60 protein-coding genes and 1 tRNA gene (2 of these 61 running past the window's edge) are annotated in these 54,377 nt (G+C 67.3%); 34 read left to right on the top strand and 27 right to left on the bottom strand.

All coding sequences use genetic code 11. The features are described from left to right. Together O3305_RS19365 and cobT are read right to left on the bottom strand one after the other, a co-directional pair. Positions 1–132, bottom strand: the 5' portion of a protein-coding gene (locus O3305_RS19365; RefSeq protein WP_269573985.1) for a ribbon-helix-helix domain-containing protein. Its footprint begins 120 nt before the window's first position; the window shows 132 of its 252 coding nt (coding positions 1–132); it begins with the start codon at positions 130–132; its stop codon lies beyond the left edge, outside the window. A 28-nt stretch (positions 133–160) separates the two neighbouring features. Further along, entirely contained in the window at positions 161–1,987 is a 1,827-nt protein-coding gene (gene cobT / locus O3305_RS19360; RefSeq protein WP_269573984.1) for a cobaltochelatase subunit CobT, read from the bottom strand. A gap of 54 nt (positions 1,988–2,041) precedes the next feature. Between cobT and O3305_RS19355 the strand changes: the two genes are divergently transcribed. Then, positions 2,042–2,431 carry a hypothetical protein gene (locus O3305_RS19355; protein ID WP_269573983.1) on the top strand — a complete coding sequence of 130 codons (390 nt, stop codon included), beginning with the start codon at positions 2,042–2,044 and terminating at the stop codon, positions 2,429–2,431. Here O3305_RS19355 and O3305_RS19350 read toward each other — a convergent pair. Beyond that, the gene (locus O3305_RS19350) at positions 2,428–2,628 is read right to left on the bottom strand and encodes a hypothetical protein (protein ID WP_269573982.1); all 201 of its coding nucleotides are present in this window, start codon (positions 2,626–2,628) and stop codon (positions 2,428–2,430) included. The genes O3305_RS19355 and O3305_RS19350 overlap by 4 nt on opposite strands. Beyond that, entirely contained in the window at positions 2,625–3,629 is a 1,005-nt protein-coding gene (gene cobS, locus O3305_RS19345; RefSeq protein WP_184161029.1) for a cobaltochelatase subunit CobS, read from the bottom strand. The genes O3305_RS19350 and cobS overlap by 4 nt, the downstream gene beginning before the upstream one ends. Before the next feature lie 184 nt (positions 3,630–3,813). Here cobS and O3305_RS19340 point away from each other — a divergent pair, with 184 nt between their 5' ends. Then, positions 3,814–4,476, top strand: coding sequence for a hypothetical protein (locus O3305_RS19340; RefSeq protein ID WP_269573981.1), 663 nt, complete (start codon positions 3,814–3,816; stop codon positions 4,474–4,476). Between the two features lie 207 nt (positions 4,477–4,683). Here O3305_RS19340 and O3305_RS19335 read toward each other — a convergent pair whose 3' ends face one another. Then, positions 4,684–5,298 (bottom strand): winged helix-turn-helix transcriptional regulator, encoded by a 615-nt coding sequence (locus tag O3305_RS19335; protein WP_269573980.1) that lies wholly within the window; start codon positions 5,296–5,298, stop codon positions 4,684–4,686. Between the two features lie 159 nt (positions 5,299–5,457). On the opposite strand from O3305_RS19335, the gene O3305_RS19330 reads away from it, so the two are divergent. Genes O3305_RS19330 through O3305_RS19295 form a run of 8 tightly spaced genes read left to right on the top strand, consistent with a single transcriptional unit; the run spans position 5,458 to position 9,973 of the window. Continuing rightward, complete coding sequence (locus O3305_RS19330) at positions 5,458–6,150, top strand: DUF899 family protein (protein WP_269573979.1); 693 nt, start codon at positions 5,458–5,460, stop codon at positions 6,148–6,150. A gap of 23 nt (positions 6,151–6,173) precedes the next feature. Continuing rightward, positions 6,174–6,614, top strand: coding sequence for a VOC family protein (locus O3305_RS19325; protein ID WP_269573978.1), 441 nt, complete (start codon positions 6,174–6,176; stop codon positions 6,612–6,614). Further along, complete coding sequence (locus O3305_RS19320; RefSeq protein ID WP_269573977.1) at positions 6,601–6,999, top strand: DoxX family protein; 399 nt, start codon at positions 6,601–6,603, stop codon at positions 6,997–6,999. Before O3305_RS19325 ends, O3305_RS19320 begins: the two co-directional genes overlap by 14 nt. 28 nt (positions 7,000–7,027) lie before the next feature. Then, complete coding sequence (locus tag O3305_RS19315) at positions 7,028–7,507, top strand: VOC family protein (protein ID WP_269573976.1); 480 nt, start codon at positions 7,028–7,030, stop codon at positions 7,505–7,507. Between the two features lie 11 nt (positions 7,508–7,518). Next, the gene (locus tag O3305_RS19310) at positions 7,519–8,172 is read left to right on the top strand and encodes a glutathione S-transferase family protein (protein ID WP_269573975.1); all 654 of its coding nucleotides are present in this window, start codon (positions 7,519–7,521) and stop codon (positions 8,170–8,172) included. A 24-nt stretch (positions 8,173–8,196) separates the two neighbouring features. Beyond that, the gene (locus tag O3305_RS19305; protein ID WP_269573974.1) at positions 8,197–8,553 is read left to right on the top strand and encodes a DUF1428 domain-containing protein; all 357 of its coding nucleotides are present in this window, start codon (positions 8,197–8,199) and stop codon (positions 8,551–8,553) included. Then, the gene (locus tag O3305_RS19300) at positions 8,550–9,335 is read left to right on the top strand and encodes a VOC family protein (RefSeq protein ID WP_269573973.1); all 786 of its coding nucleotides are present in this window, start codon (positions 8,550–8,552) and stop codon (positions 9,333–9,335) included. Before O3305_RS19305 ends, O3305_RS19300 begins: the two co-directional genes overlap by 4 nt. Beyond that, positions 9,332–9,973, top strand: a complete 642-nt coding sequence (locus O3305_RS19295; protein WP_269573972.1) for a glutathione S-transferase family protein — start codon at positions 9,332–9,334, stop codon at positions 9,971–9,973. Before O3305_RS19300 ends, O3305_RS19295 begins: the two co-directional genes overlap by 4 nt. Before the next feature lie 57 nt (positions 9,974–10,030). Here O3305_RS19295 and O3305_RS19290 read toward each other — a convergent pair whose 3' ends face one another. Further along, entirely contained in the window at positions 10,031–10,645 is a 615-nt protein-coding gene (locus tag O3305_RS19290; RefSeq protein ID WP_269573971.1) for a J domain-containing protein, read from the bottom strand. A gap of 36 nt (positions 10,646–10,681) precedes the next feature. Between O3305_RS19290 and O3305_RS19285 the strand changes: the two genes are divergently transcribed. The 3 genes from O3305_RS19285 (at position 10,682) to O3305_RS19275 (ending at position 13,039) form a co-directional block, all read left to right on the top strand. After that, the gene (locus O3305_RS19285) at positions 10,682–10,966 is read left to right on the top strand and encodes a BolA family protein (protein ID WP_269573970.1); all 285 of its coding nucleotides are present in this window, start codon (positions 10,682–10,684) and stop codon (positions 10,964–10,966) included. Positions 10,967–11,051: 85 nt separating this feature from the next. Continuing rightward, the gene (locus tag O3305_RS19280) at positions 11,052–11,951 is read left to right on the top strand and encodes a pirin family protein (protein WP_269573969.1); all 900 of its coding nucleotides are present in this window, start codon (positions 11,052–11,054) and stop codon (positions 11,949–11,951) included. A 200-nt stretch (positions 11,952–12,151) separates the two neighbouring features. After that, positions 12,152–13,039, top strand: coding sequence for an alpha/beta fold hydrolase (locus O3305_RS19275; protein ID WP_269573968.1), 888 nt, complete (start codon positions 12,152–12,154; stop codon positions 13,037–13,039). Positions 13,040–13,060: 21 nt separating this feature from the next. Here O3305_RS19275 and O3305_RS19270 read toward each other — a convergent pair whose 3' ends face one another. Beyond that, positions 13,061–14,095, bottom strand: a complete 1,035-nt coding sequence (locus O3305_RS19270; protein ID WP_269573967.1) for a DUF2332 domain-containing protein — start codon at positions 14,093–14,095, stop codon at positions 13,061–13,063. A gap of 124 nt (positions 14,096–14,219) precedes the next feature. Here O3305_RS19270 and hisG point away from each other — a divergent pair, with 124 nt between their 5' ends. The 14 genes from hisG (at position 14,220) to O3305_RS19200 (ending at position 27,895) form a co-directional block, all read left to right on the top strand. Beyond that, positions 14,220–14,873 (top strand): ATP phosphoribosyltransferase, encoded by a 654-nt coding sequence (gene hisG / locus O3305_RS19265; RefSeq protein ID WP_184161073.1) that lies wholly within the window; start codon positions 14,220–14,222, stop codon positions 14,871–14,873. After that, on the top strand, positions 14,870–16,162 hold the full coding sequence (gene hisD / locus O3305_RS19260; protein WP_269573966.1) for a histidinol dehydrogenase: 1,293 nt from the start codon (positions 14,870–14,872) through the stop codon (positions 16,160–16,162). Before hisG ends, hisD begins: the two co-directional genes overlap by 4 nt. Further along, positions 16,162–16,551 (top strand): hypothetical protein, encoded by a 390-nt coding sequence (locus O3305_RS19255; protein ID WP_269573965.1) that lies wholly within the window; start codon positions 16,162–16,164, stop codon positions 16,549–16,551. Before hisD ends, O3305_RS19255 begins: the two co-directional genes overlap by 1 nt. A 154-nt stretch (positions 16,552–16,705) precedes the next feature. Next, positions 16,706–17,167, top strand: a complete 462-nt coding sequence (nusB, locus tag O3305_RS19250) for a transcription antitermination factor NusB (RefSeq protein WP_269573964.1) — start codon at positions 16,706–16,708, stop codon at positions 17,165–17,167. 139 nt (positions 17,168–17,306) lie between these two features. Further along, the gene (thiL, locus tag O3305_RS19245; RefSeq protein WP_269576567.1) at positions 17,307–18,152 is read left to right on the top strand and encodes a thiamine-phosphate kinase; all 846 of its coding nucleotides are present in this window, start codon (positions 17,307–17,309) and stop codon (positions 18,150–18,152) included. A 110-nt stretch (positions 18,153–18,262) separates the two neighbouring features. Further along, positions 18,263–20,443 carry a sodium-translocating pyrophosphatase gene (locus O3305_RS19240; protein WP_269573963.1) on the top strand — a complete coding sequence of 727 codons (2,181 nt, stop codon included), beginning with the start codon at positions 18,263–18,265 and terminating at the stop codon, positions 20,441–20,443. A 315-nt stretch (positions 20,444–20,758) separates the two neighbouring features. Next, a complete protein-coding gene (locus tag O3305_RS19235; RefSeq protein WP_502958148.1) occupies positions 20,759–22,630 on the top strand; it encodes a cache domain-containing protein in 1,872 nt (623 codons plus the stop codon). Between the two features lie 145 nt (positions 22,631–22,775). After that, positions 22,776–24,173, top strand: a complete 1,398-nt coding sequence (locus O3305_RS19230; protein WP_269573962.1) for a DcaP family trimeric outer membrane transporter — start codon at positions 22,776–22,778, stop codon at positions 24,171–24,173. Positions 24,174–24,641: 468 nt separating this feature from the next. Next, on the top strand, positions 24,642–24,860 hold the full coding sequence (infA, locus tag O3305_RS19225) for a translation initiation factor IF-1 (protein ID WP_003049127.1): 219 nt from the start codon (positions 24,642–24,644) through the stop codon (positions 24,858–24,860). A gap of 64 nt (positions 24,861–24,924) precedes the next feature. Next, entirely contained in the window at positions 24,925–25,494 is a 570-nt protein-coding gene (locus O3305_RS19220) for a Maf family protein (RefSeq protein WP_269573961.1), read from the top strand. After that, complete coding sequence (locus O3305_RS19215; protein ID WP_269573960.1) at positions 25,487–26,431, top strand: ribonuclease E/G family protein; 945 nt, start codon at positions 25,487–25,489, stop codon at positions 26,429–26,431. The genes O3305_RS19220 and O3305_RS19215 overlap by 8 nt, the downstream gene beginning before the upstream one ends. Position 26,432: 1 nt before the next feature. Next, positions 26,433–26,618 carry a DNA gyrase inhibitor YacG gene (locus tag O3305_RS19210; RefSeq protein ID WP_269573959.1) on the top strand — a complete coding sequence of 62 codons (186 nt, stop codon included), beginning with the start codon at positions 26,433–26,435 and terminating at the stop codon, positions 26,616–26,618. 30 nt (positions 26,619–26,648) lie between these two features. Continuing rightward, positions 26,649–26,724, top strand: a tRNA-Phe gene (locus tag O3305_RS19205). A gap of 73 nt (positions 26,725–26,797) precedes the next feature. Next, entirely contained in the window at positions 26,798–27,895 is a 1,098-nt protein-coding gene (locus O3305_RS19200; RefSeq protein WP_269573958.1) for a LacI family DNA-binding transcriptional regulator, read from the top strand. Between the two features lie 14 nt (positions 27,896–27,909). On the opposite strand, the gene O3305_RS19195 is transcribed toward O3305_RS19200, so the two are convergent. Further along, positions 27,910–28,089, bottom strand: coding sequence for a hypothetical protein (locus O3305_RS19195; protein ID WP_446745986.1), 180 nt, complete (start codon positions 28,087–28,089; stop codon positions 27,910–27,912). 191 nt (positions 28,090–28,280) lie between these two features. On the opposite strand from O3305_RS19195, the gene O3305_RS19190 reads away from it, so the two are divergent. From O3305_RS19190 to O3305_RS19180, 3 genes are read left to right on the top strand one after another with little or no spacing between them, the layout of a single operon-like run. Then, complete coding sequence (locus O3305_RS19190; protein WP_269573957.1) at positions 28,281–28,922, top strand: peroxiredoxin; 642 nt, start codon at positions 28,281–28,283, stop codon at positions 28,920–28,922. A gap of 8 nt (positions 28,923–28,930) precedes the next feature. After that, entirely contained in the window at positions 28,931–29,887 is a 957-nt protein-coding gene (gene epsC / locus O3305_RS19185) for a serine O-acetyltransferase EpsC (protein ID WP_269573956.1), read from the top strand. Then, complete coding sequence (locus O3305_RS19180) at positions 29,884–30,597, top strand: gamma-glutamyl-gamma-aminobutyrate hydrolase family protein (protein WP_269573955.1); 714 nt, start codon at positions 29,884–29,886, stop codon at positions 30,595–30,597. The genes epsC and O3305_RS19180 overlap by 4 nt, the downstream gene beginning before the upstream one ends. Before the next feature lie 112 nt (positions 30,598–30,709). On the opposite strand, the gene O3305_RS19175 is transcribed toward O3305_RS19180, so the two are convergent. Both O3305_RS19175 and O3305_RS19170 read right to left on the bottom strand, forming a co-directional pair. Beyond that, the gene (locus O3305_RS19175) at positions 30,710–30,898 is read right to left on the bottom strand and encodes a hypothetical protein (RefSeq protein WP_269573954.1); all 189 of its coding nucleotides are present in this window, start codon (positions 30,896–30,898) and stop codon (positions 30,710–30,712) included. 44 nt (positions 30,899–30,942) lie between these two features. After that, on the bottom strand, positions 30,943–31,344 hold the full coding sequence (locus tag O3305_RS19170) for a hypothetical protein (RefSeq protein ID WP_269573953.1): 402 nt from the start codon (positions 31,342–31,344) through the stop codon (positions 30,943–30,945). Positions 31,345–31,533: 189 nt separating this feature from the next. Here O3305_RS19170 and O3305_RS19165 point away from each other — a divergent pair, with 189 nt between their 5' ends. Further along, positions 31,534–32,319: a hypothetical protein gene (locus O3305_RS19165; RefSeq protein ID WP_269573952.1), complete on the top strand. Its 786-nt coding sequence runs from the start codon at positions 31,534–31,536 to the stop codon at positions 32,317–32,319. Here O3305_RS19165 and O3305_RS19160 read toward each other — a convergent pair. The 5 genes from O3305_RS19160 to O3305_RS19140 form a co-directional block, all read right to left on the bottom strand. After that, a complete protein-coding gene (locus O3305_RS19160) occupies positions 32,316–33,374 on the bottom strand; it encodes an alginate lyase family protein (RefSeq protein ID WP_269573951.1) in 1,059 nt (352 codons plus the stop codon). The two genes, O3305_RS19165 and O3305_RS19160, sit on opposite strands and share 4 nt — an antisense overlap. 65 nt (positions 33,375–33,439) lie before the next feature. Further along, positions 33,440–36,538, bottom strand: coding sequence for a TonB-dependent receptor (locus O3305_RS19155; RefSeq protein WP_269573950.1), 3,099 nt, complete (start codon positions 36,536–36,538; stop codon positions 33,440–33,442). Between the two features lie 321 nt (positions 36,539–36,859). Continuing rightward, positions 36,860–38,275 (bottom strand): efflux transporter outer membrane subunit, encoded by a 1,416-nt coding sequence (locus O3305_RS19150; RefSeq protein WP_269573949.1) that lies wholly within the window; start codon positions 38,273–38,275, stop codon positions 36,860–36,862. Next, positions 38,272–41,526, bottom strand: a complete 3,255-nt coding sequence (locus tag O3305_RS19145) for an efflux RND transporter permease subunit (protein ID WP_269573948.1) — start codon at positions 41,524–41,526, stop codon at positions 38,272–38,274. The genes O3305_RS19150 and O3305_RS19145 overlap by 4 nt, the downstream gene beginning before the upstream one ends. Before the next feature lie 11 nt (positions 41,527–41,537). Continuing rightward, positions 41,538–42,614, bottom strand: a complete 1,077-nt coding sequence (locus tag O3305_RS19140; RefSeq protein WP_269573947.1) for an efflux RND transporter periplasmic adaptor subunit — start codon at positions 42,612–42,614, stop codon at positions 41,538–41,540. Positions 42,615–42,893: 279 nt separating this feature from the next. Between O3305_RS19140 and O3305_RS19135 the strand changes: the two genes are divergently transcribed. Continuing rightward, positions 42,894–43,493 (top strand): TetR/AcrR family transcriptional regulator, encoded by a 600-nt coding sequence (locus O3305_RS19135; RefSeq protein WP_269573946.1) that lies wholly within the window; start codon positions 42,894–42,896, stop codon positions 43,491–43,493. Position 43,494: 1 nt separating this feature from the next. Continuing rightward, positions 43,495–44,562, top strand: a complete 1,068-nt coding sequence (dinB, locus tag O3305_RS19130; protein WP_269573945.1) for a DNA polymerase IV — start codon at positions 43,495–43,497, stop codon at positions 44,560–44,562. Positions 44,563–44,566: 4 nt separating this feature from the next. Here dinB and O3305_RS19125 read toward each other — a convergent pair whose 3' ends face one another. The 4 genes from O3305_RS19125 to mgrA are packed head-to-tail and all read right to left on the bottom strand — an operon-like array spanning position 44,567 to position 48,577. Continuing rightward, positions 44,567–44,836 (bottom strand): hypothetical protein, encoded by a 270-nt coding sequence (locus O3305_RS19125; protein ID WP_269573944.1) that lies wholly within the window; start codon positions 44,834–44,836, stop codon positions 44,567–44,569. 15 nt (positions 44,837–44,851) lie between these two features. Beyond that, positions 44,852–47,026 (bottom strand): penicillin acylase family protein, encoded by a 2,175-nt coding sequence (locus O3305_RS19120; protein WP_269573943.1) that lies wholly within the window; start codon positions 47,024–47,026, stop codon positions 44,852–44,854. A 25-nt stretch (positions 47,027–47,051) separates the two neighbouring features. Then, complete coding sequence (locus O3305_RS19115) at positions 47,052–47,519, bottom strand: GreA/GreB family elongation factor (protein ID WP_269573942.1); 468 nt, start codon at positions 47,517–47,519, stop codon at positions 47,052–47,054. Beyond that, positions 47,516–48,577 (bottom strand): L-glyceraldehyde 3-phosphate reductase, encoded by a 1,062-nt coding sequence (gene mgrA / locus O3305_RS19110; protein WP_269573941.1) that lies wholly within the window; start codon positions 48,575–48,577, stop codon positions 47,516–47,518. The genes O3305_RS19115 and mgrA overlap by 4 nt, the downstream gene beginning before the upstream one ends. A 99-nt stretch (positions 48,578–48,676) precedes the next feature. Here mgrA and O3305_RS19105 point away from each other — a divergent pair, with 99 nt between their 5' ends. Then, positions 48,677–49,744, top strand: coding sequence for a glycosyltransferase family 2 protein (locus O3305_RS19105; RefSeq protein ID WP_269573940.1), 1,068 nt, complete (start codon positions 48,677–48,679; stop codon positions 49,742–49,744). A gap of 45 nt (positions 49,745–49,789) precedes the next feature. Here O3305_RS19105 and O3305_RS19100 read toward each other — a convergent pair whose 3' ends face one another. The 8 genes in view from O3305_RS19100 to O3305_RS19065 are tightly spaced (at most 8 nt apart) and all read right to left on the bottom strand, a layout consistent with a single transcriptional unit that may run on beyond the window. Beyond that, positions 49,790–50,143 carry a HesB/IscA family protein gene (locus O3305_RS19100; protein WP_184161162.1) on the bottom strand — a complete coding sequence of 118 codons (354 nt, stop codon included), beginning with the start codon at positions 50,141–50,143 and terminating at the stop codon, positions 49,790–49,792. Beyond that, entirely contained in the window at positions 50,143–50,619 is a 477-nt protein-coding gene (locus tag O3305_RS19095) for an SUF system Fe-S cluster assembly protein (RefSeq protein ID WP_184161165.1), read from the bottom strand. Before O3305_RS19095 ends, O3305_RS19100 begins: the two co-directional genes overlap by 1 nt. After that, positions 50,616–51,827, bottom strand: coding sequence for a cysteine desulfurase (locus tag O3305_RS19090; protein WP_269573939.1), 1,212 nt, complete (start codon positions 51,825–51,827; stop codon positions 50,616–50,618). The genes O3305_RS19095 and O3305_RS19090 overlap by 4 nt, the downstream gene beginning before the upstream one ends. Continuing rightward, a complete protein-coding gene (locus O3305_RS19085) occupies positions 51,824–52,909 on the bottom strand; it encodes a SufD family Fe-S cluster assembly protein (protein ID WP_269573938.1) in 1,086 nt (361 codons plus the stop codon). The genes O3305_RS19090 and O3305_RS19085 overlap by 4 nt, the downstream gene beginning before the upstream one ends. After that, the gene (gene sufC, locus O3305_RS19080) at positions 52,906–53,649 is read right to left on the bottom strand and encodes a Fe-S cluster assembly ATPase SufC (protein WP_269573937.1); all 744 of its coding nucleotides are present in this window, start codon (positions 53,647–53,649) and stop codon (positions 52,906–52,908) included. Before sufC ends, O3305_RS19085 begins: the two co-directional genes overlap by 4 nt. 8 nt (positions 53,650–53,657) lie before the next feature. Further along, entirely contained in the window at positions 53,658–54,032 is a 375-nt protein-coding gene (locus tag O3305_RS19075) for a hypothetical protein (protein WP_269573936.1), read from the bottom strand. Next, positions 54,032–54,346 (bottom strand): hypothetical protein, encoded by a 315-nt coding sequence (locus O3305_RS19070; RefSeq protein WP_269573935.1) that lies wholly within the window; start codon positions 54,344–54,346, stop codon positions 54,032–54,034. The genes O3305_RS19075 and O3305_RS19070 overlap by 1 nt, the downstream gene beginning before the upstream one ends. Next, on the bottom strand, positions 54,343–54,377 hold the 3' end of the coding sequence (locus O3305_RS19065; protein WP_269573934.1) for a hypothetical protein. 538 nt of this gene lie beyond the right edge of the window; only the last 35 of its 573 coding nucleotides appear in the window; the start codon falls outside the window, past its right edge; its stop codon occupies positions 54,343–54,345. Before O3305_RS19065 ends, O3305_RS19070 begins: the two co-directional genes overlap by 4 nt.

The following is a 54,377-nucleotide window of genomic DNA, read 5'->3' as shown; positions in this document are numbered from 1 at the left end:
ACGCCCCGCTGCGGCATGTTCCAGCGCGTCCCAGAAGATCGGCTCGAGGCTGATCGAAGTCTGGTGCCCGGCAATGGTAACGGAGCGCTTGATCGGCCCCTCGAAGCCGCCCGGGGGAGGATCGATCTTCATTCCCGCCGGCTCGCTCGCGGGCCGGGCATCATTCGGAGTCGAAGAGCGCGGCCAGCTGCTCGACCATCGTGCCGGCAAGCTGCTCGGCGTCCATGATGGTCACGGCGCGGCTGTAGTAGCGGGTCACGTCATGCCCGATGCCGATCGCCACCAGCTCCACCGGTGAGCGCGCCTCAATCCAGCCGATCACCTGGCGTAGATGGCGCTCCAGATAGGAGCCCGAATTCACCGACAGGGTCGAATCATCGACCGGGGCGCCGTCCGAGATCACCATCAGGATCTTGCGGTCCTCGCTGCGTCCGATCAGTCGGTTATGCGCCCAGAGCAGCGCCTCGCCGTCGATATTCTCCTTGAGCAGCCCCTCGCGCATCATCAGCCCGAGTGACTTCTTGGCGCGGCGCCACGGCTCGTCGGCCTGCTTGTAGACGATGTGGCGAACGTCGTTGAGGCGGCCGGGCTGGGCCGGTCGGCCATCGGCCAGCCACTTCTCGCGGCTCTGCCCGCCCTTCCACGCACGGGTGGTGAAGCCGAGGATCTCGGTCTTCACGCCGACGCGCTCCAGCGTGCGCGCCATGATGTCGGCGCTGATCGCAGCGATCGAGATCGGCCGCCCGCGCATCGAGCCCGAATTGTCGATCAGCAACGTGACCACCGTGTCCTTGAACTCGGTGTCCTTCTCGCTCTTGTAGGAGAGCGACTGCATCGGGTTGATGACCACGCGCGCCAGCCGAGCCGCGTCGAGCAATCCCTCTTCCTGATCGAAGTCCCAGCTGCGGTTCTGCTGCGCCATCAGCCTGCGCTGCAGCCGGTTGGCGAGCTTGGTCACCGCGCCCTGCAGATGCACGAGCTGCTGGTCGAGATAGGAGCGGAGCCGGTCGAGCTCCTCGGTGTCGCACAGGTCGGTCGCGGCGACGACTTCGTCGAACTGGGTGGTGTAGGCGCGATATTCGAACTGGGGCGGCAGGTCGCTCCACGGCCGGTTCGGGCGGACGGGCATCATGCCCTCCTCGCCTTCTTCGCCGGGCTCGCCGTCGCCATCTTCCATCGCGTCGGACTGCTGCTGCTCGCCTTCCTCGCCCTCGTCGGATTCGCGCTGCTCGCCACGCGCCTCCGCCTGGCCTTCGCTCTGGCTCGACTCGCTCTCGCCTTCCTCGTCGCCGTCCTGCTGCTGGTCGTCGGTGCCTTCGTCCTCGCCGCCGCCTTCATCGGCTTCGTCGGGGATCAGGTCGCCTTCGGTCAGCTCCAGGTCCTGGAGCAGCTTCGACGTGAGCGAGGCGAATGCCTGCTGGTCGTCGATCGCCAGCGCCAGGGCATCCAGGTCGGAACCGGCGCGCTCCTCGATCCAGTCGCGGATCAGCGCCATGCCCAGCGCAGCGGTGGAAGGCGACTCGCGCCCGGTCAGCCGCTCGCGGACCATCAGGCCGAGCGCCGTCGACAGCGGCACTTCCTCGCGGTTGCGCGCCCGGGTGATCGGGTCGGCGCGCAGCTTCAGTTCCAGCGCATGCTCGAGATTGGCGGCGATGCCGGCATAGCCGCGCGAGCCCAGCGCCTCGACCCGCGCCCCTTCGACCGCGTCGAACACCGCGCGCGCCACCGGCTCCTTGGGCGCGCCCTTCAGGTGCAGCGCATTGTCGTGGTGGCGCATGCGCAGCGCGAAGCTGTCGGCAAAGCCACGTGCCTCGGCGACTTCCTCGGCCGGCAGGCCGCGTGAGGGCGCCGGCACCTTGATCTGGCGACCGTCCTGGCGCGGCGCCTCGCCGGTGAAGCTCAGCTCGGCCTCGCGCTCCCCCGAAAGCGCGCGCGCTGCGCCGCCAAGGACATTGCGGAACCGGTCGAGCGGAGAGTCGGCAGCCATGGCGATTGTCTTTGTGTGCCTTGTCCCCCAGGATCAAGTCCGAAGGGGGATTGGATGAAGTTTCTTGACCGTATCGGCCTCGGGCGGATGAGCCACGGGGAATATAATGCCAACCTCACCGGACTCGGCATCTTCTTCGGCGCAGTGCTCGGCTTCGTGATGGCGAGCACCGAGAACCTGACCACCAAGGACTATGTGCTGGTGCTGTTCACCACCGCGGCCATGGTGATCACCATCCTCTATGTCTCGTCGAGCCGGCACCGGATCGCCTATTCTATCCTCGCTTTCGCCTTCATCGCGGCGCTGCCCTATATCCTGGGGCTCCTGGTGACCCCGGGCGCACAATTGCCGCCCAAGCTCCAGCCGACGCTGGCGGTGTGGCTGGCGATGACGCTGATCGCCGAGTTCAACCCGCGCGACCGCGAGACCGGGAAAACCGCCTAACGGCGCCACAACCGCCGCCAGAAGCCGCGCCGCACGGGCGGCTGCGGCGGCGAGGGCTCGACCTTGCCCACGCCCATCCGCGCGTGGATCAGGTCCTTGAGATAGGCATATTCGTCGCCGGTAATCGGCCCGCCCTCACCCCCGCGCGCCGTCCAGCGGCGGGGGTGGAGCGGATCGTCGTCCGGCGTGTCGCTCAAGCCTTGCCGACCACGCTTTCGGGCAGGTCCTTGCCGAACACGCGCTGGTAGTATTCCGCCACCTGCGCGCGTTCCGCCTCGTCGCACTTGTTGAGGAACGACAGACGGAACGCGAAGCCGACATCCTTGAAGATCTCGGTATTCTGCGCCCAGGTGATCACCGTGCGCGGGCTCATCACGGTCGAGATGTCGCCGTTGACGAAGCCCTTGCGGGTCAGGTCGGCCACGCGGACCATGTTCTCGACCAGCTCCTTGCCGCCCGGCTTGTCGAAATCGCCCGACTTGGCGAGGACGATCTGTGCCTCGACCGCGGCGGGGAGGTAGTTGAGCGTCACCACGATGTTCCAACGGTCCATCTGGCCCTGGTTGATCTGCTGGGTGCCATGATAGAGGCCGCTGGTGTCGCCCAGGCCGACCGTGTTCGCGGTGGCGAACAGGCGGAAATAGGGGTTCGGGCGGATCACGCGATTCTGGTCGAGCAGCGTGAGCTTGCCCTCGGTCTCGAGCACGCGCTGGATCACGAACATCACGTCCGGGCGGCCCGCGTCATATTCGTCGAACACCAGAGCCGTCGGCGTCTGCAGCGCCCAGGGGAGCAGGCCTTCGCGGAACTCGGTGATCTGCTGGCCGTCCTTGAGCACGATCGCGTCGCGGCCGATCAGGTCGATACGCGAGATGTGCGCATCGAGGTTAATGCGGATGCACGGCCAGTTGAGACGCGCGGCGACCTGCTCGATATGCGTCGACTTGCCGGTGCCGTGATAGCCCTGGACCATCACGCGGCGATTGTGCGCGAAGCCCGCCAGGATCGCGAGCGTGGTATCCGGATCGAAGACATAGGCCGGATCGAGATCGGGCACGCGCTCGTCCGCTTCGCTGAACGCGGGGATTTCGAGGTCGGTATCGATCCCGAACAGGTCGCGTGCGCTCACCATCTTGTCGGGCGAGTCGAGGATCGTGGTGCTCCGGCTGTCGGGCTGAGTGTTGGGGATGTCCGCCATGTCTTCGTCCTTCCGTCGCCTGAGCGACTAGAAGCTCCCGTGCCGCACTGCAACGGGGATCGCGCAAAAGCCGCGATCCAAACGACCGAGCGCCGGCCCTTCCCTCGAATCGGCTTTCATGGGATCATGACGTCATAGCAACGGTCGCGCGTACACCGATTCTTGTCATCACCTGGGGAAGTCGATGAACTGGAAGCTGTTGTTCCTGGCGCTGCTTGCGCCGCTTGCGGCCTGCGACTGGGGCCAGCAGCCAGCCCAGCCGCCCCATCGCCCCCCGCCCCCGGTGACCCGCCCGATCGATCGCGGCCCCGACTGGCTCGCCGCCGTGCCTTATTGCGAGGGCGCGCTGCGCCGCGGCCAGTGGCTGGTCTGCGATAACAAGGGCCTGAACTGGCTGCACCGCACGCTCGCCAACCAATGGGCCGAGGATCGCCAGGGCGCGACCCGCCAGCAACTCTGGGTCCAGCGCCAGCAGCTTCAGGCGCTGGCAAGCGAGCGCGACGCCTGCGAGACGGCGGAATGCGTGGCCACCGCCTATCGCCGCTATCTGCGCAAGCCCGATCGCTGGGTGCCCGAGCCCGGCGGCTGGAACCCGCCGCCCCGGCCGCGCCCCCGCCCGGTCCATCACCGCCCGCCGGCCCCCAAGTACAACTGGCGCGACAATGGCGCGACCTGCGCGTCGAAGATCGGCTGGCAGAAGGCGGCGCTGCTCGCGCGGCAATGCTCGGTGGTCAATCCGGACGGCCAGTGCGGCCCCCAGCGCTCGTGCGGCGCGCTCAAGACGATGATCCTCGACGGCTGCTGGGACATGGGCGACCGCAAGCCGGGCTTCTGCGGGCGAGTCTAACGCAGGCACCAAGCCGATTCGCGCCGCGTTCAGCGCGTGGAGTTTACGAACCATATGGTAGGAGGGGCCTGTTCCCCCATCCCATGCGTGCGCCCGTAGCGCACGCGATCGAGGGAGGAAGGGAAGCCGGCTTGCATCCACCAGGATGGAACAGGCGACATCCTACATTGCAAGGGCAGCCTCTCCCTTCCAGGAAGGGGACCGTCCCTAATCGTTCTCGAACCGCGGCAGCCCGAACAGGTCGACGAAGCGCTGGCCCGCAGCAAGGTCGCCGGTGACCGCCACCCGCCCCTCGCGGATCGACTCCGTGAGCGGCAACGGGCCGTAGAAGGTCGCGGCCAGCAGCGTAGGCACGCCTTCGAAGATCACCTCCGCCCCGGCCGGATCGCGCCGCTCGATCACCAGCCCGCCCTCGACGATCGCCGCGCGGAACGGCTCGCCGCCGACCCGGAAGCCCAGGTCGATCGAGAGGCCCCGCGCCGGCTCGCGCGCGATCATCGTCTTGAGCGACAGCATGAAGGCGCCGTTACTGAGCGGCAGCGTGACGTCATGCGCGGGCGAACCCGCCGCCCAGCGGCTCAATGCGAAGATCGGTTCCTCGAGCTGGGCGCCCCATTTGGTCAGCTCATAGACCTGGGCGTTGACCGGCGAGGGCAGCTGCCTGCGGCGGATGATCCCGCCCTTCTCGAGCCCCTCGAGCCGCTGGGTGAGGATATTGGCGCTCAGCCCCTCCAGCGCGCCGCGGATCTCGCCGAAACGACGCGGCCCCAGCAGCAATTCGCGAACGATCAGCAGCGACCAGCGTTCTCCGATCAGATCCATTGCGAGCGCCGTCCCGCACGCGTCCTGATACCAGCGGCGCGCCTTGGCGAAGTCGTTGCTAGTTACTTTTTGTGACTCCATGGTTGCTTTTAATAACCGATGGGCGCATCAGGATCAAGAAAGCGATTCGCGAAGCCCCCAAAGCGGAGGTTTATTCCGATGACACTCGTTCCCGCCGCAGAACTGGCCGCCCGCGAAACCGCGCGCTGGCCGAATGAGAGCCCGCAATATCGCCAGGCGCGCACCGCACTGCTCGCCGAGGAGATCGAACTGCGCCGCCATATCGAGGCCGTCGCCGAGCAGCGCCGCGCCCTGCCCGCCGGCCCCGAAGTGACCAGCGACTATCGGTTTGAGGGCGAGCACGGCCCGGTCCACCTGGCCGACCTTTTCGGCACGCACGACACCCTGGTGATCTACACCTGGATGTTCGGACCCCAGCGCGAACGCCCCTGCCCGATGTGCACTTCCCTGCTCTCGGCCTGGGATGGCGAGACGCCCGACATCGAGCAGCGCGTCGCCTTCGCGGTGACCGCACGCTCGCCGATCGACAAGCTCACCGCGTTCAAGGCCGAACGCGGCTGGCAGCATCTGCCGCTCTATGCCGACACCGACCAGGCGTTCAGCCGCGACTATAACGCGATCGCCCCGGACGGCAGCGACATCCCGCAGCTGCTGGTCTTCACCCGCCGCGACGGCACGATCCGGTTCTTCTGGGCCGGCGAGATGGGCGCCGAAAGCATGGATCCCGGCCAGGACCCGCGCGGCGCGCCCGACCTGATGCCGCTCTGGACGATACTCGACTGCACGCCGGAGGGCCGCGCGCCCGACTGGTATCCCTCGCTCACCTACTGACAAGAACCACCAGGAGAGAAGCAATGCCCCAGATGATCTTCGTCAACCTGCCCGTCAGCGACGTGGCCAAGTCGACCGCCTTCTACGAGGCGATCGGCTGCACCAAGGATGCGCGCTTCAGCAACGAGCAGGCATCGGCCATGCAGCTGAGCGACACGATCGTGTTCATGATCCTCAACCGCGACTTCTTCCAGACCTTCACGCCCAAGCCGATCGCCGATGCGCATGCGGTGACCGAGGCGCTGATCTGCATCTCGCGCGACAGCCGCGAGGCGGTGGACGCGATCGTCGAGGCAGCGGCAAGTGCCGGCGGCAGGGCCGATATCCGCGAGAAGCAGGACATGGGCTTCATGTACGGCCGCAGCTTCGAGGATCCGGACGGCCATATCTTCGAGCCGATGTTCATGGACATGGAAGCGGCGATGGCCGCCTTCCCCGAAGGCCCCGCGCATGAGCCGGCCTGATCCCGTGCAGCGCAACCGCATCCTCGGCTGGTGCCTGAGCGGGCTGGTCCTGCTGTTCCTGGCGATGGACGCCGGTGGCAAGCTGATCGCCCCGGCGCAGATGATCGCCTACAGCCCGCCGATCGGCATTCCCGCCGAGCCAGGGCTCTACCAGCAGCTGGGCGTGATCCTGGCGGTATGCGCCCTGCTCTATGCGGTGCCGCGCACGGCGGTGCTCGGCGCGATCCTGCTCACCGGCTATCTGGGCGGTGCGGTCGCGCTGCACTGGCGGGTGGGCAGCCCGTTGTTCAGCCACACCCTGTTCGGCGTCTATCTGGGCGTGATCGCCTGGGGCGGGCTGTGGCTTCGCGATCCCCGCGTCCGCGCGCTGATCCCGATCGCCTGAGAATATCAGAGTCCAAAGGAGAGGACCGATGGCAGACAAGATCACCACCGTATTGTGGTTCGACCATGTGGCCGAGGAGGCCGCCAATTTCTATACCTCGCTGCTGCCCGACAGCCATGTCGGCAAGGTCTATCGCGCGCCCGGCGACAATCCGAGCACCGAGGAAGGCGCGGCGCTGGTCGTCGAATTCACCCTGGCCGGGCGCAGCTATGCCGGGCTCAACGGCGGGCCCAATTTCAAGCCGAACGAGAGCGTGTCCTTCCAGATCCTCACCGAGGACCAGGAAGAGACCGATCGGCTGTGGAATGCGATCGTCGGCAATGGCGGCCAGGAGTCGATGTGCGGCTGGTGCAAGGACAAATGGGGCTTCAACTGGCAGATCACCCCGCGCCGGCTGATCGAGATAAACTTCGGCGATGACCCCGATGCCGCGCGCCGCGGCTTCGAGGCGATGATGACGATGAAGAAGATCGACATCGCGGCGGTCGAAGCCGCGGCGAAAGGCTGAGGAGAGATGCCATGGCTATCGAGATCACCGGCTTCAACTGGGTGCCCGACTTCGCCCGCGGCTATGTCCGCGACCTCAGGCCGCGCTGGGCCTGTGAGGAGATCGGCCTCCCCTATTCCACGCGGCTGATCAGCCCGATCCCGCCCAAGCCGGCCACCTATTTCGAGGAGCAGCCCTGGGGCCAGGTGCCGGTGCTACACGACGGCGGCATCCAGCTGTTCGAAAGCGGCGCGATCCTGCTCCACCTCGCCGAGAAGGACACAAGGCTGCTGTCGCGCGACCCGCAGCAGCGGGCGACGACGCTCGCCTGGCTGTTCGCTTCGCTCAACAGCGTCGAGCCCGGCCTGTTCGAGCTGGGCAACGTCACCCTGTTCTCGAAGGACGAGGAATGGGCGAAGCTGCGCCGGCCGAGCCTGATGGAGGACATCGGCAAAAGGTTCGACCGGCTCGCCGATGCGCTGGGCGACCGCGAATGGCTGGGCGACGGGTTCAGCGTCGCCGACATCGCGATGGTGACGGTGCTGCGCAATGCCGACAACAGCCCGCTGATCACCGAGCGGCCGACGCTCGCCGCCTATGTCGAGCGCGGCATGGCGCGGCCCGCCTTTCAGCGCGCGATGGCCGCGCAGCTGGCCGATTTCCAGCCCGCGCCCGTCGCGGCCTGACACCCGGATAAGAGGAGAGAGATGATGACCTATATCGACGGTTTCGTAGCCCCCGCGCGCGATCGCGAGGCCTATCGCGCGATGGCCGCCAAGGCGGCGCCGGTGTTCCTCGAGCATGGCGCGCTGCAGGTGGTGGAGAGCTGGGGCCATGACGTGCCGCGCGGCAAGACCACCGATTTCTACATGGCGGTGAAGGCCGAGGACGGCGAGACGCCAGTCTTCTCCTGGATCGTCTGGCCCGACAAGGCGACGCGCGATTCCGGCTGGGAAAAGGTGATGGCCGACGAGCGGATGAAGCCGCCGGCCGAGATGCCCTTCGACGGCAAGCGCATGTTCTGGGGCGGGTTCGAGACGATCGTGGACACGGGAGAAGCCAAGTGAACGCGCATGGGAGCTTCATCTGGTACGAGCTGCTGACCAGGGATGCCGGCCAGGCCAAGGCCTTTTACGACTCGGTCTGCGGCTGGAACATCGATGCCCAGCCGGCGCCGGGCGGCATGGACTATCGCATGATCAACGCGGAGGACGGCCAGGCGGGCGGCGTCATGCAGCTGAATGCAGACATGGTCGCCGGCGGCGCGAAGCCCGTCTGGCTCGGCTATCTCGGCGTCGATGACGTCGATGCCTCGGTCGCCGCGGCAGTCGCCGAAGGCGGGCAGGTCCATCTTCCCGCTTTCGACATTCCCGGCGTCGGCCGGCTGGCGATGGTCACCGATCCGCAGGGCGTGCCCTTCTACGTGATGCGCGGTGCGGTGGACGCGACCAGCACCGCCTATCAGCGGATGGGCTTCGGCCATGTCAGCTGGAACGAGTTGCTGGCGCCGGACGATGCGGCCGCGCTCGCCTTCTACGCGAAGCTGTTCAACATCGAGAAGGTCGGCGGCATGCCGATGGGCGAGATGGGCGAGTACAGCTTCATCGCCAATGGCGACAGCAAGGGCGAGGCCGTCGGCGCGGTGATGAAGGCACCGCCGGGCGCGCCGACCGGCTGGGGCTTCTATTTCCGCGTGCCCGACATCACCGAGGCGCAGGCGAAGGTCGAGGCCGGCGGCGGCACCGTCGTGCAGGGGCCGATGGAAGTTCCCGGCGGCGAATGGGTGATCAACATCGTCGATCCCGAGGGTGTTACCTGTGGCCTGGTCTCGCCGGGCAAGAGCGGATGACGATCACCATCACCGCCTTCGATCGCTCCCCCGATGGCGGCAAGGGGCTGGCCCGCGACACAAGGGTGCGCTGGGCGCTTGAGGAAGTCGGCCAGCCCTATGATGTGCGGCTGGTCACCTTCCCGGAGCTGAAGCAGCCGGCGCATCTGGCGCTCCACCCGTTCGGCCAGATCCCGACCTACGAGGAAGGCGATCTCGCGCTGTTCGAGACCGGGGCGATCGTCTTCCACCTGGCGGAGCGATTTGCGGGACTGCTCCCGGCGGATGCCGATGCGCGAGCACGGGCGATCAGCTGGATGTTCGCGGCGGTGAATACGATGGAGCCGCCGATCCTCGACCTGACCACCGCGAGGATCTTCGAAGGCGACAAGCCCTGGGCCGCCGAACGGTTGCCGCTGGTGCAGGCGCGCATCCGCCCGCGCCTCGACCAGCTGGCCGCGCGGCTGGGCAAAGCCGAATGGCTCGACGGCGATTTCAGCGCGGGCGACCTGATGATGGTCTCGGTACTGCTCCGCCTGCGTCCCTCGGGCATGCTCGACGACTATCCGACGCTCGCGGCCTATGTCGCCCGCGGCGAGGCCCGCCCGGCCTACCAGCGCGCCTTTGCCGACCAGCTGGCGGTGAACACGCGCGCATAGGCACTTGGCTCCACGTCTCCCGTTCCCCGGCGAAAGCCGGGGAGCAGGTCAGGCAACTTAGGCGAACGCCGGCGCGGTCTTCAGATGCTGGTACGCCTCGATCACGCGCTGGAGTCGCCCCTCATGGCTGCGGTCGCCGCCATTGCGATCGGGATGGAACTTGCGGACCAGTTCCGAATAGCGCTTGCGCAGCATCGTGCGGTCGGCGTCGATCTCGAGGTCGAGAACCTTGAGCGATTCCCGGTCCTTGCCCGACAGCGGCTTGCCGTCCTTGCGCTCGGCACGGTCCTTCATCCGGTCCTTGAACCGCGCGCTGATTGCGTCGAGCGGGTCGGCGAAATCGGCCCAGCGCGGCGGGCGGTCGGCGCCGCCGGTGCCGTTGAAGGCACGCGTCTCGCGCTCCCAGCCGGCATAGGGCCGCTGGGCGTCGTGGATCTCGTCCGGGCTCATGCCCTGGAAGAAATTGTAGCCCGAGTTGAACGCGCGGACGTGATCGAGGCACAGCCAGCGATATTCGCCGGGGCCGTCAAAGGTCGCCCGGCTCTCGCCCGCGGGCGCACGGAACTCGCCCGGCTCGTTGCAGCCCGGCTCGGAACATAGTCTTCCCTGCGCCTCCACCCGGCCGTGGAACCGCGCATTCGGCCTGTCTTTCTTCGGGTGGCTGTCAGCCACGTGACCTCCCTTGAGCAAACCGCCTATATAGGCGCGATGACAAACCCTGCCAGCGGCGGACTCGCCGACATCATCGCTGCCCGTCTCACCGCCGCGCTCGCCCCGACGCATCTCGAGGTGATCAACGACAGCCATCACCATAGTGGTCATCTCGGCGACGACGGCACCGGCGAATCGCACTGGACCGTGGTGGTGGAAAGCCCTGCCTTCCAGGGCCAGTCGCGCGTCCAGCGCCAGCGCATGGTCAACACCGCGCTCGCCGATCTGCTCCAGGCGCGCATCCACGCACTGGCGATGAAGGTGCGCGCGCCGGGCGAATGAGCGCGACCCGAAAGGGTGGGTTTCCAAACTGTGGCTGTCCGCCGAACATGGCGCAGGCTAGCTATCTGGTGACGAGAGGGCCCTTATGACCGACGAGCTTTTCACCCAGATCATCACGCCCACCACCCATGACCTTGGCGGGTTCAAGGTGCACCGCACCCTGCCCTCCAAGCCGCGGACGATGGTGGGGCCGTTCATCTTCTTCGACCAGATGGGCCCGGCCCGGCTGACCGTCGGCACCGGCATCGACGTGCGGCCGCATCCGCACATCAACCTGGCGACGGTGACCTATCTCTATGCCGGCGCGATCGATCATCGCGATTCGCTCGGCACCTTCGCGACGATCGAGCCGGGCGCGGTGAACCTGATGACCGCCGGCCACGGCATCGTCCATTCCGAGCGCTCGCCCAGCGCCGAGCGCGAGAAAGGCCCCGAGCTTTCGGGCATCCAGACCTGGCTGGCCCTGCCAGAGGACCGGGAAGAGATGAACCCGGCGTTCGAGCATGTCTCGGCCGCCGAGCTGCCGATCGTCGAGGACATGGGCGCGCGCTGCCGCGTCATCATGGGCGAGCTGTGGGGCGCCAGGGCACCGACAACCACCTATGCCCAGACCATCTATGCGGACATCGAGCTGGAGGCCGGCGGCGCGGTGCCGATCGATCCCTCCGCGACCGAGCGCGCCGTGTATCTCGCCTATGGCGATGCCAGCATCGACGGGATCGAGATGGAAGTCTCGACCCTCTACATCCTGCGCCCCGGCATCACCGCGATCCTGCGCTCCGGCAGCGGCGGGCGCGTGGCGCTGTGCGGCGGCGAGGACTTCGCGACGCCGCGCCATGTCTGGTGGAACTTCGTCTCGTCGAACCGCGACCGGATCAACCAGGCCAAGGAAGACTGGAAGGCCGGCAACTTCCCCAAGGTGCCAGGCGACGACAAGGAATTCATCCCGATCCCCGAAGTGCCCAAGACGGTGAGCTATCCCTAGCACCCGCCTGAGCGTCTGCCGCCGCAAGGCGCGGTTTCCCTCAAGGGAAGACGCGCTGGCGGCGATCGCGAAGAGCGGCTGGGAACTGCGCCCCTATCGCTGCGACCGGTGCTGGCAGTACCACCTGACCAGCCGGACCAAGGGGAAGCGCTTGCCGCGCGGCGCCTGATCGCTAGGCTCGCCTGAAAAGGAGAGGCGACATGGCGGAGTTCGAGACCCAGCGCATCGCGCTGCCCACCGGGGTGGAGCTGAACGTCGCCCTCGCCGGCGACCCCGCCAACCCGCCGATCGTGCTGCTCCACGGCTTCCCCGAATCGCACCGCACCTGGCGCCACCAGATCGCCGCGCTCGCCCGCGACCATTATGTCATCGCGCCCGACCAGCGCGGCTTCGGCTATTCCTCGCGCCCCGAGGGCGTGGCGAGCTACACGCCCGACAAGCCGGTGGGCGACCTGCTCGCGCTCGCCGACCATCTCGGCATCGGTCCGTTCACGCTGGTCGGGCACGACTGGGGCGGCGCCATCGCCTGGATGGCCGCGCTGCAGAACCCGCAGCGGATCGCCCGCCTGGTCATCGTCAACGCGCCGCACCCGCTGGTCTTCCAGCGCAGCATCTTCGACGATCCCGCCCAGCGCGCGGCGAGCCAGTACATCACTGCCTTCCGCAACCCCGATTTCGAGCAGTTCGTCGAGCGGATCGGGCTCGAGACCTTCTTCGACGAGAGCTTCGCCAAATATACCGACGCGGCGAAGCTGGAGCCGGAGAAGCCCGCCTATCTCGCCGAATGGAGCCAGCCCGGCGCGATGACCGCGATGCTCAACTGGTACCGGGCCAGCGCGATCCTGGTGCCCGCGCCGGGCGAGACGCCCGAGCGGCCGGCATGGCTCGATGCGCCCTTCCCGCCCGTCACCCAGCCCACCCTGGTGATCTGGGCGATGCAGGACACCGCGCTCCTCCCTGTCCAGCTCGACGGGCTCGAGGCGCTGGTGCCCGACCTCACCGTCGTCCGCATCGCCAGCGCCGGCCATTTCGTGCCCTGGGAAAAGCCCGAGCTGGTCAACGAGGCGATCATGGAGTGGCTGTCGTAGCGACACACCCAGTTGCTACCCCTACAACACCACCTGCGCCGCCGCATCCAGCGCGATCCCCTCGGTCGCGCGCGCGTCGCCGGGGCGGACCCAGGCGGCATGGGCATGGGCGGTGGCGACCACTTCGCGCGCCGCGGGGCCGGGCCAGGTCCGGATGCTGACCACCTGCTCGCCCAGCGCCCGGTCGGGCTCCATCGCCACCCAGGCAAGCGGGCGCGACGCCGTGGCGCGCGCCCCCGCGGCTTCCATCGCCGCGCGGATCCGCGCCGTCCGGTCATCGGGGATGTATTGCCACACCACCGAATGCATCAGCACCCGCGTGACGCCCTCGGCCTGCGGCTCGGCCAGCCGCGCCTCCATCCAGTCGGCGGCATCCGCGCGATCCAAAGACACACCCCGCGCCCGGATCATCCCGATCGCCGCCTGCAACCGCTCCAGCCGCTCGGGCTTCTCGGCCCAGACATAGGCGGCGAGCCGCGCTTCGACCGCGGGATCGGTCACGTCGAGCGGCGCGATGTCGCTGCCCCGCGTCGAGACGATCTCCAGCGGCGGCAGCGCTGGCGTCGGCCCCAGCCATTCCGGCGCGATCGTGATCGGCGAGTCCGCCGGCCCCAGCATCGCCCCGCCCAGATCGAAGCGGAAGCGATCGATCAGCAGGTTGAGCCCACCGCTCGATCCGATCTCCAGCACTTCCAGCTTCGGACCCAGGCGCCGCGCCACCTCGACCAGCCCGACGATCAGCGCACCGGAGCGCCCCGCCTCGTTGGTCTGCGGCGGCCCGTCGAGCCAGGGCAGCAAGTCAGCATCGTTGCGCGCCAGCACCCGGTTCAGCGCATCCTGCAGCGCCGCGCCCGAAACCCGCCCGGCGAATATCTCCGCCAGCTCGGCATCCGCCCCCGCCAACACCAGCGCATGCAGCCCGCCGATCAGCCGGAGCGGCAGCGCATCGCGCGTCGGCTCCCCCGTCCAGTCGAGCACCGCCCGCCCCGTCCCGCTGCTCCGGTCGAGCCCGTCGGCCAGCGCCGTGCAGAGTTCGGCGTAGAGGGGCGCCGCCATCTTCCGGCAATAATATTCCTGGATCCGGAACGCCCCGCGGTTCGTCGCTTCATCGGCCAAAAGAAATACCTCCGCGGCCGCTCTGTTGCGCCTGGGGGGTGCCCCGAGTAAAGCCCCGGCTTCGATGACCGAACCGCTGATCCTTGCCGTCCCCAAGGGGCGCATCCTCGACGAGGCGCTGCCGCTGCTCGCCCGCGTCGGTATCATCCCCGAGCCCGACTTCTCGAACGAAAGCTCGCGCGCGCTGCGCTTCAAGACCAACACGCCGGCGATCGACCTGATCCGCGTGCGCGCGTTCGACGTGGCGACCTTTGTCGCGCATGGCGCCGCGCAGCTCGGCATTGTCGGGTCGGACGTGCTTGCCGAGTTCGACTATTCGGAGCTCTACGCGCCGGTCGATCTCGGCATCGGCCATTGCCGCATCTCCGTCGCCGAGCCGGCCGACCTGGCGGTGAAGGACGATCCGCGCGGCTGGAGCCATGTCCGCGTCGCGACGAAGTATCCGCACATCACCCGCGCCCATTTCGAGGCGCGCGGGGTGCAGGCCGAGTGCATCAAGCTCAACGGCGCGATGGAGCTGGCGCCGGTGCTCGATCTCGCGCCGCGCATCGTCGACCTCGTCTCCTCGGGCCGCACGCTCAAGGAGAACGGCCTGGTCGAAGTCGAAGTGATCGCCGAGGTGAGCAGCCGGCTGGTGGTCAATCGCGCCGCGTTCAAGACACGGGCGACCGATGTCGTCCCGCTGGTCGACAAGTTCCGCAAGGCGGTGGCGGCATGATCCGCCTCAACGCCTCCGACGCCGGCTTCTCGGCCGCCTTCACCGATCTGGTCAACGCCCGCCGCGAAGCCGACGAGGATGTCGCGCGCGACGTGACCGCGATGATCGCCCGCGTCCGCAACGAAGGCGACGCCGCGGTCAGGGAACTCACCCAGCGCTTCGACAGGTTCGACCTCGATGCCCAGGGCTGGACGCTCGACCGCGCCGATTGCCTCGCTGCCTGGGAGGGCCTCACCCCCGAGCTGCGCGACGCGCTCGAGCTCGCCGCCGAGCGGATCGCCACCTATCACGCCAAGCAGAAGCCCGAGGATCGCGACGAGATCGATTCGACCGGCATCCGCCTCGGCGCACGCTGGAAAGCCGTCGATGCCGCCGGCGTCTATGTGCCTGGTGGCCGCGCCGCCTATCCCAGCTCGGTGCTGATGAACTCACTGCCGGCCAAGGCGGCGGGCGTCGGCCGGCTGGTGATGGTCACGCCCACCCCGAACGGCGAAGTGAACCCACTGGTGCTCGCCGCCGCGCATCTCGCCGGGGTCGACGAAATCTGGCGCATCGGCGGGGCGCAGGCGATCGCCGCGCTCGCCTATGGCACCGAGACGATCGAGCCGGTCGATGTGATTACCGGCCCCGGCAATGCCTGGGTGGCCGAGGCCAAGCGCCAGCTCTACGGCGTGGTCGGCATCGACATGGTCGCCGGGCCGAGCGAGATCGTGGTGGTGGCGGACAGCCGCAACGATCCGGACTGGATCGCCGCCGACCTGCTCAGCCAGGCCGAGCACGACCCGACCAGCCAGTCGATCCTGTTCACCGACAATGTCGATTTCGCCGACAAGGTCGCCGATGCCGTCGAGCGCGCGCTGGCGAAGCTGGCGACCGAGCGGACCGCCCGGGCGAGCTGGAATGCCAATGGCGCGATCATCGTCGTGCCCGATCTCATCGCCGCGATGCCGCTGGTCGATCGGCTGGCGCCCGAGCATCTGGAGCTCGCCTGCGACGCGGCCGAGGGGCTGTTCGACATGGTCCGCCATGCCGGCTCGGTATTCATCGGCCGCTACACGCCGGAAGCGGTGGGCGATTATGTCGCCGGGCCGAACCATGTCCTGCCGACCGGCCGCCGCGCCCGCTTCGCCTCGGGCCTGTCGGTGCTCGACTTCATGAAGCGCACGAGCTTTCTCTCGCTCGACGAGGCCGGGCTGGCGGCGATCGGGCCGGCGGCGGTAGCCCTGGCGAACGCGGAAGGCCTGCCGGCGCATGCCGAGTCGGTCGCCATTCGCTTGCGGAACACGTGATGCGCGCGCCCGATCTCGACGAGGATGGCTGGTGCCTGGCAAGCGCGGTGGACTATCACGCGCTCGACGCCGAAGTCTTCGACCTGCCCGACGAAGCGACCCGCACCGGCCTTAAGCCCGGCGACTTCGCCAAGCTGATATTCCTGATCGCCGTGGAGGAAGACGAGGAGCCGATCACCGACCGGATGTGGGTGGTCGTCCGCGAAACCGCCGATGGCGGCTATTTCGGACTGCTCGATAACGAACCCGACATCGACGAGAATGACGAGTTCTGGCTGGGGACGGAGGTTCCGTTCGGGCCGGAGCATGTGATCGAGGTGCAGGCGGGGAATGACGAGAGCATCGCCTATGCCGCACGGACGCCGCTGAAAGTGTGGCCGCGGGGTTGAGTTCATCGTCACCCTGAACTTGTTTCAGGGTCCAACTCTCCCCAAACGATATCCCTCGCGGCTCCTTGGATGCTGAAACAAGTTCAGCATGACGAAGTTGGGCCTATCGCAAGACGCTTTGCCAACTCGCCCGAAGCGACCTATGGGGCGCAGCATGCCAAGCCATCAAGCAAAGTCCCGTTCCAAGGCGCGCGCCGCCGCGCGCCTCGCTGCCGTGCAGGCGCTGTACCAGCACGAAATGGAAGCGGTCTCGATTCCCGCGCTGCTCCACGAGTTCCACAATCATCGCCTGGGCGCGACGATCGAGGACGTGGAATATGCCGAGGCGGACATCGCCTTTTTTGACGACATCGTCACCGGCGTGAGCGAGCGCCGCGACGAGATCGACCGGATCATCGCCGGCAAGCTGACCGCCGACTGGACGCTCGACCGGCTCGACAAGCCGATGCGCCAGATCCTGCGCGCCGGCACCTATGAGCTGATGGCGCGCAAGGATGTGCCCGTCGGCGCCGCGATCAGCGAATATCTCGACGTGACCGACGCATTCTACGACCGCCGCGAGAAGGGCTTCGTCAACGGCATCCTCGATGCCGTGGCCAAGGAAGTGCGGGGTTGATCCCATTCCTCCCCCGGAGGGGGAGGGGGACCGCCGCTAAGCGGTGGTGGAGGGGTAGCGCGCCTCACGCTTCATCGCTCGTGGAGATTACCCCTCCACCAGCTTCACTGGTTCCCCTCCCCCTCCGGGGGAGGATTGGATTGTGAACGAAGCCGAGTTCATCGCCGCCCTGCGCACGCTGCCGCTCCACCCCGGCGCGCAGGAACTCCGCGACGACACCGCCATCCTGGCGATCGGGGGCGAGACGCTCGTCCTCACCCATGACGCGATCGCCGAGGGCGTGCACTACCGCCCCGGCACCGATCCGTTCGACGTGGCCTGGAAGCTGGTCGCCACCAACCTCTCCGATCTCGCCGCCAAGGGTGCCGAGCCGGTGGGCCTGCTGGTCGGTGCGGTGCTGGTCGATGGCGCCGAGCGCTTCGTCGAGGGGCTGCGGGCGATCCTCGCCGAATATGACGTGCCGCTGCTCGGCGGTGATACCATCTCGGTTTCGCCGGCCACCTTCGGCTGCACCGCGATCGGCCGGGCGACCTTCACCCCGGTGCCGCGGCGCGACGGCGCGCGGCCGGGCGACGGGCTGTGGATCACCGGGCCGGTCGGCGCGGCGATGCTCGGTTTCGAGACCGGGCAGGGCAGCGCCTATCTGCGCCCGCGGCCTCGGCTGACCGACGGGCAGGCGCTGGCGCCGCACGTGGCGGCGATGATGGACGTGTCCGACGGGCTTCTGCTCGATGCCTCGCGCATGGCCGAGGCGAGCGGCTGCACCGCCGATATCACGCTCGCGAAGGTGCCGGTGGCCGCCGGGGCCGACCCGCTGCGCGCGGTCACCTGGGGCGATGATTACGAGCTGCTGTTCGCCGCGCCCGCCGGGTTCGAACCGCCGGTGCCGGCCGCGCGGATCGGCGGGATGATCGCCGCCGGAAAGGCACCGCTGCTGCTCGATGGGCAGGCCCCGGGAATCGCGCTGGGATACCAGCATCGCTGAGCGGCTTGCGCTGAGGGCACGCGCCCGATAGCCTCCCCCATACCGGGCCTTTTAAATCCGGCACACAGACCGGCGCGGCTCGATATCCAATAGGGGAAGGGCTTGAACGCATGACGATTGTGTACATCGCCATAGCCTGCGGCGTGCTCGCAGTGCTCTATGGCTTGTTGACCAGCCAGCAGGTGCTGAACGCGCCGGCGGGCAACGAGAAGATGCAGAGCATCGCCGCTGCCATCCAGGAAGGCGCCAAGGCCTATCTCGGCCGGCAATATACTACGATCGGCATAGTCGGCGTGATCGTCGCCGTGGTCGTGTTCTTCACGCTCGGCACGCTGCCGACGGTGGCGTTCCTGGCCGGTGCGGTGCTTTCGGGCGCGGCCGGCTTCATCGGCATGAACATCTCGGTCCGCGCCAATGTGCGCACCGCCGAGGCCGCGCGCGGCTCGCTGCAGGGCGGGCTGACGCTCGCGTTCCGCTCGGGCGCGATCACCGGCATGTTCGTGGCGGGGCTGGGGCTGCTCGCGATCGCCGTGCTGTTCTGGTACCTGGTCGGCCCCGCCGGCCTCACGCCCAATTCGCGGGCGGTGACGCTGGCTCTGACCGCGCTGGCGCTCGGCGCCTCGCTGATCTCGATCTTCGCGCGTCTCGGCGGCGGCATCTTCACCAAGGCCGCCGACGTCGGCGCCGACCTGGTCGGCAAGGTCGAGGCGGGCATCCCCGAGGACGATCCCCGCAACCCGGCGGTGATCGCCGACAATGTCGGCGACAATGTCGGCGACTGCGCGGGCATGGCCGCCGACCTGTTCGAGACCTATGTCGTGACGCTCGGCCTCACCATGGTGTCGATCGCGCTGCTGGTGAAGAACCTCGCGCCCGAGCTGCTGCTCAAGCTGATGGCGCTGCCGCTGATCGTCGGCGGCGTGTGCATCATCACCTCGATCATCGGCACCTATATGGTCCGCCTGGGCAAGAGCCAGTCGATCATGGGCGCGCTCTACAAGGGCTTCTGGACCACCGCGATCCTCTCGGTGCCCGCCATCTGGTTCGCCACCCAGTATACGCTTGGCGACATGCATGCGGTGATCGGCGCGCTGCCGGTCGATCCCAGCGCCTTCCTCGAGCCGAGCGACGCGATCACGCCGGAAGCGGCGGCGGGGCTCGCCTCGGGCGCGCAGTTCACCGGCATGAGCCTGTTCATCTGCATGATGATCGGCCTGGCGGTGACCGGCCTGCTGGTGTGGATCACCGAATATTACACCGGCACCAACTATCGCCCGGTCAAGTCGATCGCCAAGGCATCGGTGACCGGCCACGGCACCAACGTCATCCAGGGCCTGGCGATCAGCCTCGAATCGACCGCGCTGCCGACGCTCGTCATCGTCGTCGCGGTGATCGCCGCCTACCAGATCGCCGGGATCATCGGCGTCGCCTTCGCCGCGACCTCGCTGCTCGCGCTGGCCGGCATGGTCGTCGCGCTCGACGCCTATGGCCCGGTGACCGACAATGCCGGCGGCATCGCCGAGATGGCCGGGCTCGAGGACGAAGTCCGCCACAAGACCGACGCGCTCGACGCGGTGGGCAACACCACCAAGGCCGTGACCAAGGGCTATGCGATCGGCTCCGCCGCGCTCGCCGCCCTCGTGCTGTTCGGCGCCTATACGACCGACCTCAAGGAGTTCTTCCCGGACGTCCCGGTCGATTTCAGCCTGAACAACCCGTACGTCATCGTCGGCCTGCTGCTCGGCGCGCTGCTGCCCTATCTGTTCGGCGCCTTCGGCATGACCGCCGTCGGTCGCGCGGCGGGTTCGGTGGTCGAGGACGTCCGCCAGCAATTCGCCAACGACAAGGGCATCATGGCCGGCACCAGCCGTCCCAACTATGCCCGCACGGTGGATATCGTCACCAAGGCGGCGATCAAGGAGATGATCGTCCCCTCGCTGCTGCCGGTGCTCAGCCCGATCGCGATCTACTTCATCATCACCGCGGTCGCCGGCCAGTCGCAGGGCTTCGCCGCGGTCGGCGCGATGCTGCTGGGCGTGATCGTCTCGGGCCTGTTCGTCGCCATCTCGATGACCTCGGGCGGCGGCGCCTGGGACAATGCCAAGAAATATATCGAGGACGGCAATTACGGCGGCAAGGGATCGGACGCGCACAAGGCGGCCGTGACCGGCGACACCGTCGGCGATCCCTACAAGGACACTGCCGGCCCGGCGGTGAACCCGATGATCAAGATCACCAACATCGTCGCGCTGCTGCTGCTCGCGGCGCTGGCGGGCCACGGCGCGGGCTGATCCGGGCCACCTGAAACTGAGGGGCCGCCGGCGCGATCCGGCGGCCCTTTTTCATGCCCGATCGGGGCGGGATCGCCCCGCCGTTTCGCGATTGCAAAAAGCGACATCGTCGCCGCAAAGGGCCGATTTTCCCCTTTTCCGGCAATAGTTTGCCACAAATCCCTCCGTAAGAATACGTACGTAAAATTCGTAATTCATGCCGCATCGCGCCACGCACCTCGGCAATAAAATACTGGAATTGCGTGATTTATCGCTACATCATCTGTCGCGCCCACCGCCACAGTTGCAAAAACTGCATCTGTCCCGCCGCCTATAATGATCCCGAAACAGGAAAAAGGGATCCGGCTGGTGCGATTGAAGATTGGTGCAAGGGTCAATTTGATCGGTGTGGCCTCGTTCCTGGGGCTGGTGCTCGTCACGGTGCTGTCGCTGATGCAGCTGAGCAGCGTCATGCGCGGCGGCATCGCCGACCAGACGCGCAAGACCGTAGAGGTCGCCTACAGCACGATCGCCCATTACCAGGCCGAGGAACAGGCCGGCCGGATGACCCGCGCCCAGGCACAGGCCGCCGCGCTCCAGGCCGTCTCGGCGATGCGCTATTCCGGCAAGGAATACTTCTGGATCAACGACATGCAGCCACGGATGCTGATGCACCCGATGAACAAGGCGCTGGTCGGCCAGGACGTGTCCGCCACCAAGGATCCGAACGGCGTGCCGGTATTCACCTCGATGGTCGACATCGTCCGCGCCAAGGGCGAGGGCTTTCTCGACTATAGCTGGCCCAAGCCGGGCAGCGAGCAGCCCCAGCCCAAGATCTCGTTCGTGAAGGGCTTCGCGCCCTGGGGCTGGGTGGTCGGCAGCGGCGTCTATGTCGACGACGTGCAAGCCGCCGTCGGCGCCGCCGCGTGGCGCCAGGGCGGTATCGCGCTGGTCGTGATCCTGCTGGTCAACGCCATGGCCTTCATGCTCGGCCGCACGATCAAGCTGCCGCTGGTCGCGATCACGCGGCGCATGCGTGGTCTCGCCGATGGCGACAAGGACAGCGAGATCCCCGGCCTGAGCCGCGGCGACGAGATCGGCGAGATGGCCGGCGCGCTCGAAGTGTTCCGCGAAGCCGCCGTCGCCAAGGAGCGCGCCGAGGCTGCCAAGGCCAAGGCCGATGCGGAACAGCAGTTCGTCGTCGACACCGTCTCGCAGCAGCTCGGCCAGCTGTCGGAAGGCGACCTGACCGCCGAGATCAAGGCCGAGTTCCCGCCGTCCTACGGCACGCTCAAGTCCAACTACAACAAGGCCGTCGGCAATCTGCGCGACCTGATCGGCGCGCTGTCCACCGCCGCTGTGGCGATCCGCACCGGCGCGAGCGAGATCGCCTCGGCCTCGGAGGACCTCGCCCGGCGCACCGAAGCCAATGCCGCGAGCCTGGAGGAAACCTCCGCTTCGCTCACCCAGATGCGCGGCCGCCTCGAAAGCTCGAGCGAAGCCTCGACCCGCACCGTGGCCCAGGCCGATGGCGCGATCAGCACCGTCTCGGGCGGCCGCGCGATCGCCGAGGAAGCCGTGCAGGCGATGACTCGCGTCGCCGACAGCTCGAAGGGCATCGACAGCGTGATCGAGGGCCTCGACAAGATCGCCTTCCAGACCCGCGTCCTCGCGATGAACGCCGCCGTCGAGGCGGGCCGTGCCGGCGAGGCCGGCCGTGGCTTCGCGGTGGTCGCCGATCTCGTCTCGGCGCTGGCGATGCGCTCGGAGGAGGAAGCCGGCCGCGCCCGCGACCAGCTGACCGCCACCCAGACCGACATCGTCTCGGCGGTGGACCGGGTCCGCGAAGTCGACGGTGCGCTGGCCGACATTTCGAGCAGCGTCGAGCAGGTCCATGAGCTGGTCGCGAAGATGGCCGAGGACAACCGCGCCCAGTCGAGCACGATCGGCGAGATCGCCTCGGTCGTCTCGGCGATGGACACCTCGACCCAGCAGAATGCGGCGATGGTCGAAGAGACCTCGGCGGCGGCACGCAGCCTCTCGGGCGAAGTCGACCACCTCGCCGACCGCGCCGCCCAGTTCCGCACCGAGGACGCGCCCCGCGCGACGCGGTCGGTGGCCAGGCCGGCCGCAGCCGCCAAGCCCCGCCCGGCCGCCGTGCCGATCGCCAGGGCAACCGCGGACGCCGGCGACTGGGCCAGCTTCTAAACCCCAGTTCCCCGGCGAAAGCCGGGGCCCAGGGTTTCTCTGCCGGCTCGCTTGCGACCCTGGGCCCCGGCGTTCGCCGGGGAGCAGTCAAACCGAGCACAGAGCCCCGCCCCAGCCCAAAGCCCGCTTCTCAAAGGACTCCCCCATGTTCTCGCGCAAATTCGCACCGGCCCTGCTGGCCGGAACCATCGCTGGCGCCTGGGCCACCCCGGCCCTTGCCCAGCAGACCGACAGCGACCGGTTCAAGGCACTCGAAGCGCGTCTTGGCGCGCTCGATGCCGAAGTCGCCGAGCTCCGCAGCGCCCTCGCTGCCGAGCGGTCCAGGAACCCCGGCGTGGTTGCCCCCGCGTCCCTGGACCGCCCCGTGACCGTCGCCGCTGCAACCCCTGCGGCGGCGGTCACGCCTCCCCTCGTCCCCACGCCCAAGGCTCCGGCGAACGCCGGTCCCAGCGTGAAGATCAGCGGCTTCTTCAAGACGGTCGCCTCTTTCAGCCACACCAGCGGCGGCACGATCGCCACCAACACGATCGGCCGCGACTTCTACGTCCCCGGCGCGATCCCGATCGGCGGCCGCTCGGGCGGCACCGATTTCGAGACGCATGCCAAGCAGTCGCGCATCGTCGTCGCGGCGAGCACGCCGGTGGGCGGCCATACCCTGTCGGGCCTGGTCGAGACCGATTTCCAGACCGGTTTCGGCGCCGGCAACCAGCGCATCGTCAACGCCTATAACCCGGCGCTGCGCCGCGCCTTCATCCAGTTCGACGGCTTCCTGGCCGGCCAGGAATGGACCAACTTCCAGTATATCGCGGCGCTGCCGGAGACGACCGACTATCTCGGCCCGAGCGAAGGCACCGTCTTCGTCCGCCAGTCGCAGCTGCGCTACACGCGGAAGCTCACCCCCACGCTCAGCCTGTCGGTCTCGGCCGAGAACCCGGCGACGATGAGCGCCAGCGTGGGCGGCGCGCTGGTCGAGAACGACACCGATCGCCTGCCCGACGGCACCGCGCGACTCAACTGGAAGCTCGGCAAGAGCGAGCTGTCGCTCGCCGGCCTGGCGCGCAAGCTGACCGTGGCGGGCGCCAACAACGATGCCGATGCCACCGGCTGGGGCGTGTCGCTGGCGGGCAAGCTGCCCTTCGGTCCGAACGGCCGCCACGACCTGCGCTTCATGGCGACGCATGGCAGCGGCATCGGCCGCTATGTCGGGCTCAACCTGGTGCCCGACGCGATGATGGCGGCCAGTGCCGGGCGCATCCGGCTGGAGACGGTCGACGTCACCGCCGGCTTCGCCGCGCTGCGCCTCGGCTGGACGGGCACTTTGCGCTCGACGCTGATGGCCAGCTACCAGAGTGCCGACTATCCGGCCGGCCTGATCGATCCCGCCGCCACCGCGGAATCGTGGAGCGGCTCGGCCAACCTCTTCTACTCGCCGATCAAGCCGGTCGATCTCGGCGTGGAGTTCCGCCACGGCCGCCGCGAACTCGTCTCCGGCGCCCACGGCGTCCTCGACCGCTTCGAGATGATCGCCAAGTACAGCTTCTGATTGGGATGGCGGGGTGCATCATCCCCGCCCCTTTCGCTTCCCCGGCGAACGCCGGGGCCCAGGGTTCTCTGCCGGATCGCCCGTGACCCTGGACCCCGGCGTTCGCCGGGGAGCAGGAACTAATTCCCCTCCCTGCAAGGGAGGGGTTAGGGGTGGGTTAGAAAGGCCGGGCTCGATGCCCGGTCTTTTCTTTATCTCCACCGGTTAGCTGGGCTCCCCCGGCCTTCGCCGGGGTCGCAACCCACCCCCGGCCCCTCCCTTGCAGGGAGGGGAGCAAGAAGAGCGCCGATCGAAAGATGGTTTGGCCCCGCACCCAAAATCCCCGCCCAACCGGCTGACAATCCCACTCCCGCACCCCATATCGGTGCAAGGCGGGGAACCTCATCGGGTTCTCCGCCTTTCCTTTTCCCGTCTTGCGCTGTAAAGGCACCGCCACTTTAAGCGCGCGCTGACTAGAGAGGCATATTTTTGGCCAAAGAAGAACTGCTTGAAATGCGGGGCCAGGTCGTTGAGCTTTTGCCCAACGCCATGTTCCGTGTTCGCCTCGAGAACGACCATGAGATTCTCGGCCACACCGCCGGCAAGATGCGCAAGAACCGCATCCGCGTGCTGGTGGGCGACGAAGTGCTCGTCGAGCTGACGCCCTACGACCTGACCAAGGGCCGTATCACCTATCGCTTCAAGTGATCCGGGGCACAGCACCGGATCGTCCCGGCGCTGGCCGGGCACCTGAAGCCTGAAGGTCCGCCCCGTGCGGCTCGTACTAGCCTCCACATCGCCGCGCCGACTCGATCTGCTCAAGCGGATCGGGGCCGAGCCCGCGCGGGTCGCGGCCCCCGATGTGGACGAGGATGTCCGCACCGGCGAGAGCCCGCGCGCCTATGTGCTGCGCGTCGCGGTCGACAAGGCGCATGCGGTGGAGCGCGCGGCCGATGAGATCGTCCTCGCCGGCGACACCACGATCGCGGTCGGCAAGCGCATCCTCGCCAAGCCCGAGGACGAGGCCGATCTGCGCCGCATGCTGAAGCTGCTGTCCGGCCGCCGCCACCATTGCCTGTCCGCAATCTGCCTGATCGGGCTCGACGGCAAGGCGCGCACCCGCATCTCCGACACCATCGTCACCTTCAAGCGGCTGACCGATGCCGAGATCGACTGGTACGTCGCGTCCGGCGAAGGCATGGGCAAGGCGGGCGGCTATGCCATCCAGGGCAAGGCCGAGGCGTTCGTCCGCTATATCGCCGGCAGCCATTCGGGCGTGGTCGGCCTGCCCGTGTTCGAGACGCGGGCGCTGCTCGTCTCGGCAGGCCTCGTACTTGGCTGAGTGGCTCTACGAGGCCGGGATCGGCGAGAACCGCGCCGCGCTGGTCTCGCGCGGCGCCATCTGGAAGGCACGGATCGAGCTTGAGGACACCGGTCCGCGCGTCGATGCGGTGCTCGAGGCGCGGCTGGTCGACAAGGCCGCCAAGCTGATCGCGCTCGACGGCGGCGGCGAGGCGCTGTGCGACCATATCCCCAGGACCGTGACCCAGGGCGCCAGGCTGCGGGTGAAGATCACCCGCGAGGCGATTCCCGAGCCCGGCCGCGCCAAGCTGCCCAAGGCGGTGCCGAGCGACGAGCCCCTGTCCGACGGCCCGACGCTGCTCGATCGGATCACCGCGAGCGGCCTGCCGGTGCGGGTGCTGCGCGCGCACGAGCCCGATGCGCTGGAGGAAGCGGGCTGGTCCGAAGTGCTCGACGAGGCGATCACCGGCGAGATCGGGTTCGCGGGCGGCGCGCTGCGCCTCTCCCCTACCCCGGCGATGGCGCTGTTCGACGTCGATGGCTCGGGCAATCTCGAGACCTTGTCGGTCGCGGCCGCGCATGCGGTGGCGCGGGCGATCGAGCGGCTCGGGATCGCGGGGTCCATCGGTATCGATTTCCCCACGCTGGTCGGCAAGGACGCGCGCAATGCGGTGGCCGAAGCGATCGACGCGGCCTTGCCCCAGCCGTTCGAGCGGACCGCGGTGAACGGGTTCGGCTTCCTGCAGATCGTGCGGCGGCGGGTGCGGCCTTCGCTCCCCGAATTGCTGCGCGCCGATCTGGCGGGCGCGGCGACTCGTGCGGAGCTTCGCGTGCTCGAGCGTCTTCCCCCGCCGCCGCCGACTACCCATATGGTGACCAGGAACATCGCCCGCCGCCTCGCCCAGCAGCCTGGCTGGACCGCGGAGCTGGCACGGCGAATCGGCGGGGTGACGGTGTTCACCTCGGCAGGGGATTGAAATGAGCCGGAACAAGGGCTGCCCGGTCTGTGGGCAGCAGGTGGTAATCGAACACGCGCCTTTCTGCAGCAAGGGCTGCAAGGACCGCGATTTATTGCAGTGGCTGGGAGAGGGATATCGAATCCCTGCAGAGCCGGCGCCCCGGGATGTAAATTCGGGGGTGGACAGCCCCGATTCGCCCGACTAAGAGGCGCGCTCCCCGGCACTCGCCGGGCGTGCCCGGGTAGCTCAGTTGGTAGAGCATGCGATTGAAAATCGCAGTGTCGGCGGTTCGACTCCGTCCCCGGGCACCACGTCTCCCAGATGGTGCGGAACGCGTTTTCAGGTGGTGATCCGCCGGCGGCTGTGCCACGAATCGCCGCGAAAATGTCGTCGCTCCCAAAATCCTCGCCGCTGATCGGCGCCCCTGGATCCGAGCCCGCCCGCCGGGCCCCGACGATCGATGATGTGGCGGCCCTGGCCGGCGTCGGCCGCGCCACCGTCTCCCGCGCCCTCAACGACCAGGCACATGTCAGCCCCCGCATGCGCGAGAAGGTACTGCGCGCGGTCGAGGCGCTCGACTATCGGGTCAACCCGCAGGCACGCAACCTGGCGAGCCGGACGAGCAAGACGCTCACCCTGATCAACTGCAACTCGCGCGACGCCCCGCCCAACTCGCATTACTTCGCCGCGATCGAGATGGGAGCCCTACGCGCCGCCGCCGCGGCGGGCTTCGAGCTGCTGACCTACAGCCTGCATATCGAGGACGAGGATCGCGACGATCGCGTCGTCGAGTTGTTTGCCGCAGGACGTACCGCCGGGCTGGTTCTGTCGCCGCCGCTTTCCGCCGATGTCGCGCTCGCCCGCCGGCTGATCGCCCAGGGCTGCCCCGCCGTGTGCATCTCGCCAGGCGACGACGTCTCCGCGCTGCTGCCGAGCATCGGCTTCGACGAGGAGGCGGCCGGCTATGAAATCGCCCGGCACGTGATCGCGGCCGGTCACCGGCGCTTCGGCTATATGCTGGGCATCGAAGGCCATCCGGCGGCCGAGCGGCGCCATGACGGCTTTATGCGCGCACTGGCCGAGGCCGGACTGAGCGCCGATGCGGTAACCGCCCTGCGCGGCGATTTCAGCTTCAAGTCGGGCGTCGACCTGGCCGAAGAAATGCTGGCCGGGCCGCAGCGCCCGACCGCGATCGTCTGCGCCAATGACGACATGGCGGTGGGCACGATGTTCGCCGCGCAGCGCATGGGGCTGGCGCTGCCGGCCGACCTTACCGTGGTCGGCTTCGACGATGCGCCGGTGACCGGCTATATCTGGCCGCCGCTGACCACGATCCACCAGCCGATCCGCCAGATGGCGGCACGCGCGGTCGAGCGCCTGGTCGAGACGCTGCTGCGTGGGCACGGCGTGATGACGCCAGGACTGGAACTGGTCGCGCACCATCTGGTGCCGCGCGATTCGGTGGCGCCGCCCAGGAACTGAGCGGCAGCCCGACGCTACTTCTTGGGGGTGACCCAGACCGATACCGGCACCACCACCTTGCCCGGCGCGGGCTTGCCCACATCGACGCGATCGATCGCGACCAGTTCGCCGCTCTCGAGGTTGAACGAGGCCCAGGGCTTGGGCATGCGGCCGAAGCTCATCTTCTGGATCGGCTGGCCGGTGGTCGAATTCATGACGGTAGCAATAACGGGCATTCGCGTGGCCGTAGCCAGCCGGCGCGGCGGGTGTCCAGTGGCGATGGCGCGCTATCCACAGCCTAGTTTCGGCACGCCCCTGATGAAGCATTTGTTTATTCACCTACTAATTCAGTGGGATATTCTAACCCCTCGTAACCGGCCTGAGACTCACCGCGCGAGGCTAACCCATGTCGCTCAAGCTTTTTGATACCGTCCCCGACTTCACCCAGGAATCGACCTTCGGCACGCTCAACTTCTACGACTGGGTCGGCAGGGACTGGGTGGTGCTGTTCTCGCACCCCAAGGATTTCACCCCGGTGTGCACCACCGAGCTGGGCAGGGTCGCGGGGCTGAAGCCCGAATTCGACAAGCGCGGGGTGAAGGTGATCGGCCTGTCGGTGGATCCGGTGGACCGCCATCTCGACTGGGCGAACGACATTGCCCGCACGCAAGGCGCGGCGCTCAACTTCCCGCTGCTCGCCGATGTCGACCGGCGCATCTCGGAGCTGCTCGGGCTGATCCATCCCAATGCCTCGGACACGAACACGGTGCGCACGGTGTTCGTGATCGACCCGCAGAAGCGCGTGCGGCTCACCCTTACCTACCCCGCCTCGACCGGGCGCAACTTCGACGAGATATTGCGCACGATCGACAGCCTGCAGCTGACCGACAGCCACAAGGTGGCGACCCCGGCCGACTGGAAGCAGGGCGAGGATGTGATCATCGTTCCCGCGGTGGGCGAGGAAGAAGCGCGCGCGCTGTTCCCGCAGGGCTGGACCGAGCACACCCCGTATCTGCGCACCGTCGCGCAGCCGGTGCCCACGCCGTGAACCAGACCGTGACGGCTCCTGCCCTGTCGCCGTTCACGGGCGAGATCGCCCAGGCGGTCTCCGCGCTCAATGCGGCACGCTCGGCCTGGCGGGAACGCCAGGCCGGGCGCCATGCCGTCACACGCTTCCCCTCGCCCACGGCACTGGCCGAGGCGATCGAGCATCTCTCGGCCGCGCTGTTCCCCGCCCGGCTCGGTGGCTTTCGCGGCGGCCCGGCGCGCGAGGACGACTTCGTCGCCGAGCAACTCGCCCAGGCCTTTGCGCTGCTGCGCGAGGAAATCGCCGCCGAGCTCGACTATTGGCAGCGCGAGGCCGACCAGCCCTTCGATCCCGACCAGCCGGAAGCGATAGTCCGCCTGTTCTCCGCGACCCTCTCCGACATCCGCGCGGCGATCGATGCGGACGTGGAGGCGGCGTTCGTCGGCGATCCCGCCGCGCGCAGCGTCGACGAGATCCTGGTGAGCTATCCCGGGGCGTTGGCGATCCGCTATCACCGGATCGCGCACGAACTGCACGAACTGGGCGCAGCGATCGTCGCGCGGATCATCTCCGAGCTGGCCAATGCCCGCACCGGCATCGACATCCATCCGGGCGCGACGATCGGGCAGAGCTTCTTCATCGACCATGGCACCGGCGTGGTGATCGGCGAGACCGCGATCATCGGGCGCAACGTGCGGCTGTTCCAACATGTCACGCTGGGCGGGCGCAGTCCGCTGGGGCTGGCGCCGGCGGGGCCGCGCAGCCGCTTCGCCCGGCATCCGATCCTGGAGGATGACGTGATCGTCTATGCCGGGGCGACGATCCTGGGCCGGGTCACCATCGGGCGCGGCAGCAAGATCGGCGGCAATGTCTGGTTGCTCGACGATGTCCCGCCGCATAGCCTTGTCGTGCAGCCCGGCGCGATCCGACTGGATTCGGCGGAGGCCGACAGCATCGGCGCCCGGCTGGCGGAGCATGGCGCATGAAACCCCTGATCGGAGTCCTTTGCTGCAACGAGTTTTCGGAACGGCCGATCCAGACCGTGGCGAGCCGCTTCATCGCGCCGCTCGCCCAGCTTTCCGACGCGACCGTATTGCTGGTGCCGGCGCTGCCCGACACGGTGGACGCGCGTTCGCTCGCCCGCAAGCTTGACGGGTTGCTGCTCACCGGCTCGCGATCGAACGTCGCCGGGCGTCGCTACAGCGACAGCGGCTGGGACCAGACCCCGCTCGACGAGCAGCGCGACGAAGTGGCGCTGGCGCTGAGCGGCGCGATGATCGACGCCGGGCGGCCGGTGTTCGGCATCTGCCGCGGGCTGCAGGAGCTCAACGTGCTGTTCGGCGGCACGCTGCGTGGCGACCTGGACGGGCATCATCTCGAAGGTGAGGAGCGCAGCTTCGAGTGCCTGTTCACCCACGGCCATGACGTGACGCTGACCCGGGACGGCGTGCTTGCCGGCGCCACCGGCGCGGACCGGCTCGCGGTCAATTCGGTGCACCGCCAGGGGATCGACCGGCTGGGGAGCGGGTTGACGATCGAAGCGCTGTCGCCCGAGGACGGGCTGGTCGAGGGCTTCTCCGCGCGCCCCAATGGCGGGCAGGTGCTGGCGGTGCAGTGGCATCCCGAATGGGACGTTGCGCGCCAGCAGGGTAGCCAGGCCTTCTTCCGGCTGGTTGGGGAAGCGCTGGCGGCCTGAACGCTGGCGGCGGTTATCGGATTTGCAACATCGTACGGAACACCCCCTGCCCAAACTGCTCCCCGGCGAAGGCCGGGGAACGGAAGCAATCAATGCTGGTGCTACGGACCCGCTAGCGATTGTCCGGGCCGGCAACGTTCGCTGAGCTGCCGACGGGCTCGCCTTCCTTGGCCTGCTTGTAATGGCCGAGGTTCATGCCGACGAAGATCAGCACGACCAGCGCGAGGATGATCGCGACGACAAGCACGAAGCCGCGCTTGCGGCGGGGCGTGAGCGGCGGGGATTCCTGCTGCGGTTCCATGCAGGAGATACCAGCGAGCGGAGCTTCCGGTTCCGTGCACCCCTTCAGTCGTGTGCGGGAATGAACTCGGTTTTCTTCTGCGCCGGCAGGCCCACGGGATGGAAATACGCCATGGCCCGGACGCCGATCCGCCCGTTCCGCCGGACTATTTCGAGGGAGCAACCGTCTTCCGGCGAGTTCTGGGGGAAGAGCTTGTCGCCCAGGCGAGCCTCTACCCCAGCTTCCTCGGGCCGCGCCGGATCGGCCGGCGCCGCGTCCGGCCTGAAGCCCCCATTCGGCGTGGAGACGAAACCTGGGCCGCCTTTCCGGTTGAAATAGATCCGGACGCCGTTTTCCGAGGTAACGACATCGGTGACCCAGCATATGAAGGGGCTGCGCGTATCAGCGCTAGGAAGATCCGCCAAAGTCGGAGGCAGGACGGCAGCGATCAAGGCAAGTCCAATCATCCTCTCATCCTCCAAAGGCTCGCCTGAGTCTTATCCCTGGCGGTATGAAGGACCGCAAGCCCGGCATCTCCGCGGGGCTTGACGCAAGATGCCTGGATGCCGACACCGATGAGATAGTCGCGCCATTGCGCGGTTCGGGGGAGGACTGTCGTGCGTCTTGGATCGATTGTGGCCGCTTGCGCGCTCGTGATGCCGCTGCAGTTCGCTCCGGCATCCGCACAATCGACGACGCCCGAGCTCAGCATGCGGCCTGCCTGGATCACCGAACCGGGAGCGGGCGACCTCATCGTCTACATCACCGACGATTTCAGGAAGTCCGCGCCTATCGCGCCGCAACCGCTGAACGTCGTGACGATCCGCCGCGCCAATCCGGGGGACCCCCGCAACAGTCCCAAGGAGGACATGGATGCACTGTTCAAATATCTGAAGGCGAACACCGCGTTCATGGCCAAGGATTCCGTTGCGTTCACCTCGGGCCGGGACCTGATCCGCTTCTATTTCAACGGCGATCATGCCGCGCTCGCCGCGAAGTTCCAGTTTCCGAAAGCCACGCTGGGTGAAGCCACCGCCCAGGACTGGACGATGCTGCGCTCGATCAGCATCCCGGACTTCTCCCGGTTCATCGCCAGGAGCGCCACCTCGCAGGCGGAACTTCAGCGCACGCTTTTCGGCGCCAAGGTCCCGCCGGCGGAAGCCCGGACCGTGGAACTCAAGCTGAAGATCGACACCGACAGCCCGGCGCAGAGTCAGGCGCTTGCGGTCGCACTGCGCAACAAGCGCCTCGAGAATGTCACCGTGAAGCTGACGCCCGCCGCCGACGATCGCTCGCTAACCTTCGACGCGAGCATGCGCTTTTCCGAAGCGCTCGTGCAGAAGGTCATGAACGAGACCTGCGCCGACGCCGCCAAGGCCGGTGGCCAGTGCGTCTCCTGGGCGGGCAGGTTCCAGTCCGTCCACGTCGAACTTTCGCCCTAGCGCCCGATCAGCGTCACCCAGTCGATCGGCTTCTTGCCGGTGCGCTCGGCCAGCTTCGCGGCGAAATCGCGATAGGGAATGCCGGTGATGGCTGCGGCGAGCGCATAGGTGTTCACCGCGTTGCCCGGGTCCCAGGGGTGCGGGGCATATTCCTTCTGCCCCGCTGCCGCGCGCTCGCGATCGAAGGCGATCTGCGAATTGGCGAACTCGATATGGCTCTTCTCGCCGAGCGCATAGGGCTCGAGCCATTTGAGCGCGCCGGCGAGGCTCGATCCCGTGGGACTCTGCCACGCGGACCAGTCCTGGTCGTGCACCTGTGCCGACAGCGCGGCCATCAGCATCGGATCGAGATTGTAGGTGACATAATGGAGCGCATCGCGCTCGTAGAAGTCGAATACCGAACCGTCGGGGCGGATATTGCCGGTGACCTGCTTGCGAAAGGCCGCGCGGGCACGATCGATCAGCTGTGCGTCACCGACCTCGAACGCCGCCATCGTCGCCAGCTTGATACGGTGGCTCTGCCAGTTGGTGTGGGAATTCTTCACCGTGCCGTCCATCGCGTCGAGATAGCCCTTGGCCATCTTGCGCCAGAACGCATCGAGCTTTGCCTTGAGCACGGGCGACAGGTCGTCCTCGGTCAGGTCGGTGGCGAGGATCAGCGTGTCGAATCCGGTCTCGTCGATCGGGTTGAACGACATCTGGTAGATATCCGCCCAATTCTCGAGATAGCGTGCGGTCTGGTCGAGATAGCGCCTGTCGCCGGTCAGCCGCCAGGCAAGCGCCAGCGCGATCACGATCGGCTGGTCCTGCTTGGCCTTGAGGCTGATCTCGCGAATGCCCTTGCCGGGGAGCGTCCCTTCGGTGTGGAGCTGGGGGATCGCACCGGGCGGCCGATCGAGCGCGGCACTGGCTCGGGCGAGGATCTGGCGCGCCACCGGATCGGTCGCCGGAATGCCCTTGGCAAAACCCGGGCCGAGGATCGCATTGTCCTGCGCGAATGCGGGAACGGCGCCGAACGCCAGCAGGGCGACGGCGCTGGAGAGAAGCAACTTCATCGGGCGGGTCTCACCGAAAAGGGGGCGGAGCGGCTGCACGCATAGCCGCTCCGCATGCAGGGAGGCTAGAAGTTGGTGCGCACCGTCAGCGTGTAAGTGCGGCCGTCATAGTCGATGCGGCGCGGCAGCATCGGGTCGTTCTCATATTCCGAGCGGGTCGCGTTGGTGAGGTTGAACGCATCGAGCGAGAGCGAGAAGTTCTTGCTTATGTTGAGCGAGGCCGAGGCATCGAGCTGGCTGCGCGCCTTCACAGTGCGGGCATCGCCGACGAAGCTGTTGCCGGCGGCCAGATCGTACTTGCCGCGATGGTTGAAGACCATGCGCAGGCCGAACAGCTTGGTCTCGTAATAGCCGATCAGGTTGATGTTGTGCTTGGCGACGCTGGGCAGCGTGATCGGGTTGCCCGCCGTGTCCTTCCCGTCGATCTGGGTATAGGTGTAGTTCGCCGCGCCGCCGAGATACTTGAGGAAGCCCGGCAGGAAATCGAGGTTCTGCTGGATCGAGACCTCGACGCCGCGCACCCGCATCGGGTTCTGGTTGGTCAGACCGCTCGCCCGGACGATCGCGTTGACCAGCGTGCCGCCGGCGCCAATGAACTGGTTCGAGCTCACACAGTTCGGACCGACGATGCTGAGGTTGCCCAGCCCGTAGTCGACGCCGTTGATGCGGCCGTCCGACGGGCAGAGCACGTTCTGGTCGGTGATCGGGCCAATATAGCCGTTGACGTTCTTCTGGTAGACCGCGACCGCGAAGGCGCCGCCGGGCCGGTTATACCATTCGAGCGACAGGTCGAACGAGTTGGAGGTGTAGGGCTTGATGCTCGTCGCGCCGATCGTGACCGTGTAGACCGGATCGACCGCCGGAGTGAGCACTTCGGGCACCTGGACGAAGGAGATCGGCACGGTGTCGCGCGGCTGCGGGCGGACATAGGTCTTGTAGTAGGCGCCGCGCAGGACGAGGTTCTTGGCGAGGTCCGCCGCGAACATCGCCGAGGGCAGCCAATAGTCGTAATGATCCTTGTAGGTCCGGTTCGACATGCTGTGGTTGACCGGCCCGGCCAGCGTCGAGAGCGCGCTGGCGCAGTTGCGACAATCGAGCGCGTCGATCCGCTGGTCCGTGGTCTCGTAGCGGACGCCGGCATTGCCGCGGACATGGATACCGAAGATGTCGGTATCGAACTTGCCCATGAGATAGGCCGACATCACCTTCTTCGAGTTGGTGAAGTTATTGTTCCAGTAATTGGCGTCCCAATAGTTGTTCACCAGCCCATAGGGAGTGAGGAACACGCCGCCGCTGCCATAGACGAACTGGCCGGGCAGGCCGTTGGGATTGGCGGTGGTGCGCGGGCCGGTGTTCACCGGGGTGACCGCGCCGAGCACCTGGTTGATGTTCAGGTCGCGCCAGTTCTGGGTATAGCCTCCCGCGGTGCCACCGAAGAAATCGGACACATAGGGGTTCACCACCGACATCGCCGGGGTAACGTTCCCGGTGTTGGCGCCGAGCGAGGTGTTGCGCGAGCCGATCGAGGTATATTCGTTGCGCTCGTAGCGCAGGCCCGCCTGCACACTCGACAGGAAGCTGCCTTCGAAGCTGCGCTCGAAATCGAGCTGGATCGCGTCGAGCGCATTCCACGACTGACCGTTGGTGCCGGTGACGCCGAAGCGATCGCCCTGGGTGCCCGCCGTCGCGCCCGGCATCTGCGCACCGGCCTGGGTGGCCTGGTTCGCCGCCGAGGGCAGCGGATAGCCGCCGGTCGGGATGTGCGAGGCATTGGGCGTGTTCAGGATGAACTTGGCATCCTGCAGGCTGGCGCCGCCGGTGAAGATCGAAGCGGTGATGCCGTTCAGCCCGGCGGTACCGAGATTGCGGTACGGGTTCTGAATGATGTCGAGCTCGATCTGGTTGGCAAGCACCTGGGCGCGCGAGATCGTGCCCTGCGCGGTCACCCGCCACTGATCGTCCTTGAATTCGATCGTCGGGTTGATCGCCCAGGTCTTCTGCTTGGCCGGCTCGGAACGGATCGAGTCGTAGGTCTGCAGATTCTCGGCCGAGAACTGGTTGATATAGGCGCGCGGACCGCTCGAGGTCTGGACGACATAGGGCGTGCCGAGGCTGGTGAAATGCGCCACGGCTGAAGTCGCCGCGAGCGCGGTGTTGGTGTTGTTGCCCGCCGAAGTGTCGATGTAGAGGAGGTGGTTCAGGCCCTTGTCGAGATTGCGCTCGGTATAGAAGCCCGTCGCGCCGAACTTGATCTTGTCGGTCGCCTGCCACTCATAGCCCGCGGCGCCGGTGAGCAGATGTCCCTGGTTCATGCGGACGAACTGGCGGACCTGGCTCGGATAATAGACACCGCCCGGATATTGGGCGATCAGCGCCTGGTAGGTCGGGTTGGTGGCCGCCGCCTGCTGGTTGCCGACCTGGATCGCACCGAGGCGATTGGCCCAGGTGTTGACCGAGATGGAGTCGCGGCGGAACTTCTCGTCCTTGTAGGCGACGACGCCGAACACTGCGAAATTGTCGGTGATGTGCGCATTGTAGCCGGCGGAGAGCGCCGGGCTGCCGAGGTCGCCGAGATCGTTATACTCGTAAGACGCCTTGGCCCAGCCGCCCTGCTTGCGGCCGAGCGCCGGGGCGATGCGCAGATCCACATTGCCCGAGAGGCCGCCGGCCAGGTTCGCCGCCGAGGGCGACTTGATCACGGTGATCGCGGTGAAGATGTCCGAATTGAACGCGCCGAGCGGCGTGGACGAGGTGTTGGTTGCGCTGCCCAGGATCGGATCGGCGAAGCCGCCGCCGTTCAGCGTGGTGCGCGCGAACGAGCCCGGCAGGCCGCGCAGCGAGATCGTCGCGTTGCGCGAATCCGCCTCGCGGTTGATCTGCACACCCGGGATGCGCTGCACCGCTTCGCCGACGTTCAGGTCCGGGAAGCGGCCAAGGCCATCGGACGAGATCGAATCGGTGATCTGATCGGATTCGCGCTTGATGTTGAGCGCATCGGCATAGGCGCGACGGAAACCGGTGACCACGATCTGGTCGGTCGGCGTCGGCTCCTCGGCCTGCGGCGCTGTGTTCTGGTTGCTGCTGTCAGTGTTCTGCGCGAGCGCAGGCGTAGCCATCAGGACGGCGCAGAGCGCCGAGCCGGCAAATAGAGCAGTCCTTCGCATGACTCTCCCTCCCCATCTGTTTCCCGGCTTGTTTTGCCAGACAGGCTGGCCACCGGTGTCAGGCCAATAAGGCCGATACGGCGACAAGTGTCAATAGAATGGTCAGGCCACATTGCATTATTGGTCGGGCGGGATGCGCTACGGGCACGAAAACGGGCCGCGGCGGGCCTTCGCGCGCGGGCATTTTGGTCACGGCCAAGCAGGCTGTGTCCAGCTACACTTTCGGGTAGTAGGGAGTGTTCGCGGCACGCATGCCGTTGAAACAGCCGCGTCCCCGCGCGCCATGAGGCACGCGGGGCGCGGGGGCGGGGGTTGGCAGGTTCAGCCCTGGGGAGACTGCTGCCACCCCCCGCCAAGCGCGAGGAACAGGGTCACGGTCGCATCGGAGAAGTCCGATTCGGCCTGTGCGAGGCTCAGTTCGTTCGAAGCGAGCGAACGCTCGGCATCCAGCACGGTCTGAAACGGCTCGGCACCGGCACGGTAGCGCAGGCGCGCGATGCGCGCCGCTTCGCCGCTCTGGTCGCGGCCGCGGCGCAGCGCCTCGACCCGCTGGCCCTGCGCGACATAGGCAGCGAGCGCCGTCTCGGTATCGCGCAATGCCGTGAGCCAGGTGCCGTCGAACGTGGCGAGCGCAGCGTCCGCCCCGGCCTTGGCCTGGGCGATGCGGGCACGAGCCACGGTCATGTTCGGGAAGCTGAACGAGAGCAGCGGGCCGACGCTGAACCGGAACGACGAGCTCTTGAACAGGTCCTTCGGATCGAGCGCGGTCGAGCCGATCGAGCCGCCGATCGAGATGTTCGGATAGAGATCCGCGGTGGCGACGCCGATCTGCGCGGTGGCCGAGGCCAGGCGGCGTTCGGCGGCGCGGACATCGGCACGGCGGGCGAGCAGGGTCGCGCCGTTGCCGACCGGGATTGCCTGCTTCACGACGGGAACCGTCTCGCAGCCTGCGACGTCGGCCGGAGCGTCTGCCGGCGGCTTGCCGGTGAGCGTGGCGAGGCGGAACAGCGCCGCCTTGCGCTGCGCTTCGAAAACCGGGACGGTTGCGCGGGTCTGCTCGAGCAGCGCGCCGCCCTGGGCTGTCTCCAGCCCGGTGCCGCGGCCACCGGCCTCGAGCCGGCGGGTCAGGTCGAACGTGTCCTCCTGCAGCTTGAGCGTCTGCGAGGCGACCTTGAGCTGCTGGCCTGCGGCGCAGGCATCCGAATAGGCGCGGATCGTCTCGGCGACGACGGTGACGCGGGCGAGGTCATAGGCGGCCTGGCTGGCAGCGACATCCGCCCGCCCCGCTTCGATGCCGCGCGCGATCTTGCCGAACAGATCGACCTGATAGCTCGCGTCGAGGCCCACGGTGTAGGTCTCGCCCTCGAACGAGGCGTTGGGGATGCCCATCGCCGCGCCCGGGGTACGGGCATGCGTCGCCTGCGAGTTGACCGTGGTGCTGGGCAGGATCTGAGACCGGGTCTCGCGCAGCACGGCGCGGGCCTGGCGCAGGTTCGCCGCGGCGACGCGCAGATCGGTGTTGGCCGCCAGCGCCTCGCCGACCAGCCGGTCGATCACCGGCGTGTCGTAGAGCTTCCACCAGTCGGCCGGCGGCTCGTCCGGCACGAAGCCCGGCGCGTTCGCCTGGCTGAGCTCGCCCTGTGCCGGCGCCTTGGGCGCGGGCGAGACATAGTTGGGGCCGACCGCGCAACCGGCCAGGGACAGGCCGGCGGCGGTCAGGATGAGGGTCCGCTTCATTGGGCTTCTCCCGTCGCGGGTGCAGGCGTCTGGGTCGGTTCCGGCGGGGCTTGCTCGCTCACCCGGCCACCGCCCCATCTGCGCATCAGCACATAGAAGATCGGCGTGAAGACCAGGCCGAAGATGGTCACGCCGACCATGCCGAACACCACCGCGGTGCCGAGCGACTGGCGCATTTCCTGGCCCGGGCCGCTGGCGATCGCCAGCGGGATCACGCCGAAGATGAAGGCGAACGAAGTCATCAGGATCGGGCGAAGACGCGAACGGGCCGCATGGATCGCCGCATCGAACCGGTTCATGCCCTCTTCCTCGCCCTGCTTGGCGAACTCGACGATCAGGATCGCGTTCTTCGCGGCCAGCGCGATGAGCACGACGAGACCGACCTGGGTGAGGATGTTGTTGTCCATCCCGCGCAGGTTCACGCCGAGCAATGCCGCGAGGATACACATCGGCACGATCAGGATCACCGCAAGCGGCAGCGTGAGCGCTTCATACTGGGCTGCCAGCACGAGGAACACGAACACCACGGCGAGGACGAAGATCAGCGCCGAGGAACTGCCCGCCGCCTTCTGCTGATAGGCAAGGCCGGTCCATTCATAGCCATAGCCCTGCGGCAACACCTTGGTCGCCATCGCTTCCATCGCAGCGAGCGCATCGCCCGAGGAGACGCCCGGCGCCGCCTGGCCCTGCAGTTCGACTGCGGGGAGCAGGTTGTAGCGCACCACGCGCGACGATCCGGAATCGCGCACCAGGTTCGCCACTGCCGAGACCGGCACCATCTGCCCGCTCGACGACCGGACCTGGAGACGGCCGATATCGTCCATCTGGTCGCGGGCGTTCGGCTCCGCCTGCGCGGTCACGCGGAAGGTGCGGCCGAGCAGGTTGAAGTCGTTGACATAGGTCGAACCGATATAGGTGCCGATCGCGTCGAACACCTGGCTGGGCTGCACGCCGAGCAGTTGCGCCTTGTCGCGGTCGACATCGGCACGGATCTTCGGCGTCGCGGTGTTGAACAGCGAGAAGACCTGGCTGACCTTATGCTCCTGCATCGCGGCGCCCATCATCGCGCCGGTCGCGCCCTCGAGCCCGCGCCAGCCGCCATTGGCCGACTTGTCCTCGATCATCATCACGAAGCCCGAACCGTTGCCGAGGCCCTGCACCGCGGGCGGTGCGATCATGAAGATGTTGGCGCCGCTGATCTGCCCGGCGATCGCGCCGGTGAGCTGGCCGGCCAGCGCTTCCGCGCTCTGCTTCTTGCCGCGCTCGGACCAGTCCTTGAGCTTGATGAAGATCACGCCCGCGTTCGACGCCTGGCTGAAACTCGCGCCGTCAAGGCCTGCGAACGCCGCGCCGTCGATCACGCCATCGGTCTTGGCGGCGATGTCATAGGCCTTGGCGACGACTTCGCTGGTGCGGTCGAGCGACGAGCCCGGCGGCAGCTGGACGACGCCGATCAGGAAGCCCTGATCCTGCTCGGGGATGAAGCCGGTCGGCGTGGCGGTCAGGCGCCAGCCGGTCAGCGCGAGCAGGCCCGCATAGATGATCATCATGATCAGGCCCATGCGGATCAGGCGGCTGGTCACATGCCCATAGCGATCCGACAGCCAGTCGAAGCCCTGGTTGAACTTCTCGGCGCCGATCTTGATCGGGCGCATCCAGCGCGGACCCTTGTTCGCATCCATATGCTCGTGCGGTTTGAGCAGCAGGGCTGCGAGGGCCGGCGACAGGGTAAGCGAGACGAGCAGCGAGATCGCCGAGGCAGCGGCGATCGTCACCGCGAACTGGCGGTAGAAGATGCCGGGAATGCCGCCGACCATCGCGGTCGGGATGAACACCGAGACGAGCACCAGGCCGATCGCGACCAGCGCGCCGGACACTTCGCGCATCGTCAGGTGCGCGGCCTCGCGCGGGTTCTTGCCCTCGCGGATATGCTTTTCCACCGCCTCGACCACGACGATCGCGTCGTCGACCACGATGCCCACGGCGAGCACGAGCGCGAACAACGAAAGCGAGTTGATCGAGAAGCCGAGCGCGAGCTGCACCGCGAAGGTGCCGACCAGCGCGATCGGGATGGCGACGATCGGGATCACCGCAGCGCGCCAGGTCTGGAGGAAAATCAGCACCACGACGACGACGAGGACGACCGCTTCGAACAGCGTGTGCTGCACGGCTTCCACCGAGGCCGAGACATATTCGGTCGGGTTGTAGGGGATGCTGTACTGCAGGCCGGCCGGGAAGTCCTTCTTGAGGACGTCCATTTCCTTCAGCACGAGCTCGGCTGCGTTGAGCGAGTTGGCGCCCGGCTGCTGGACGATGGCGAGCGCGATGCCGCGCTTGCCGCCGAACGAGCCCTGGATCGAATAATCCTGGCTGCCCAGCTCGACCCGCGCGACGTCGCCCAGCTTGGTGAGCGCGGCGCCCGAGGGATCGGACTTGATGACGATGTTCGAGAACTGTTCGACGCTGGCGAGACGGCCCTGCACATCGACCGGCACTTCGAACGAAGGCTTGTCCTTGCCCGAGGGCGACGAGCCGAGCGCACCGCCCGCGGTCTGGACGTTCTGCGCCTGCAACGCGGCGATGATCTCCGTGGAGGTCAGGTTGCGCGCGGCCGCCTTGTCCGGATCGATCCAGACGCGCATCGAGTAGTTGCCGCCGCCGAAGATCTGCACCGAGCCGACGCCTTCGAGGCGCAGCAGCCGGTCACGGATCACCGTGTTGGCGTAGTTGCCCATGTAATCGACATCGAGGCTGTTGTCGGGCGACGTCAGCGCCACGATCATCAGGAAGCCCGATTCCTGCTTGTTCACCGTCACGCCGATCTGGCGGACCTGCTCGGGCAGGCGCGGCAGCGCGAGGTTGACGCGGTTCTGCACCAGCACCTGCGCGGCATCGAGATCGGTGCCGGGCTTGAAGGTGACGGTGATCTGGCCCGCGCCCTGGGTGGAGGACGAGCTCATGTAGAGCATGCCCTCGACGCCGTTGATCTCCTGCTCCAGCGGCGCGGCGACCGTCTCGGCGATGATCTCCGGCGAGGCGCCGGCATAGGCGGCCTGGACCGAGATCGTCGGCGGGGCGATCTCCGGATACTGCGACAGCGGCAGCAGCGGGTAGCAGAAGGCGCCGATCAGGGTGATGAACACCGAGATCACGGCCGCGAAGATCGGCCGCTCGATGAAGAAGCTCGAGAAGCCGCGATGCTCGACCGGCGGCGCGGACTGGGCGGCCGTTGTGGCCTGGTTGTCACTCATCGACCCGTTCCTCAGCGCTTGTTCGCGGGCTGGGCGGCGTAGTCAGGCGCGTCGTTGGGGCCCTTGGCGGCCGGCGCCGCTTCCTTGACCTGGCCCGGCTGCGGCGTGACCTTCACGCCCGGACGGGCGCGCTGGGCACCGTCGATCACGACCCGGTCGTCCTTGTTCAGGCCCGAGCGGATCACGCGCAGGCTGCCCTGGAGCGGGCCGGTCTGCACCGGACGCGCCGTCACCGTGTTGGTCTTGTCGACAACGAATACGATCTGGCGGGCCGCATCGGCCATGATCGCCGTGTCGGGCACCAGCATCGCCGGATAGGGCTTGGATGCCTCGAGGCGGGCCGAGCCGAACATGCCGGCCTTCAGGAAGCCGCCGGGATTGGCGATGACCGCACGGGCGCGGATCGTGCCGGCACCGGCATCGAGCGCGTTGTCGACGAAGTCGATCGTGCCGTTATGGGTATAGTCGCTCTCGTCCGAGAGCTTGACCTTGATCGGGGTGCCGTTCTGGGTGCCCGACCCGTCGCGCTGGTACTTGAGCAGCAGCGCTTCCGAGCCCTGGAACACGAAATGCACCGGATCGACCGAAACGATCGTGGTCAGCACAGTCTGGTCGGTCGCGACCGTGTTGCCGACATCGACCTTGCGCTCCGAGATGCGGCCGCTGATCGGCGCAACGACCCGGGTGAAGCCGAGATCGAGCTGGCGGGCGCGGAGATTGGCCTCGGCTGCGGCGACCTGCGCGCTACCCGAGCGCAACGCGGCGCGGCGCTGCTCCAGCTCTTCCTGGCTGGCGGCGCGCTGCGCGACCAGCGCTTCCGAGCGGGCATATTCGGTCTGCGCGTTGGCGAGCGTCGCCTTTGCCTGGGCGACCTGCGCCGCAGCTTGGGCGACGGCGGCCTGGGCCGGACGCGGATCGATGGTGAAGAGCAGCTGGCCCTTGCGGACATACTGGCCATCCTTGAACCAGATGCCCTGCAGATAGCCCGTGGCGCGCGGACGCACTTCGACGCTCTGGATCGCCTCGAAGCGGCCGACGAACTCGTCCCAGTCGACGACGTCGCGCACCAGCGGGGCAGCAACGGTCACGGGCGGCGCACCCTGCTGGGGCGGCTGCGCACCGCCTCCACCGCAGCCGGAAAGGACAAGCGCGGCTGCAAGAGCCGGGATGAGCAGCTGACGGTTCTTCGAGTGCATTTTCGATCCCTAAATCCGTGCCTCTGGCCGGACATCCTCCGCGGTGTCGTTGCTCGAAACGAACGACTTCCGATTTGGTCCCGCTAAGCGGGTTCAGGGAACTTGTCAACGAGTGATGACATATGTCCACAGCGGTTGACTATGTTCACCGCCATGTTAGGGAAACTGTCCATGATCCCACCGGTTCCGTCGCGGCATCGCAATGCCGTTGCGACGCGCCAGGCAATTCTCGCCTCGGCCCGGAAGCATTTCGCACGCGAGAATTACGAGAATGTCGGCCTGCGCGAGATCGCGGGCGATGCCGGCGTCGATCCCGCATTGGTCAGCCGCTATTTCGGCAGCAAGGAAGCGCTGTTCCGCGAGACGCTGCGCGATGATGACGAGAAGGACATCATGGACGGGGCGACGCGGGAGACGCTCGCCCAGCATTTCGCCGATCTCTTTCTCGAGAAGGGCGACACGCCGCCGGGCGAGCGCGATATCCATATCGAGCGCATCCTGATCCTGCTCCACTCGATCGGCTCGCCCAAGGCGGGGCAGATCATCCACGACGCGGTACAGGCTGATATCCTCGACCCGGTTTCCCAGGAACTGGTCGGCCAGGATACCGAGATGCGCGCGGCGATGGCGCTTGCGGTGCTGATGGGCATGGGCATCATGCACAACATGCTCTCCATCGACACGCTTGAATGCAGCCCCGAAGAGGATGCACGCTTCGAAAAGCGCCTCACCCGCATCTTCGCCGCCGCGCTGGAGCCGATGGACGACTGACATGACCGCAGCGCCGGTCCGCAAGATCATCCATGTCGACATGGATGCCTTTTACGCATCGGTGGAGCAGCGCGACGATCCGGCGCTTCGGGGCAAGCCGGTCGCGGTCGGGTACGCAGCGGCACGCGGCGTGGTCGCGGCGGCGAGCTACGAGGCACGCAAGTTCGGGGTGCGCAGCGCCCTGCCCTCGGTCACCGCATTGCGGCGCTGCCCCGAGCTGGTGTTCGTCAAGCCGCGCTTCGACGTCTATCGCGCGGTCTCGAAGCAGATCCACGCGATCTTCGCCGACTATACCCCGATCATCCAGCCGCTCTCGCTCGACGAGGCCTATCTCGACGTGACCGCCAATCTGCGCGGGATCGAGACCGCCTGGGCGACGGCCAAGGAAATCCGCGCGCGCATCCTGGAGGAAACCGGGCTCACTGCCTCGGCGGGCATCTCGTACAACAAGTTCCTCGCCAAGCTCGCCTCGGACCAGCGCAAGCCCAATGGCCAGTTCGCGGTGACGCCGGACATGGGCGCCGCCTGGGTGGAGACGCTCCCGGTCAAGCGTTTCCACGGCGTGGGGCCGGTGACCGCGAAGAAGATGCAGGGACTCGGCATCGAGACCGGCGCGGACCTGCGCGCCAAGTCGATCGAGTTCCTGCGCGCCCATTTCGGCAGCTCGGCCGAATGGTATCACGCGATCGCCCGCGGCGAGGACGATCGCCCGGTCGATGCCGAGCGCATCCGCAAGTCCTCAGGCTCGGAGACAACCTTCAACACCGACCTGACGGGCAATGAAGAGATCGAGGCCGGCGTGCTGGAAATGGCGGAGGACGTCTGGGCCTGGTGCGAAAAGGCGCAGGAGTTCGGCCGCACGGTCACGGTGAAGGTGAAATATGCCGATTTCCAGATCATCACCCGCAGCCGCAGCCTGACCGCCGGCCTGGTCGACCGCCGCGAGGCGCTGCGCGACATGAGCCTGTCACTGATCCGCTCGGTCCTGCCCACGCCCAAGGGGATAAGGCTGGTGGGGGTGACGGTGTCGAATTTCGAGGAGCGGCTAGGGGAGGAACTACCGTTCTGAGCGCCTATGGCGGGTCGGTTTCAATCATCAGCGTAAGCGCCCTGAACCACTTCAGGATTTGCCGCCCACGAAAGAAGATAACCACGCTTAAGAACGGAATCCAGAAGACGAACAACGCCTTGTCGATCGTGAATGCTCTCCAGAGCATGCTGACGAAAAGAACGAGGATCGTCAGGTCGAACAGGACATATGCCGTACCGAGCAGCATCTCCTTGGTCGTCGTAAAACGAAGCTTCGCGTCCAACAGGACGAGCAGCGCCCGGATAGTCTTCATTACCCCCAAGTCCCTCTATTCCCCCGGCCGATACACCCGCTCGACATGCCCCTTCAGATCCTCGGGGTAGAAGTACACCGGCCGCAGGGCGCCCGCCGCATAGCGTTCGGCCTGGTCCTTGAAGTGCTTAGACTCAGGGTGCCCGCTCTCGCCGCCGGCGGTCACCGCCCAGGCGCGCACCTTCGGCCCGAACTCCACCGCCGCGACGAAGCTGTTGCCGAGCGTGCCGTAATAGCGCTTCGTCCCCGGCCAGCGCTTGGCGCCGAACGAGGCGAGCGAGCCCCATTGCGCCGAGGTGAAGGGCACCTGGATGCTCGGCTTCGCATCGTCGAACTGCTGGGCGATCGCGCCGTCGTTGCGCTGGAAGCGGTTGATCTCGCCCCAGGGCACCTGCCAGCTGCCGAAATCCTGGGTGAGGCGATCGACCGCCGAGGCCAGCGCGTCGATCCGCTGCGCGTCGGTCGCGCGCTCGGCCATCCAGTCCCATACCGACAGGCCTGCCTCCTTGGCCGGCGTCGCCGAGGGAACCCATAGCGCCTCCCCCCAGAACACCGCGAGCGACGTCGCGGTCGAGTCAGCATTCCAGCGGCGGTCCCAGCCCTTCAACAGCGCCACCGGCTCGGCAAGCCTGGCCTTGCGGGCATCCCCCTCGGGCAGCTTCTCCCAGGCCGATATCAGTCCCGGCAGCAGCCGGTCGAAGGCGGGCAGGAAGCTGTCATAAGCCGCTTGGCGCAGCGTCTCCGGCGTGAAATCCCTGCGCGCGTTCAGCACCCGCAGCGCATGCGCGCCGCGCGGATTCTCGCCCGCCTGGTCGAAATAGCGCGGATAGTCCGTCGCCTTCGGACTGTCGGCACCGGCCGCGGTCCAGGGCCAGTTGTTCGTGTTGAAGGCCCAGCCGTTTCGCGGGTTCACCACCTGCGGCAGGCTGGCAAGGCTGTGCAGCCCCCGCCAGTCGGTCGCCGGATCGCTGCCATCGACCGGCTTGCGATAATCGAAGCGATTGTCGCGCACCGGCATGAACTGCGGCATCAGGAACGCGATCTCGCCCTTCGAATCGGCGAACAAGGTGTTGTTCGAGCTGTTGGCCTTGAGCCCGGCAATCTTCAGGAAGCTCGCATAGTCGCCGGCCTTGGTGCGCAGGAAGCTCTGCTGCAGCGCCTCGACCGGCTTGTTCATCAATGAGACGGCAATCCACTTGCCGTCCGCCGTTTCGCGGACGATCGGGCCGTGATGCGTCGAATAGGTGGTGAAGCTGCGCCGCCCCCGCTCCCCGTCCGCCGTCCGATAGGCGATGGTGATCGGCTTGAGCGTTATCCGCCGCTTCTCGCCACCATAGAGATAGAAGAGCTCCTTCTCCCAACCACCCCGATCAACCGTCTCCGCGAACTCGTCGACATTGTCGACGCCGCTCGAGGTGTGCATCCAGCCGGCGTGCGGGTTGAAACCCTGGTAGATGAAGAACTGCCCCCAGGTTGCCGCGCCATAGGCATTGAGCCCCTCGCCGCTCGTCACCTGCTGCTCCGATCGAAAGAAGAAGCTGGTGTGCGGGTTGATCAGCAGCAGCGCATGGCCGTTCTTCGTGTGGCTCGGCGCGATCGCGAAGCCGTTCGAGCCCTTGGGCTCCTTGTAGAGCAGACCCTTCTCGGCATCGGTCATCGCCAGCTTCTGCCTGCCGTAGAACGCCTCGATCTGGCTGAGTGGCACCCGCTCGATATCGCCGCCGATGCTGCCTTCGGAGAAGCTCAGCGCCATCCACGGCTCGAACCGGGTGAGCACCCGCGGCTTCACCTCAGGGTGGGTGGCGAGATAATAGTTCAGCCCGTCCGCCCAGGCCTGCATCAGCGTGCGCAGCCATTCCGGGCTCTTCGCATAGTCCGCTTTCAGCACCTCGGGGTCGACGAACAGCCGTTGGCGCAGATCCTGCCAGATCGCGCCCTCGCCCTCCGCTTCCGCCAGACGCCCCAGGCTGACCAGATAATTGGTCTCGATCCGGTTGAAGTCGTCCTCGGCCTGGGCATAGATCATCCCGAACACCGCATCGGCGTCGCTCCTGCCGTGGATATGCGCGACGCCCCAGTCGTCACGGGTGATCTTCACCCGCGACGCGGTCGCCCTCCAGCGAGCGGCATCGGTCTGGGCATGGGCGGCGGTGGAGGCGAGCAGCGCGGCGGCGAGGAGCAGGCGAGTCATGCCCGCACCCTAGACCGGCTTGGGCTCAGTCCGGAATCGTTTCGATCTCGACAATCTCGATTGCCTGGGGCTTGCCCGCGAAATCGACCTTCTCGCCTTCCTCGGCACCGATCAGCGCCTTGGCGAGCGGGGCCTGGAAGGAGAGCCGGTCCGCCGAGGGATCCGCCTCGTCATGCCCGACAATATCGATCACCCGCTCCTTGCCGGTCATGCGGATCCGCACGCGCGAGCCGATGCCGACCACGCCTTCCTCAGGCTCGGGCGCGATCTGGGCAGTGGTTCGGCGGGTGTTCCAGTAGCGCAGCTCGCGCTTCAGGCCCTCGAGCGCCTCTTCCTCGCCGCCCGCCGCAACCGCGGCCTCCAGCTCGGCGACCTTCGCCTCGATCAGCGCCAGCCCGCGCGCCGTGACCATATTGGGTCCCGGCGGCAGCGGCAGCTCGAACTTCGGTTCCTTATGTTCCTCGTCGCTCTCGCGGCGGAAGGCGACGCTCATTGGCCGGGGGTTTCCTCGATGCTCGACGAGATCTTCCAAAGATCGAGGCTGCCATCGGTTGCATGCTGATCGATCTCAGCCAGTTCATCCGCGCTGAAATCGAGATTGTTGACCGCGTCCAGCGAGTTGTCGAGCTGCTCCACCGTGCGTGCGCCGATCAGCGCGGAGGTGACGCGTGCATCGCGCAGCACCCAGGCGATCGCCATCTGCGCCAGCGTCTGGCCACGCTTCTGGGCGATGGCGTGGAGGGCACGAATGCGGGCGATATTGTCGTCCGACAGCAGCCGCTGGTTGAGCGAGCCGCCCTTTGAGGCACGCGCATCCTCGGGCACGCCGTTGAGGTATTTGTTGCTCAGCATGCCCTGCGCCAGCGGCGAGAAGGCGATGCAGCCGGTGCCGAGCTCGCCCAGCGTGTCGAGCAGCTCGCCTTCGACCCAGCGGTTGAGCATCGAATAGCTCGGCTGATGGATCAGCAGCGGCACCTTGTATTCGGCAAGGATCGCCGCCGCCTGGCGGGTCAGCTCGGGCGAATAGCTGGAGATGCCGACATACAGCGCCTTTCCCTGGCGGTGGATCTGGGCGAGCGCGCCCATCGTCTCCTCGAGCGGCGTCTTGGGATCGACGCGGTGCGAGTAGAAGATGTCGACATAGTCGAGCCCCATCCGCTTCAGGCTCTGGTCGCACGAGGCGATCAGATACTTCTTCGAACCGCCGACATCGCCATAGGGCCCGGGCCACATGTCCCAGCCCGCCTTGGTCGAGACGATCAGTTCGTCGCGATGGCTGGCGAAGTCGGTCACCATGACGCGGCCGAAATTCTCCTCGGCCGAGCCATAGGGCGGGCCGTAATTGTTCGCGAGATCGAAGTGGGTCACGCCCCGGTCGAACGCGCGGCGCAGCATCGCGCGGCCGGTCTCAAACACGTCGGTGCCGCCGAAATTCTGCCAGAGGCCCAGGCTGATCGCCGGCAGGTCGAGACCGGAACGGCCGCAGCGGCGATAGGGCATGCGCCCGTCATAGCGCGCGGGATCGGCGACATAGGGCTGGGGATAGGGCATCTGGTCTCTCCGCATGAACCTTGCGACGCGCCGCCTGGCGCGCATCGGCTTCGCCGCGTCCTATAATGATTCCCGGCCAGCAGTGAAGGATGCGCGTACATGCCCCGATTGGCGCTCGTGATGATCGTGCGAGACGAGGAAAGGTGCCTGGCGCGCTGCCTGGAAAGCGCCCGCGACCATGTCGACACGATGATCGTGGTCGATACCGGATCGACCGACGACACGGTCGCGATCGCCGAGCGCTGCGGCGCCACGGTGCACCACTTCACCTGGTGCGACGATTTCGCCGCCGCCCGCAATGCCGCGCTCGACCTTTCGGATGCCGACTGGAACCTGATCCTCGATGCCGACCAGTGGATCGAGGGCGATGCCGACGCGCTCGGGCCCGAGACGCTGCCGCCCGCCTTCATCGCGGCACAGCGCTTTCTCGGCTGCGCACACATGATCAACCAGGATCCGGCTGAAGGCCCGGGAGTGCGCAGGCTGGTGCCGCGCGTGCTGCCGCGCGGGGTGCGCTATGAAGGGCGCATCCATGAGCAGCCGGCCTCTTCGCTACCGCTGGTGCCGCTGTCGCTGTCGTTGAGGCATGACGGATTCGACGAGGCGCAGCTCGCCCGCAAGGCCGGGCGCAACGAAGCGCTGCTGGTCGCTCAGCTCGCCGAGACCCCCGGGGATTCCTATCTCTGGTACCAGCTCGGCCGCGAGCATCTGGTGCGCGGCAAGCCAGGCGAGGCCGCCGATGCGCTGCTCACCGCCCACCGCACCGGCGCTGCGGGCAATGCATGGCACCACGGCACCGTCGTCGGCGCGCTGCAGGCGCTCAAGCGCGCCGAACGGTTCGAGGAAGCGCTGGCATTCGCCGACCTGGAGCATCGCAACTGGCAGCGTTCGCCCGACTTCTATTTCGCTGTCGCCGACCTCTATCTCGACTGGGCGAGCCGCAATCCGGCAACTGCGATGAGCGAGCTGCTGCCGATCGCCGAGATGTCGTGGAAGCGTTGCCTCGAGATCGGCGAGCAGCCGGATCTGGATGGGTCGGTGGAAGGCTGCGGCAGCCATCTCGCCGCAGGCAATCTCGCAATGCTCTACGAGACGCTGGGGATCGACGACGAAGCGCGGGTTTATGCCGAGATGGCCACCAGCATGCGCCAGCGGATCACGGCGTAGGGGAGGCAACTGCTACCCGGCTTTCGCCGGGGAATCGAGAAAGGCTTAAACGGTAAAGCTCTCGCCGCAGCCGCAGCTGCCCTTGGCATTCGGGTTCTGGAACACGAAGCCGGCGGTGAAGTCGTCTTCCTGCCAGTCCATCGTCGAGCCGATCAGGTAGAGGATCGAGCCGCTATCGACATAGAAAATGCCGCCGGGCGTCTCGATCTTCTCGTCGAACGGCTTGGCCTCGCTGACATAGTCGACCGAATAGGCCAGCCCCGAGCAGCCGCGCCGCGGAGTCGACAGCTTGACGCCCACCGTGCCCTCCGGCGCCTTGGCCATCAGGTCGGCGATACGCTGCTCGGCGGCCGGCGTCAGGATCAGCGCGGCAGGGCGGGTACGGGTGGCGGTGGTCATCACAGCATCCCCAGTTCGAGCTTGGCCTCGTCGCTCATCTTCTGCGGATCCCATGGCGGATCCCAGACGAGATTGACTTCGGCGTGGCCGATCCCCGCGACCGAACCGACGCGCAGCTCGACTTCGCCGGGCATCGATTCCGCCACCGGGCAATGCGGCGTGGTCAACGTCATCGTCACCGCGGCATGGCCGTCACTGGTGATGTCGACGCCGTAGATCAGGCCGAGATCATAGATGTTCACCGGGATCTCGGGATCATAGATCTCCTTGAGCGCGTCGATCACCGCTTCGTACAGCGCGCCGCCCGGCTCGGTGCCCGACAGCGCCTGCGGCTTCTGCGAGAGGAAACCGGCGAGATAATCGCGCTTGCGCTCGAACGTCTCGCTCACGTCCTCAACCGCATCGTCCACGCGCGCCTTGGGCGGCGGCGCGACTGCGTCCACCTGCTCGACTTCAATCTTACGCTCTTCGTTCATCCGAAGATCCTTGTGACCCGTTCTATTCCAGCAACCAGCGCGGCGATGTCGTCCGCGCCGTTGTACACTCCGAAGCTCGCCCGCGCCGTGGCCGGCACGCCGAGCAAGTCCATCAGCGGCTGGGCGCAGTGATGCCCGGCGCGGATCGCGACATTGGCTTCATCCAATATGGTAGCGACGTCGTGCGGGTGCACCCCCTCCACCGCGAAACTGACGATACCGGCGCTGTCGGCCGGGCCGAACAGCTTGACCGAATTGAGCTGCGACAGCGCCTCGCGCGCCTGCGTCACCAGCGCCGTCTCGTGCGCATGGATGCGCTCCAGCCCGATGCTATCCACGTAATCGATCGCCGCATGCAGCCCGACCACGCCGACGATATGCGGCGTCCCCGCCTCGAACCGTCCGGGCGGCGGGGCATAGGTCGTCTTCGCGAAGGTGACCCGGTCGATCATCGAGCCGCCCCCCTGATAGGGCGGCATCGCGTCGAGCAGCGCGTAGCGCCCCCAGAGCACGCCGATACCGGTCGGCCCGTAGAGCTTGTGGCCCGACATCACATAGAAGTCGCAGCCGATCTCGGCCACGTCGACGGGCATGCGCGGCACGGCCTGGCAGCCGTCGAGCAGCACCTTGGCGCCGACCCTGTGCGCCAGTTCGGTCGCGCGCTTGGCGTCGAGCACCGAGCCGAGCACGTTCGAGACATGGGCGAGTGCGACCAGCTTGTGGCGCTCGGTGAGCATGGCTTCCATCGCGTCGAGGTCGATCCGCTGGTCGGCGGTGAGCGGCACCACGTCGATCTCGGCGCCGATGCGCTCGGCGACCATCTGCCAGGGCACGATGTTCGAATGATGCTCGAGCGCGGAAAGCAGGATGCGGTCGCCAGCCTTCAACTGGGTGCCGGCCCAGCACTGCGCGACGAGGTTGATCCCCTCGGTCGCGCCGCGCACGAACACGACTTCGTTCTCGGCTCCACCCAGGAACTTCGCCACCCGCTTGCGCGCCGCCTCATAGGCCAGCGTCATGTCCGCGGAGCGCTGGTAGACGCCGCGATGCACGGTGGCATAGGTCTCGCCATATGCGCGATTGATCGCGTCGAGCACCGGCTTGGGCTTCTGCGAGGTCGCGGCGGTATCGAGATAATGCCAGCCGGCCGGGATCGCCGGGAAATCGGCGAGCACGTCGAGCGGGCGGGTGTCGGCAGTCACGGTCATAGCGCTGTGTCCAGCCAGCGGTCCGCATCGGCGGCAAAGGCTTCGCGCACCGCCTCCTCGCCGATCCGGGCGATCGCATCGCCGACAAAGGCGCGGGTGAGCAGCGCCTGGGCGCGGGCATGATCGATGCCGCGGCTCTGCAGGTAGAAGAGCGCCATCTTGTCGAGCTCGCCGACCGTCGCGCCGTGGGCGCACTTCACGTCGTCGGCGAAGATCTCGAGCTCGGGCTTGAGGTTCACCGTCGCCGAGCGCTGGAGCAGCAGGCCGCGCAGCGACTGCTCGCCATCGGTCTGCTGCGCACCGCGCGCCACTTCGACCCGGGCAGCCAGGCTGGCGGCCGACTTGTCCGCCGCCACCGCGCGCCACAGCTGGCGCGACGTGCCTTCGAGCGCGTCGTGGCGCACCACCACCGCGGCTTCCTGCTTCTGCGAACCCGAGGTAAGCAGCGCGCCGCCCATCTCGGCGAACCCGCCCTTGCCGTTGACCAGCAGCGAACCGTCGATCCGGCTGCCCATGCCGCCGGCGCCGAGGAACACCGAGACCAGGCTCGCCGCCTCGCCCACTTCGGCTTCCTCGCGCAGCGAGACGAAGCCGTCGGACTGCAGCAGCCGCACCGAGCGCATCAGCCGCGCGCCGGTCTCCAGGCACAGGGTGGTCAACCGGTTGGCCCAGCCCGACCCCGCATAGGTCTCGACCACGCTCGCCACCGCGTCGGCGCCGAGCATCAGGCGGGCGGGCACATGGCTCTCGCCGCCCGTGCCGATATGGACGATCTGCACAGTGAGCGCGGCATGCTCGGGACCGAGATGCAGCGACCAGCCCTCGCCATCGGTGAGGCTGCCAAGCGGATGGTCGGTCGTCGCCAGCTGCTGCGTCACCTGCACCGGGCCGGGCTGCGAATGCGCGGGCTCGAAGCGACCATCGACGAACAACAGGCGCGGCCCCTCGATGTCGAGGAACAGGCCGGCCGGATCGACGCCGGTCGCATGCTGCGGCGTCGCGGCCGCCGCCTTGAGCGCGCCCATGTCGGCCCAGCGCCATTCCTCCTGGCGCGGCGTGGGGAGTTCGAGCAGCGTGTTCACGCCGCCAGGATCCCATAGCCTTCGCGCTCCAGCTCGAGCGCGAGCTCCGGCCCGCCCGAGCGGACGATGCGGCCATCGGCGAGGATGTGGACGAAGTCGGGCTGCACATAGTCGAGCAGCCGCTGGTAATGGGTGATCAGCAGCACCGCCTTGTCGGGCGCGCGCATGATCCGGTTGATCCCCTCGCCCACCGCACGCAGCGCGTCGATGTCGAGGCCCGAATCGGTCTCGTCGAGGATCGCCAGCTTGGGGCTGATGATGCCCATCTGGACCATCTCGTTGCGCTTCTTCTCGCCGCCCGAGAAGCCGACATTGACCGGGCGCTTGAGCATCTCGACGTCCATGCCGAGCGCGTCGGCCTGAGCACGGGCCAGCTTGAGGAACTCGCCGCCCGAGAGCGGTGCCTCGCCCCGCGCGCGGCGCTGGCTGTTGAGCGCCTCGCGAACGAACTGCAGGTTGGAGATGCCGGGGATCTCGACCGGATACTGGAAGCCGAGGAACAGGCCGGCGGCAGCGCGCTCGTGCGGCGCCAGCTCGAGCAGGTCCTGTCCCTCGAAGATCGCGCTGCCGCCGGTCGGCTCATAGCCCGGGCGGCCGCCCAGCGTATAGCCGAGCGTCGACTTGCCCGCGCCGTTCGGGCCCATGATCGCATGGACTTCGCCCGCGTTCACTTCGAGGCTGAGCCCCTTGAGGATTTCCTTGCCGTCGATTTCGGCGCGGAGGTCGGTGATCTTCAACATGTCTTGCGTCAGTTCCCTTGGGTGGCGCGCGCGTCGGCGAGCGCCGCAATCATCGCTTCGCGCTTGTCCGCGAAGCATTGGCCGAGTTCCTGGTTGAGCGCGTCGAGCCGGCGCTTGCGCTCGTCGGCAACGAGCGCCTTGTCCTGGCTGGCATCGAAGCGCGGCTGCATCGCAGTGAAGCACTGCACGGTGGACTCGCAGCCGATCCGGTCGATCGCGGCATCGCCGGTCGACTTGCGGGTGCGGCAGCTTGCCCTGCCCTTCTTGAAATCGGCATGGCCGCGCCAGTCCTTGAGCTTGCGGCCGATCACGGTGATCTCGTCCGCCCGCGCATCCTGCACGAGCGTGGCGTCCTGGGCGGTGAGGAGAAGGGCGAGCGCCATCATCCGCGCTTCCCCGCGCGGACGCGGCGGCCGAAATCCTCGAGGATCGCCGGCTTGCGCGCCTCAATGCAGATACGCATCGCGTCCTGGCTGAGCGCGCCCTGCCTGGCGCACTTCGCCGCCGCCTTGCACAGCTGGCCATCGACCGAAGCGCTACCGCTCGACTGGCTGAGGCTGCAGCCGAACTTGCCGTCGGCCTCGCGCATGACATTGACCGAGATGCCCTCGAGCCGCTTGCCGACCACGACGATCTCGTTCTCTGGCGATTCCGGCACGTCCTGCGCGACGAAGAGGAGGAGCAAAGCCGCGATCATGGCCGACGCTCCGACTTGTCGGTGTCGTCGC

It is taken from the genome of Sphingomonas sp. NIBR02145 (genome assembly GCF_027359115.1).
Classification (GTDB): Bacteria; Pseudomonadota; Alphaproteobacteria; order Sphingomonadales; family Sphingomonadaceae; genus Sphingomonas; species Sphingomonas kyeonggiensis_A.
This window is presented reverse-complemented; position numbering and strand designations above follow the sequence as displayed.

What these genes read in the sequence shown, in the direction of transcription:
- cobT (WP_269573984.1), bottom strand. Translation starts at nt 1,987, where the DNA reads ATGGCTGCCGACTCTCCGCTCGACCGGTTCCGCAATGTCCTTGGCGGC.
- O3305_RS19355 (WP_269573983.1), top strand. Translation starts at nt 2,042, where the DNA reads ATGAAGTTTCTTGACCGTATCGGCCTCGGGCGGATGAGCCACGGGGAA.
- cobS (WP_184161029.1), bottom strand. Translation starts at nt 3,629, where the DNA reads ATGGCGGACATCCCCAACACTCAGCCCGACAGCCGGAGCACCACGATC.
- O3305_RS19340 (WP_269573981.1), top strand. Translation starts at nt 3,814, where the DNA reads ATGAACTGGAAGCTGTTGTTCCTGGCGCTGCTTGCGCCGCTTGCGGCC.
- O3305_RS19335 (WP_269573980.1), bottom strand. Translation starts at nt 5,298, where the DNA reads ATGGATCTGATCGGAGAACGCTGGTCGCTGCTGATCGTTCGCGAATTG.
- O3305_RS19330 (WP_269573979.1), top strand. Translation starts at nt 5,458, where the DNA reads ATGACACTCGTTCCCGCCGCAGAACTGGCCGCCCGCGAAACCGCGCGC.
- O3305_RS19325 (WP_269573978.1), top strand. Translation starts at nt 6,174, where the DNA reads ATGCCCCAGATGATCTTCGTCAACCTGCCCGTCAGCGACGTGGCCAAG.
- O3305_RS19320 (WP_269573977.1), top strand. Translation starts at nt 6,601, where the DNA reads ATGAGCCGGCCTGATCCCGTGCAGCGCAACCGCATCCTCGGCTGGTGC.
- O3305_RS19315 (WP_269573976.1), top strand. Translation starts at nt 7,028, where the DNA reads ATGGCAGACAAGATCACCACCGTATTGTGGTTCGACCATGTGGCCGAG.
- O3305_RS19310 (WP_269573975.1), top strand. Translation starts at nt 7,519, where the DNA reads ATGGCTATCGAGATCACCGGCTTCAACTGGGTGCCCGACTTCGCCCGC.
- O3305_RS19305 (WP_269573974.1), top strand. Translation starts at nt 8,197, where the DNA reads ATGACCTATATCGACGGTTTCGTAGCCCCCGCGCGCGATCGCGAGGCC.
- O3305_RS19295 (WP_269573972.1), top strand. Translation starts at nt 9,332, where the DNA reads ATGACGATCACCATCACCGCCTTCGATCGCTCCCCCGATGGCGGCAAG.
- O3305_RS19285 (WP_269573970.1), top strand. Translation starts at nt 10,682, where the DNA reads ATGACAAACCCTGCCAGCGGCGGACTCGCCGACATCATCGCTGCCCGT.
- O3305_RS19280 (WP_269573969.1), top strand. Translation starts at nt 11,052, where the DNA reads ATGACCGACGAGCTTTTCACCCAGATCATCACGCCCACCACCCATGAC.
- O3305_RS19275 (WP_269573968.1), top strand. Translation starts at nt 12,152, where the DNA reads ATGGCGGAGTTCGAGACCCAGCGCATCGCGCTGCCCACCGGGGTGGAG.
- O3305_RS19270 (WP_269573967.1), bottom strand. Translation starts at nt 14,095, where the DNA reads ATGGCGGCGCCCCTCTACGCCGAACTCTGCACGGCGCTGGCCGACGGG.
- hisG (WP_184161073.1), top strand. Translation starts at nt 14,220, where the DNA reads ATGACCGAACCGCTGATCCTTGCCGTCCCCAAGGGGCGCATCCTCGAC.
- hisD (WP_269573966.1), top strand. Translation starts at nt 14,870, where the DNA reads ATGATCCGCCTCAACGCCTCCGACGCCGGCTTCTCGGCCGCCTTCACC.
- O3305_RS19255 (WP_269573965.1), top strand. Translation starts at nt 16,162, where the DNA reads ATGCGCGCGCCCGATCTCGACGAGGATGGCTGGTGCCTGGCAAGCGCG.
- nusB (WP_269573964.1), top strand. Translation starts at nt 16,706, where the DNA reads ATGCCAAGCCATCAAGCAAAGTCCCGTTCCAAGGCGCGCGCCGCCGCG.
- O3305_RS19240 (WP_269573963.1), top strand. Translation starts at nt 18,263, where the DNA reads ATGACGATTGTGTACATCGCCATAGCCTGCGGCGTGCTCGCAGTGCTC.
- O3305_RS19235 (WP_502958148.1), top strand. Translation starts at nt 20,759, where the DNA reads ATGATCCCGAAACAGGAAAAAGGGATCCGGCTGGTGCGATTGAAGATT.
- O3305_RS19230 (WP_269573962.1), top strand. Translation starts at nt 22,776, where the DNA reads ATGTTCTCGCGCAAATTCGCACCGGCCCTGCTGGCCGGAACCATCGCT.
- O3305_RS19210 (WP_269573959.1), top strand. Translation starts at nt 26,433, where the DNA reads ATGAGCCGGAACAAGGGCTGCCCGGTCTGTGGGCAGCAGGTGGTAATC.
- O3305_RS19200 (WP_269573958.1), top strand. Translation starts at nt 26,798, where the DNA reads ATGTCGTCGCTCCCAAAATCCTCGCCGCTGATCGGCGCCCCTGGATCC.
- O3305_RS19195 (WP_446745986.1), bottom strand. Translation starts at nt 28,089, where the DNA reads ATGAATTCGACCACCGGCCAGCCGATCCAGAAGATGAGCTTCGGCCGC.
- O3305_RS19190 (WP_269573957.1), top strand. Translation starts at nt 28,281, where the DNA reads ATGTCGCTCAAGCTTTTTGATACCGTCCCCGACTTCACCCAGGAATCG.
- O3305_RS19180 (WP_269573955.1), top strand. Translation starts at nt 29,884, where the DNA reads ATGAAACCCCTGATCGGAGTCCTTTGCTGCAACGAGTTTTCGGAACGG.
- O3305_RS19175 (WP_269573954.1), bottom strand. Translation starts at nt 30,898, where the DNA reads ATGGAACCGCAGCAGGAATCCCCGCCGCTCACGCCCCGCCGCAAGCGC.
- O3305_RS19170 (WP_269573953.1), bottom strand. Translation starts at nt 31,344, where the DNA reads ATGATTGGACTTGCCTTGATCGCTGCCGTCCTGCCTCCGACTTTGGCG.
- O3305_RS19165 (WP_269573952.1), top strand. Translation starts at nt 31,534, where the DNA reads ATGCCGCTGCAGTTCGCTCCGGCATCCGCACAATCGACGACGCCCGAG.
- O3305_RS19160 (WP_269573951.1), bottom strand. Translation starts at nt 33,374, where the DNA reads ATGAAGTTGCTTCTCTCCAGCGCCGTCGCCCTGCTGGCGTTCGGCGCC.
- O3305_RS19155 (WP_269573950.1), bottom strand. Translation starts at nt 36,538, where the DNA reads ATGCGAAGGACTGCTCTATTTGCCGGCTCGGCGCTCTGCGCCGTCCTG.
- O3305_RS19150 (WP_269573949.1), bottom strand. Translation starts at nt 38,275, where the DNA reads ATGAAGCGGACCCTCATCCTGACCGCCGCCGGCCTGTCCCTGGCCGGT.
- O3305_RS19145 (WP_269573948.1), bottom strand. Translation starts at nt 41,526, where the DNA reads ATGAGTGACAACCAGGCCACAACGGCCGCCCAGTCCGCGCCGCCGGTC.
- O3305_RS19135 (WP_269573946.1), top strand. Translation starts at nt 42,894, where the DNA reads ATGATCCCACCGGTTCCGTCGCGGCATCGCAATGCCGTTGCGACGCGC.
- dinB (WP_269573945.1), top strand. Translation starts at nt 43,495, where the DNA reads ATGACCGCAGCGCCGGTCCGCAAGATCATCCATGTCGACATGGATGCC.
- O3305_RS19125 (WP_269573944.1), bottom strand. Translation starts at nt 44,836, where the DNA reads ATGAAGACTATCCGGGCGCTGCTCGTCCTGTTGGACGCGAAGCTTCGT.
- O3305_RS19120 (WP_269573943.1), bottom strand. Translation starts at nt 47,026, where the DNA reads ATGACTCGCCTGCTCCTCGCCGCCGCGCTGCTCGCCTCCACCGCCGCC.
- O3305_RS19115 (WP_269573942.1), bottom strand. Translation starts at nt 47,519, where the DNA reads ATGAGCGTCGCCTTCCGCCGCGAGAGCGACGAGGAACATAAGGAACCG.
- mgrA (WP_269573941.1), bottom strand. Translation starts at nt 48,577, where the DNA reads ATGCCCTATCCCCAGCCCTATGTCGCCGATCCCGCGCGCTATGACGGG.
- O3305_RS19105 (WP_269573940.1), top strand. Translation starts at nt 48,677, where the DNA reads ATGCCCCGATTGGCGCTCGTGATGATCGTGCGAGACGAGGAAAGGTGC.
- O3305_RS19100 (WP_184161162.1), bottom strand. Translation starts at nt 50,143, where the DNA reads ATGACCACCGCCACCCGTACCCGCCCTGCCGCGCTGATCCTGACGCCG.
- O3305_RS19095 (WP_184161165.1), bottom strand. Translation starts at nt 50,619, where the DNA reads ATGAACGAAGAGCGTAAGATTGAAGTCGAGCAGGTGGACGCAGTCGCG.
- O3305_RS19090 (WP_269573939.1), bottom strand. Translation starts at nt 51,827, where the DNA reads ATGACCGTGACTGCCGACACCCGCCCGCTCGACGTGCTCGCCGATTTC.
- sufC (WP_269573937.1), bottom strand. Translation starts at nt 53,649, where the DNA reads ATGTTGAAGATCACCGACCTCCGCGCCGAAATCGACGGCAAGGAAATC.
- O3305_RS19075 (WP_269573936.1), bottom strand. Translation starts at nt 54,032, where the DNA reads ATGGCGCTCGCCCTTCTCCTCACCGCCCAGGACGCCACGCTCGTGCAG.
- O3305_RS19070 (WP_269573935.1), bottom strand. Translation starts at nt 54,346, where the DNA reads ATGATCGCGGCTTTGCTCCTCCTCTTCGTCGCGCAGGACGTGCCGGAA.